Origin of the sequence: Oscillibacter sp. (assembly GCF_028693505.1) — a bacterium.
In the GTDB taxonomy this organism is placed as follows: Bacteria; Bacillota; Clostridia; order Oscillospirales; family Oscillospiraceae; genus Oscillibacter.
On sequence record NZ_JAQUVF010000021.1, the window covers coordinates 1 to 42,061 of the forward strand.

Consider the following 42,061-nt stretch of genomic DNA (forward strand, 5'->3'; position numbering starts at 1 on the left):
AATATACACAAAAGCACATCCTTTTTGTCACAAAAGGAAACCTTTTTACGTGGAGATTCCGGAAGATAAAACCGCTTGAAAAAACAAAAATTCCTTGAAGCCAAATGACTTCAAGGAATTTTGGTACGCCGTGAGGGATTCGAACCCCCGGCCTTCTGGTCCGTAGCCAGACGCTCTATCCAGCTGAGCTAACGGCGCATGTCTCACAGACAGCTTAGTTATAATAGCACACTCATTTTCGAAATGCAAGAGTTTTTTTCTCTTTCTTTTCTTTTGGCAGGAACTAATATTAGATTGTGCAAAGGTCATAGACCGACGCACAGTCTTATTTTTTTATCTAAACCGACGCGAAAGAAGGTGAAACAGTGGAAAGGCAGTTCAGAACGATCGAGTTCGAGGACCGGAAGACGATCGCTTCCATGTATGAAGGCGGCGTCAGAACGGCCGACATAGCCGACCAGATCGGCGTGTCGCGATCTACGGTCTACACGGAATTGAAACGCGGACAGGACGGCGTCACCCTGGACAAGAACCTTCGGTTCAAATACGACCCCGTTCTGGCCCAGAAGCGAGTCCGGGAAGGACTTCGAAGACGCGGAAGAAAGAAGGAGGAAAACCGAAATGTCTGATACTTGCGGACGTTGTGGCCGGCGTCTTAAAAATCCGGCCTACATAGAAATCGGCTTCGGCCGCACCTGTGCCGCGAAAATGGGGATCGCCCTTCCTTCGAAGCGAAAGCCGAAGGACAAGCCCGACCGCCAGGATCACGACCAGGAACCCGCGCCGGCCGCCGAAGGGCGGTGACGGCCGTGAAGTGGGACATCACCACCCAGGAACGGAACAACCTTGTCGAAGCGCACCTGGGCGCGATCTGGTGGACTATCAATAAGAATCGACGCCTGATCAGCGCCGCCGGACTGGACGACGAAGACGTCTTTCAACAGTTGGCGATCCGCATGATCCGCGCCTTCGCCTTCATGGGCCTGTGGGTCTTGTTTTCCTGGCTGGCTGGTGCTTTTGATCCTACACCAGAAAGGAGGGACCCGCGTGAAGTATCGCCCGAAGACACTGACGCCCGTTCAAGTCGGACAGGTCGTGAAGGCCCTGATCCTTATGGGCGCGCAAAAAGTCACCGTTGAAGAAGTAGAAAAGGACCGTTTCGTCGTCACCACAACAACCGAAACGGCCCATTCAAAAAAGGTTTAACTGCATTATAGCAGAGAAAGGAACGGTTTTCAATGCCGAATCTTAATTTCTATGACACCGACGCCGTGAAGGCGTTCGTCCTGAATATCCTGATCGAAAACGAAGAACTTCGTTCTTCTATTGAGTTTGAGCGCCGCCAGTCGAACGTCTGGTTCAAGGACTACACGACACAGAAGGAGCGCGCCGAAGCCGCCGAAGCGAAGATCGCCGCCCTGGAAAAGACGGCTGACGACCTGGCCGCCGAGCGGGACGGCGCCCTGGCGGAAGGGGGCGCTGACCAGTGAAGATCACAAATGCCCTGTCCCTTCCGGCCCCCTTCGTCAGCCTGGCCGAAGGCGACGAATACCCTGTCGCCGCGAATGAATACCGCGTCACGTCCCTTCTGAAAGGAACCCGCGAAACAATCCTGGAACGCCGCCACGGCGCCGAGATCACCCGCGACGTTTCCGATATGGTCTGGCTTCTGTTCGGGACCGCCGTTCATGGAATCCTGGAACAGCACCAGGAAGGCGGGTCCCAGTTGAAGGAAGAACGGATCAAGGTCCCGTTTGAAGAATATGTCCTGTCCGGAAAGTTCGACCTGTACGACGACGAAACGAAGATCGTCACCGACTACAAGACCGCTTCCGTGTGGAAGATCATCTTCGGCGACTTCTCCGACTGGCGCCGCCAGACCTTGATCTATTCCTGGATCGACGGAGAGGACAGCGACAACGTCCTTCCGCCCTGTTCTTTCCTGGAAACCGCGTCCGTAGAGGACGAAGGCGACAGCCTGTGCGACTATGTCCTGGAACCGCTTCTGTCGAAGACATTCATATATGACAACTACGCGAGCCAGAAAGGCAAAGGGACACACTTCGGCCTGGACCGCCTGAAAGTGTTCATGCAAAGATATTACCGGCAGTTCGGGGCGGACGGCTGGGTCTTGAAGTGTGATATTACGAAATACTTTTACCGGATAAATCATGGCGTTTTGAAGACACAGCTTCGGCGGCTGATCACCGATCCCGACGTCTTGTGGCTTCTGGATATGATCGTCGATTCCACGGAAGGAACAGGAATCCCGATCGGGAACCACACTTCACAATGGTTCGCGGTCCTGTACCTGTCCGGCCTGGATCACATGATCAAGGAACGCCTTGGAATCAAGCTATACGGCCGTTATATGGACGACTTCTATTTGATTCACCCAGACAAGGACTATTTGATCTATTGTCTGGACGAAATCAAAAAGTTCCTGGTCCCGCTGGGCCTGGAACTGAACCACAAAACGGCCATTTTTCCGCTATCCCAGGGAATCGACTTCCTGGGATTCCGAACCTACATGACGGACAGCGGAAAAGTTGTCCGCAAGATACGCCGCGACAGCAAAAACCGGATCAGGCGGAAACTGAAAAAGTTCCGTCACCTTCTGGACGAAGGCCAGATCACCTTCGAAACAGTGGTCCAGTCTTATTCTTCATTGACAGGCCACGCTGAACACGGAAACAGTCACCACCTGATCAGGCAGACGGACGAACTGTTCTACACCCTGTTCAAAAAAGAAATGGAGGAATACCATGCCGAAACTAATGTCGACGTTACCCGTTGGCGCGGTCGTGAAGTCGGTCAACACGAAGTATAACGGCGCCGCGATCCGCTTCATAGTGGGACACCAGGCGTCCGACCGCGTGAAACTGGTCACAGAACGGATCATCACCATGAAACCCTTCGACGCGAAGGAGTCTTCCAACCCAAACAGTAGCCGCGCCAGTTACGGAAATAACCGTTATAGCCAGTCCAATATTGATCAATGGCTTAATAGCGCGGCCGCCGCCGGCGGCTGGTATTCGGCGCGCCATTCCTACGACGCCCCGCCTTCAAGCGCGAACGTCTGGTCCAACTATAACGAATACGATCAGGAAGCCGGATTCCTGTTGTATTTCGAAGCGAACTTCCGGAACGCCCTTCTGGACGACACAATCACGATCGCGAAAAACACCGTCACCGACGGCGGCGGGTCCGAAACGATCACGCGGAAGGTCCGCCTTCTGACCGAAACCGAAGTCGGCCTGGGCAACGAAAACGGGATCGCCGAAGGGACCGTCTGGTCCTACTTCAACAGCGTCGCCAGGCGCCAGGCATACCCGACCGCCGAAGCGGTCAGCCAGTCCGAATATAAGGAGTCCGGTCTGAACGCTTCCGCCTACTGGTATTACTGGCTGGCAACCCCGAACGCCGGCAGCGCGAACGACGCGCGGTTTGTCACTTCGGACGGCAGTTTGGGCTACTACAACGCCTGGCACGGCTACTATGGCGTTCGGCCGGCTTTGTTTTTGGCCCCTGGTACTCTTGTATCTGATACAGCGGACACCGACGGAGCCTATATCATTCAGTGGAATCAGCCGCCCACAACCCCGACAAACATTTCCCACGGAACCCCGCGCGCCGGTCAGCCCTTGGCGATCACGACCGGCGGGTCCACCGATCCGGAAGGAAACGCGATCAGTTACGTCTGGGAACGGCGCGTCGATTCTGGCGCCTATGTCCAATTAGGGATCACCACGGCGAAGACGATCACCGACACCGTTCCCACGTCTGGAACGAACTATCAGGTCCGCGTGAAGGCCGTCGACGCCAACGGCGCCGAATCTGCCTATAAAACCGGCAACGCCACGGCCATTTCCTACAACACGAACCCCGTGATCAGCGGGACCGACCAGAACGTCGGCGCGAAGACCGCGCCGTTCACCTACAATTACACGATCACGGACGGCGAAGCCGCTTCCCAGACCTTGACCGTCACGGAAACCCTGACCAATGGTTCCGAAACGATCACCCTTCGGACGTTCACGGCCACAAGCGGCACACAGAACACGGCGAACCTGACCGACGCCTGGCTTCGCCTTCTGGCCGGAAGCCATGTTTTGAAAATCTTCGTCACAGACGGTGCCGGCGGAAGCGCGACGCGACAGATCACATTCAGCCGCACCGTGACCAGGATCGCATCTTCTCGCGCGATCACCACCGACGCAAAGGTGACGAAGTGTTTCATTTCCCTTTACCCGTCCGACCGGCCGGCCGACGCGACGCTTCACTGTGAGGTCACGAACAACCCGTTCGACACGACCCCCGTCTGGGAGGACATCACAAGCAAGATCGGGAAGTTCGTCCACACCTTCGCAAATACCACCGTCGCCAGCACTTACGGACTGGCCTATCGCTTCTATATCACGAAGGGGACCCAGACGATCGAAGTGGTCCAGGCGACGATCCGCTTCGCATAAGGAGGAATTAAGATGTTTGATCCGGAAAAATGTGACCATGTTCCAATGAACCAGAAGACGGAGCCGGAACGGATAATTGAACAGCTTCGGGAAGAAAACGAACTTCTGAAAGGCTGTATCATGGAAATCTGCGACGTCGTCTTCTCCAATCAGGAAGGGGTGTAACAATGTCGAAACTGGTTCAGCTATACGTCGACGAAGTCAAAAAAGGAATGAGCCTTGAAGACGTTCCTTCCGGACTTCGCGCAAAGGTCGAAGCCGCCCTGGCGGCCGACAAAGAGGAAAACGGGGTGGTCTAAATGCGGACCACCGTTTTCATAATTCTCACAAGGATTTTATTCGGAAAGGAGTGTGTGGAAATGCTTGTTCGTCTTTATGCTGGCGAAGTGATCATGGAAAAGATCACCGTCAACGAAGTTCCGGCTGGCCTTCGCCCCCGCGTCACCGCGTACCTGGTCGACATGGGATATATGGACGCCCAGTAATCGGAATGCGGCCCCTGGAAACGGGGGCCGTCATTTTTTATGCACAGAAGGGAGCAAAGAGGAATGATTAAAAGTAAGGACTTCGTCGACAAGCTGAAAGACGTCGCGAAGAATCACAAAACCCTGTATGTCATGGGGTGCTTCGGCGCGCCCTTGACCGGCGCGAACGTGACCCGCTACTGTACGAACCACACCTATAACAAGCAGAGCGCCAGAACTGCCATGATCAAGGCGGCCGCCGATCAGGCCCCACCCGTCTTCGGCTTTGACTGTGTCTGTTTGATCAAGGGCGTCCTGTGGGGCTGGGCCGGCGTCGCTTCCCGCACCTACGGCGGCGCCGGATATGCTGTGAACGGCGTTCCTGACATCGGGGCGAACGAAATGATCACGAAATGTCAGGGCGGCGGATCGACGGCCGGCTGGGCCGACATGGTTCCTGGCGAAGTCGTCTGGCTTGAAGGCCACATCGGCGTCTATATCGGTGACGGCCTGGCCGTTGAGTGTTCCCCAAAGTGGGAAAACAAGGTCCAGATCACAGCCGTCGCGAATATCGGTCAAAAGGCGGGATATAACGCCCGAAAGTGGACAAAACACGGCCGCCTTCCCTGGAACGACCGCCTTCGGATCGAATCTTTCCTGAAATGCGGGAAGTCCGTCCAGGAAATCGCGGACGAAATCGGGGTCCACCGGAACACGATCTATAACGAGATCAAGAGGGGCCAGACCGTCCAGCGGACGTCGGACCTGATCGACCGCGAAGTCTACTGCGCCGACACGGCCGAACGGAAGTATAGGATCAATCTTTCTGCGAAGGGTCCGGCCTTGAAGATCGGCGCCGACTGGCGCCTGGCCGACCACATCGAACAGCGGATCGTCGAACAGGGATATTCACCGGCGGCCGTACTGGGAGAGATCAAGGAACAGGGCCTTCACTTTGAAACGTCGATCTGTGAAGCGACGCTGTATTCCTATATCAAGAAAGGAATCTTCCTGACGCTGGAAAGTTCCAACCTTCCGAACGGCGGGAAAAAGAAGCGCCGCTATAAGCGGGTCCGCAAGGTGGCGGCCAGGCCGGCGGCCGGAACGAGCATTGAAGACCGCCCTGTCGAAATCGAAGACCGCGACGAAGTGGGACACTGGGAAATGGACTGTGTCGTCGGAAAGAAGTCGACGAAGAAGACCCTTCTTGTCCTGACTGAACGTAAGTCGCGAAAAGAAATCATCGTTCTTATGAAGGACCACACGGCCGAAAGCGTCGTCGCCGCCCTGGACCGTCTTGAACGACGCTATGGATCAATGTTCAGCGAAATCTTTCAAACGATTACAGTTGATAACGGGTCAGAGTTTGCGGACTGTGCCGGAATGGAAAAGTCCTGTCGCCGGAACGGCAACAGGACAAAGGTATATTATTGTCACCCGTATTCTTCATACGAGCGCGGGACAAACGAAAATCTGAATAAAATGATCCGCCGCTGGTTCCCAAAGGGGACGGACTTCCGGAAGGTGACAGCGAAGGCCGTCCAGGCTGTCGAAGACTGGATCAACGCCTATCCCCGCGAAATACTGGGCTTCCGGACGGCTGACGCCGTGTTCGCCGACGCCCTTCCAGGCATGGCCTGAAAAGTTTTTTCGCCTTTTTTACAATTTAATCTTGACTTTTGCGTCTTTCTTTTCTTTTTGCGATGCCGCAGCGGTGGCGACGGCTATTTTTCCACAGAAGCGGTCGGAATATCAGCGCTTCTGCCCGAAAAGCAGTTTTTTGAGGAACTCTTGTCAATGAAGAAATTCTGTGATACAGTAAGAAAAATACCGATAGAATAAAGGCGGTGGAAGTGTGGAAAATTATCCGATTAAAAGCGTGACGTTCGGCGGATTTGATAAGCAGAGTGTCATTGAGTATATTGAGCGGACCTCTCAGGAAGCGACTGCGGCCCAAGAGGCACTTCAGGAGGAAAACGAACGGCTGCGCCAGCAGCTGGAGGAATCCGCCCGGGAGGCGGAGGAGCTTTCCCGCCAGGTGGTAGACTTGACGGCCCGGCAGGAGCAGATGCAGGAAGAATTGAAGCAGGAGGCCGCAGCCCGGCAGTCTATGGAGCGCCTCCGCCCGCTGGAAGAAGAGGCTGCCCAGCTTCGCGCGGAGCTTCAGGCGCTGCAGCCGGACGCGCAGGCCTATGCCCAGATCCGCGAGCGCATTGGCGCCATTGAGTGCGAAGCCCGCAAGCGGGCGGCGGACCTGGAAGGCGCAACGGCGGCGCAGATGCGAAAGACAGTGGAGCTGTTTCGCGCCCAGTATCAGGCGCTGATGAGCACCTTTGAGACGACGGCGTCCTATGTGACCGGCGAACTGCGAAAGGTGGAGGTCAATCTTTCCCAGCTGCCCCGGGCGATGGACCGTTCCGGCGCGGAGTTCAATGAATTGGCGGCTCTATTGGATAAACCCCGCAGGGAAGAATGAGAATCCAACATGGAGAAGAAGCCGGTCAAGGTGGCCGACTTCTTCTCTTTGCCATACCCGCCTGACGGAAATACAAATTTTTGGTATGAATTGTCGCTGCCAAGCCCAAAATATAACGGTGTCTCCTTCCGCGTCATTGCATGGAAGCACGCAAATATGCACAAAGTTTGGCGGGTGAGGTTTGGAGGTATTTACAAAAAAGAAAAACGCAAAAGAGAACGGACAGAGAAGGCGTGGACCCACAGCGTGGGAATCCGCTCAATAACCGGTAAAAAAGTTCATTACAAGTACAGATTTGTTTAGAAAGAAACGCTGCCGGGATTGGCGGGGAGTTCCGGAAATTGTGGTGTAAATTTTAGCAAAATCCGTAAAATTATTTGATTTGTATAAAATGACCTTGCAAAGAATTGCTTGGTGAATTATACTAAGCCACATCCGGAGACACAAACCATCCATGTAGCATTTGCCGAGATGAATGCATGTTTTTGCATACTGTGCATACTGGATGTACCACCGGGCGAAGGAATGATCAGAACTGCAATCGCAGGAGAGAAGGTGAACGTGAAATGTCCTTTGAGGTAATTGAAAAAATTACGCAGGTAGAAACCAAAAATCAGGAGCGCAAGGCGGCGGCGGAAGCGGAGGCACAGAAGATGATTGCCGAGGCAGAGCAGGCTGGGCTTGCGCTCTTGCAGCAAACGCGCCAGAGCGCGGCGGAACAGGGAAAAACCATGCTTCGACAGGCGGAGGAGCGCGCCGCAAAGCAAGCTTTGCAGATCCAAAGTGCCGCGCAAAAGGAAGCGGATGCGCTCAAAAAGACAACAGAGGACCGTCTGGAGGCAGCGGTGGAATTTATCGTCGAAAGGGTAGTGAAAAACTGAAATGGCCATTGTAAAAATGAAAAAGCTCCGTGTGATCGCAATGGCCGCGCGTCGTGAGGAACTGCTCAAGGGGCTGCTGCATCTTGGCTGCGTGGAGATCAGCGAGCCGGCGGATGAGATGGCCGACCCGGCATGGGCCGCCCTTTTAAGACGGGAGACCTCCCGCCTTGGCGAGACCCGAAGCCAGATGACGGACGTTTTTGCCGCCCTCGCGGCCATCAAACGCTGCGGCGCGCAGAAAGACGGCTTATTCATCCAGCGGCGGAGCGTTTCTGAAACGGAGTTTCTCGAAGGCGCTGCACTGGAGCAGGCGAAGGAAGTCAGCGACCGGGTGGGCCGGGCGCTGGAGAGTCTCAGTCGGCTGCAAAGCGAAGAGAACCGGCTGCTTTCCCGTCAGGCGGGTCTGCGGCCGTGGAGCTCTTTGGATATGCCGCTGGAGACGGAAGAAACGGCCCACGCGGTGATTCGGATGGGTGTGCTTCCCGGCGGAACGGATGTGGGCGCGATCCGAACGGCGCTTTCGGCGGAAGCTGCCGCGGCGGAATTTTATGAGATCAGCGCGGACAAGCAGCAAAGGTACTGCCTTTTGATCTGCCATAAGGCGGAAGAGGCGTGCGTACAGGAGCTGCTCCGGCCATACAGCTTCAGCGTGACGGCCTTTCAGGGCGTCACCGGAACAGCTGCCGAGAATTTGCAAAAGCTGGAGACGCAGCTATCCGAAAACCGGAAGGAGCAGGAAGCGGCCCAGGCGGTGATCGCCGAAAGCGCCCAGTCCCGGGACGCGCTGCGGCTGTATGCAGACAGACTTACCGCCGAGGCGGCGAAGGATGCCGGGACGGAGCGGCTGCTCACCGACGGGACCATCCTCTTTTTTAAGGGCTGGGTGCCCTTGGAAAATCTGGAGAAGGTCAGCGGATTCCTGGAGGGACTGGGGTGCGCGTGGGACGCATCGGACCCCGACGAAGCGGACTATCCGGAGGTTCCCGTAAAGCTGAAAAACAACTGGCTCACAAGACCCTTGAACATGGTGACGGAGATGTATTCTCTGCCGGCCTATGACAATGTGGACCCCAACCCGCTGATGGCGCCGTTTTTTATCCTGTTTTACGGGATCATGATGGCGGACATGGGCTACGGCCTGCTGATGATGCTTGGATCGCTGTTTATCACCCGGAAATACCGGCCAAAGGGGACGGCGGGACACCTGTTCAGTCTGCTGGGCCTTTGCGGCGTCAGCACCTTTATCATGGGTGCCATTACCGGCGGCTTCTTTGGGGACTTCCTCACCCAGGCGGTCAAGCTGACCACCGGCGGCGACTTTGCCCTGCCGGCCCTCTTCACGCCGCTGAACGACACGCTGATGATTTTGATTGGCGCCATGTGTCTGGGCTTTGTGCAGATACTCACCGGCATGGTCATCAGCTTTGTGCAAAAGGTGCGCAAGGGGCAGATTCTGGACGCCGTGTGGGAGGAGGTCACCTGGTGGGTGGTCTTTGCCGGCATCGCCCTTGCGGTGCTGGGCGTGACGAATCTGCTGCTGTACGTGGGCATTGTGATGATCGTGGTCGGCTCCGGCTGGAACGCAAAGGGCTTCGGCAAGGTCACGGCAATCTTTGGGTCCCTGTACAACCATGTCACCGGGTACTTCGGCGACATTTTGTCCTATTCCCGGCTGATGGCGCTGATGCTGGCGGGCAGCGTGATCGCGCAGGTGTTTAACACACTGGGCGCCATCCCCGGCAATTTCTTTGTTTTCCTGATAATCTCCATGGCCGGCAACGCGCTGAACTTTGCGCTGAACCTGCTGGGATGCTACGTCCACGACCTGCGGTTACAGTGTCTGGAGTATTTCGGGAAATTTTATCAGGACGGCGGAAAGCCCTTCCGGCCGCTGGCTATGGACACCAAATATGTGGATATCAACGGGTAAATATTAAAGGAGGAAATCATCATGGATATGACTCAAATTGTGGAAATGCAGCAGAGCCTGACGTTTTTAGGCTCCATCGGCGGTCTGGCACTGGCGCTTTTGGGCGCGGGACTTGCGGCGGTCCTCTCCGGTATCGGCTCGGCAAAAGGCACCGGCATCGCCGGCGAGGCGGGCACAGGGCTTCTTTGCCAGGACCCCTCCAAGTTCGGTAAGGTCATGATTTTGCAGGTCATCCCCGGCACCCAGGGCCTCTACGGCCTCGTGGTGTGGTTCTTTGCCATCTATCGCATGGGCCTGCTCTCCGGGACGCTCCCCGCACTGACCATTGCGCAGGGGATGCAGTATCTCTTTGCGTGCATGCCTATGGCGCTGGGCGGACTGTTCTCCGCGATTGCGCAGGGCCGCGTGGCTGCTGGGTCCATCAACATTCTGGCCAAGAAGCCCGACGACTGGGCCAAGGGCATGGTGCTTTGCATCACCGTGGAGTTCTACGCGATTTTGTCGCTGCTGGCATCCATGCTGATGATCATCAATATCAGCGGCTGATCCCGTAGAAAGGGGATTCAACCATGAACGGAATCGAAAACATTACCCGGCGCATTGACGAGGAAACGCAATCGGAAATCGACCGGATTCTGGAAGCTGCCCGGGCGGAAGCCGCCGAAATCACCGCCCGCTATCAATCGCAGGCGGAGGCGGAGCGCACGGCCCAGGCGGAGCGAAATAAGAAGGCCGCCGCTGAGCGGGAGGAGCGTCTGGCCGGCATGGCCAATCTGGAGGCCAGAAAGGTAAGCCTTGCCGCCAAACAGGAACTGGTGGAGCGGGCATACGATCTGGCGCTGCAAAAGCTTTGCGCGCTGCCCGCCGATCAGTATACGCAGACGGTTGCGGCGCTTCTGGCGCAGGCGGCGGCGGATGGCCGCGGCGAGGTGATCTTCGCCCCAGAAACACGCAAGCAGCTGGGCGCGGAGGCGGTGGCGCTGGCCAACGAAAAGCTGGGCGGCGGCAAGCTGACGCTCTCCGGGGAGACGCGGCCCATTCTGGGCGGCTTTATCCTCAAGCGAGGCAATGTGGAGGTCAACGGGACCTTTGAGACGCTGGTGCGTCTGCAACGGGCGGAAACTTCCGGAGCGGTGGCAAAGCGGCTGTTCCCGGAAGCTTAACAAGGAGGAAGCGTCTTGGCAAAAAAAATCAAAGACACCGATTACCTGTCGATTTCCGCGCGGATCAGAGCCATGGAAACTACGCTTTTGACTTCGGCGCAGATGGAACAGCTCCTGGAGGCCCGGGGCGACGAAGAGGTATTCAAGATCTTGCAGGAGTGCGGGTATCCGGAGTTGGACGCCACGCGGCCGGAGGCGATGGACGCAGCCCTCTCGGCGGCGCGGGAGACGATGCTGGCGGATCTTTCCACCGGCGCTCCCGACCATCGGTATATCGACATTTTTCAGTTGAAGTACGATTATCACAATGTAAAGACTCTGCTCAAGGCCGCTGCGGTGGGGGTTGAAGCCGACCATATGCTGATGGATATGGGCAGGATCGGCGCCGCAGAGCTGAAGGAAGCGCTGGAGAGCGGCCAGACGGAGTCGCTTCCGCCGATGCTCGCCGCCGCGGCGGAGGAGGCAAAAGAGGTGCTGGACACCACCCGGGACCCCCAGCTTTCCGACATCACGCTGGACCGCTGGTATTATCGGGAGATGGGCGAGACGGCGGCAGCCACCGGCAGTGCGTTTTTGCAGGGCTATGTGCGCGCACAGATCGACGCTGCCAATTTGCGCGCTGTGGTCCGCACGGTGCGCATGGGCAAGAGCGCGGAATTTTTAAAGAGTGTTTTGCTCCAGGGCGGCGAGATCAGCGCGGACGCGGCGGCGAAGGTCGGCGTGGCGGGCGGCAGCGGCCTTGCGGAGCTGTACGGCCCCACGGCCCTGTCCGCAGCGGCGGAGGCGGGCGCCGAAGCGCTGCGCTTCGGAACGCTGACCCGGTTTGAAAAGCTCTGCGACGACGCGGTGGGCGACTATCTTGCGCAGGCAGAGCTGGTCCCCTTCGGAGAAGCCCCGCTGGTGGGGTATCTTGCGGCCAGAGAGACGGAGTATACCAATCTGCGCATTTTGCTGATGGGGCGCGGGATGGGCATTGCCCCCGATGTGATCCGCTCCCGGCTCCGTGAGACTTATGTGTAAGGCAGGGTGAGAAGATGGCGACAACGTATCGTATTGCCGTAATCGGCGATTGGGAATCGGTCATGGGCTTTCGCGCGCTGGGGCTGGACACCTATCCGGTGACGAGCGCGGAGGAAGCGAAGGAGCGTGTCTTGGAGCTTGCCAAAGGCGGCCAATGCGCGGTGATCTATTTGACCGAACAGCTGGCAAAGAACATGGGCGACGTGATCGCCCACTTTAAGGATGAGCTGCGGCCCGCCATCATCCTCATCCCCGGCAGAGAAGGCCCGCTGGGTATCGGAAGAGACAACATTCAAAGAGCCATCGAGCGGGCGGTGGGCAGCAATATTCTGTAAAGATAATCGGCTTTACACAGCATGGTAAATAGCCTCGGAAGAGAATTTTCCAAGGAAGAAGGTATTCTATTTTGAGCGGTAAAGTAGTGAAAGTATCCGGACCGCTGGTGGTGGCCACCGGCCTCGCGGACGCCAACATGTCCGACGTGGTCCGCGTGGGTCCTCAGCGTCTGATCGGTGAAATTCTGACCATGAAGGGCGACTCCGCCTCCATTCAGGTCTATGAAGAGACCTCCGGCCTCGGCCCCGGCGCGGAGGTGGCAACCACCGGCGCGCCCATGAGCGTGGAGCTGGGGCCCGGCATGATCGAGGGCATTTACGACGGCATTCAGCGCCCGCTGCAAAAGATCGTGGAGAAGGTGGGCGCGTGCATCACCCGCGGCGTGGAGGTTTCTGCTCTGGACCATGAGAAGAAATGGGACTTCAACGCCACGGCAAAGGTCGGGGACCGCTTGACCGGCGGCGACATTTTGGGCACCGTGCAGGAGACCGCCTCCGTGCTCCATAAGGTCATGGTGCCGCCGAAAATGAGCGGCGTTTTGACGGAGATCCAAAGCGGCTCCTTCAACGTGACGGAGAAAATCGCCGCGCTGAAAACGGACGACGGCAAGGTCTTGCCTCTGACCATGACCCAGAAGTGGCCTGTCCGTATCGGACGGCCCTATACGAAGAAGTATCCCCCCAAGCGCCCGCTCTGCTCCGGTCAGCGGGTCATTGACACCATGTTCCCCATCGCCAAGGGCGGCACCGCGGCAGTTCCCGGCCCCTTCGGCTCCGGCAAGACCGTGGTGCAGCACCAGCTGGCCAAGTGGTCCGACGTGGATATCGTGGTCTACATCGGCTGCGGCGAGCGGGGCAACGAGATGACCGACGTTCTGCGGGAGTTCCCGGAGCTGAAGGACCCCCGCACCGGCGAGTCCCTGATGAAGCGGACGGTGCTCATTGCCAACACCTCCGATATGCCCGTGGCCGCCCGGGAGGCATCCGTCTATACCGGCATCACCATCGCCGAGTATTTCCGGGACATGGGCTACGACGTGGCGGTCATTGCCGACTCCACCTCTCGCTGGGCCGAGGCGCTGCGGGAAATGTCCGGACGTCTTGAAGAGATGCCCGGCGAAGAGGGGTATCCCGCCTACCTCGCCTCCCGCCTTGCCCAGTTCTATGAACGGGCCGGCAGCGTGGAGTGCATCGGCTCCGACGAGCGCCGGGGCAGCCTGACCGCCGTGGGCGCGGTGTCGCCTCCGGGCGGCGACCTGTCCGAGCCGGTATCTCAGGCCACCATGCGCATTGTCAAGGTGTTCTGGGCGCTGGACTCCGCCCTCGCCTACAAGCGCCATTTCCCGGCCATCAACTGGCTGAATTCCTATTCACTGTACCTCGACTCCCTGAAGCCGTGGTTCGATGAGAATTTGGGCGAGGGCTTTGTGAAAAACCGCACCAAGGCCATGAGTATTCTGCAAAACGAGTCCAGCCTCAACGAGATCGTCCAGCTGGTGGGTAAGGACGCCCTCTCTCCCGCCGACCAGCTGACGCTGGAGGTGGCCCGGATGGTCAGGGAGGACTTCCTGCAGCAAAACGCCTTCACAGACATCGACGGCTTCTCCTCCTATGACCGGCAGGAGAGACTGCTGGGTCTCATCATCCACTACGATCAGCTCTGCCGGGACGCCATCGCCAAGGGTGCGCAGGTGACGGAGCTGCTGGGGATTCCGGCCCGGGAGAAGATCGGCCGGGCCAAGAGCGTGCCGGTGGAGGAGTATCCCACGGCCTATACCGGGATTCAAACGGAGATGGAGCGCCAGATCGCCGACGTGACCGCACAGGGAGGGAAGTTCTGATGATTCGTGAATATAAAACCGTAGAGGAAATCGTCAGCCCTCTGATGATGGTCCGCATGGTGGAAAACGTCACTTACGACGAACTGGTGGAAGTGGAGCTGCGGGACGGCTCCGTCCGCCGGGGCAAGGTGCTGGAGGTCAACGGCGACACCGCCGTGGTCCAGCTGTTCGAGTCTGCCGCCGGCATCAACATGGCGGACGCCAAGGTGCGTTTCCTGGGCCACCCCCTGCAATTGGGCGTGTCCGGCGATATGCTGGGCCGCGTGTTCAACGGCATGGGCGCTCCCATCGACGGCGGCCCCGACATTTTGCCCGAGGAGTACCGGGACATCAACGGCCTTCCCATGAACCCCGCCGCCCGGGACTATCCCAACGAATTTATCCAGACCGGCGTTTCCACCATCGACGGACTCAACACGCTGGTCCGTGGCCAGAAGCTGCCCATTTTCTCCGGCTCCGGCCTGCCCCACGCGAACCTTGCGGCCCAGATCGCCCGGCAGGCCAAGGTGCGGGGCGACGCGGCGTCCAACTTCGCCGTGGTGTTTGCCGCCATCGGCATCACCTTCGAGGAGTCGGAATTCTTCGTCAGTGAGTTCCGCCGCACCGGCGCCATCGACCGCACCGTCCTCTTTTCCAACCTTGCCAACGACCCTGCGGTGGAGCGTATCGCAACGCCCCGTATGGCGCTGACCGCCGCCGAGTATCTGGCCTTTGAAAAGGGCATGCACGTGCTGGTCATCATGACCGATATCACCAACTACGCCGAGGCCCTGCGGGAGGTTTCCGCCGCCAAGAAGGAAGTTCCCGGCCGCCGCGGCTTCCCCGGCTATCTCTATACGGACCTTGCCACGCTCTACGAGCGGGCTGGCCGCCGTCTGGGCAGCGCGGGTTCCATCACCCTCATCCCCATCCTCACCATGCCGGAGGACGACAAGACCCACCCCATCCCCGACCTCACCGGCTATATCACCGAGGGTCAGATCATCCTCTCCCGGTCGCTGTACCGGCAGGGAATCCATCCCCCTGTGGACGTGCTGCCGTCCCTTTCCCGTTTGAAGGATAAGGGTATCGGCGAGGGCAAGACCCGGGAGGACCATGCGGGCACCATGAACCAGCTCTTCGCCGCCTACGCCACCGGCAAGGACAACAAGGAGCTGATGAGCATTCTGGGCGAAGCGGCGCTCACGCCCACGGACCTGCTGTACGCAAAGTTTGCCGACGAGTTTGAAAAGCGCTACGTCAATCAGGGCTATGAGGAAAACCGCTCCATTGAAGAGACGCTGGACCTTGGCTGGGAGCTTTTGAGCATCCTGCCCAAGGGCGAGCTTAAGCGGATCAAGCCGGAGCTGATTGAGAAATACTGGCCGAAAAAAGAGCAGGAATAAGGAGGGGGTAACCAATGGCGAATATCACGGTAAACCCCACCCGCATGGAGCTCACCCGCCTCAAGGGCAAGCTGCGCACCGCACAGCGGGGCCATAAGCTGCTCAAGGACAAGCGGGACGAGCTGATGAAGCAGTTTCTGGATACCGTCCGGGAGGTCCGCTCCCTGCGCGCCGAGGTGGAAAAAGAGCTGATGACCGTTCACCAGTCCTTCACCGTGGCCTCCGCGCTGATGAGCTCCGAGGCGCTGGAGCAGGCCCTGCTTTTCCCCAAGCAGAGCGTGGTCCTGACCCAGACCAGCAAGAACATCATGTCCGTCAACGTGCCGGTCTATCAGTTTGAGACGAAAACGAAATCGGACAGCGACATCTTTCCCTACGGCTTCGCCGCCACCTCCGGGGAGCTGGACACGGCGGTGGACGCGCTGGGCCGGGTGTTTCAAAAGATGCTGAAGCTGGCAGAGATTGAAAAATCCGCCCAGCTGATGGCGGAGGAGATCGAAAAGACCCGCCGCCGCGTCAACGCGCTGGAATACGTGATGATTCCGGACACCCAGGCCGCCATCCGCTATATCACCATGAAGCTGGACGAAAATGACCGCGCCACCACCACCCGGCTGATGAAGGTGAAGGAAATGATTTTGCAGGAGGCCATCGAGAAGAAGCGATCCGCCGATTTAGAGGCGGAAGCGCGCTATGCCGCAGGGCAAAACGGATAAAAAACACTGGAGAAAAAGAAAGGTGGAGTGACCCATGGAGGAGAACTTGAAGGAAGCGCTGGCGCGCCGGAAGTGGGAGGAAGAGACCTTGTGCTTTTCCGCATTTTCCAATGAGGACGCCCTGACGCTGGGCCTCAAGATCATTGAAAAGGCAAAGCAGCGGGGCGTGGCTGTGGCCATCGACATCACCGTCAACGGCACGGAGCTGTTTCATTACACCATGCAGGGGGCCAACGCCCGCAACGCCATGTGGATCAAGCGCAAGCAGAATATGGTGCAGGTCTCCCAGATCAGTTCTCTCCACGCCGGGCAGTTTTTGGAGAGCGAAGGGAAGGACCAGTGGAAGAACTGGCGCTTGAACGACACGGACTATACCTGCCTTGGCGGCGGCTTCCCCATTTTGCTCAAGGGCACCGGCGTCATCGGCGCGGTGGCCTGCTCGGGCCTGCCTCACGAGGAGGACCATCGGCTTTTGGTGGACTCCATCAGCGATTTGCTGGGCATCCACGCGGAATAATCAGCTTTTCGGAGCCTCCGGGAGTCCCGGAGGCTCCTGTTCTCCAAACGGAGAATTCCTTGACAAACCCGTTGGATTCGGATAGAGTAGCATTGTGAAAATTATCACCGGAAAGGGAGCGCGGACCATGCATTGCGTACGAACCATTGCGCCGGATGTCCTCTATGTGGGAGGGTCTGACCGGCGGCTGGCTTTATTTGAGAATATTTACCCCATTCCAAGAGGCGTTTCCTACAACGCCTATCTGGTGCTGGATGAAAAAACGGTTTTGCTGGACACGGTGGACAAGTCCGTGGGCGAGCGGTTTTTTGAAAATCTGGAATATGGTTTGCAGGGGCGGATGCTGGACTATGTGGTGGTGAACCACATGGAACCGGACCATGCCGCAACGCTCAGCGAGCTGCTGCGCCGCTATCCCGACGTGGAAGTGGTGGGCAGCGTCAAGACGATGTCCATGATCGACCAGTTTTTCGGTCTGGATCTCTCCGGCCACAGTCGAACGGTGAAGGAGGGGGACACGCTGATCTCCGGGCATCATACGTTCACCTTTGCCATGGCGCCTATGGTCCACTGGCCGGAGGTCATGGTGACTTACGATACCACGGAAAAAATCCTCTTCTCCGCAGACGCCTTCGGCACCTTCGGCGCGCTGGGTGGCAACCTCTTCGCCGACGAGCTGGATTTTCAGGGCCAGTGGCTGCCGGACGCCCGGCGGTACTATGCCAATATCGTTGGCAAGTACGGCGTGCAGGTGCAGTCCCTGCTGAAAAAGGCGGCGGGGCTGGACATTGCCATGGTCTGCCCGCTCCACGGTCCCATCTGGCGCAAGGATATCGGCTGGTTTGTGGAGAAATATCAGCGCTGGAGCACCTATACGCCGGAGGAGAAGGGCGTTTTCATCGCCTGCGCCTCGGTCTACGGCAATACGGAAAACGCGGCGGAGATCGTGGCTGCCCGTCTGGCGGAGAATGGCGTGCGGGAGATCGCCTTGTACGACCTCTCTCAGCACCCCGTGTCCGACATGGTGGGGGAGGCCTTCCGTTTCAGCCACTTGGTGCTGGCGGCCTCTACATATAATAATGGCATCTTCACCCCAATGGAAAACCTGCTGCTGGATTTGAAGGCCCATAACTTCCAGCGCCGCACGGTGGCTCTGATCGAAAACGGCTCCTGGGCGCCCCAGTCCGGGAAGCTGATGGCCGAACTGGTGGGCTCCATGAAGGAGATGACGGTGCTGCAAAACACCGTCACGCTGAAATCCACCGCGAAGGAAGACCAGCGCGCCGCCCTGGAAGCACTGGCCGACGCACTGGCGGCTGACATTCTGAGCTGAGCGCCGCTTTGGCAGCGGGCGCGGATATGCATAAAAAAACCTGGCCTGATCCACGATCAGGCCAGGTTTTTTGTATTTCTAACACGAAAATGAAAGGTATCTGCGTTGGAAAGACCGCTTATAAAAGGGTGATGCCGGCCTTTTCGCACGCTTCGGCAGTGGCGCTGTCCCAAAGACTTGCCTGCACCTCGCCGATGTGGCAGGTGCCCAGCAGCAGCATGCAAAGACGGGATTGCCCGATGCCGCCGCCGATGGACTGGGGCAGCTCGCCTTGCAGCAGCATCTGGTGGAAGGGCAGGTTTCGCCGCGCGTCGCAGCCGGCGAGGGTGAGCTGGCGGTCCAGCGCCCCGGCGTCCACACGAATGCCCATGGAGGAGATCTCAAACCGGCTTTCCAGTACCGGGTTCCACATGAGGATATCGCCGTTGAGGTCCCAGTCGTCATAGTCCGGGGCGCGGCCGTCGTGCCGCTTGCCGGATTTGAGGGTTTTGCCGATCTGCATGAGGAACACGGTGTGGTGTCTGCGGCAGATTTCCGTTTCCCGCTCGTTGGGGGAGAGGTCGGGGAAGCGGTCCTCCAGCTCCTGGGTGGTGATGAAGTACACGTCCCGGTCCGGGCGGAAGGTCAGAAGCGGGAAGGCGTTTCGCAGGGCGGTTGCGGTGTCGCAGATGCAGCCCACAATGTCCCGCACGGTTTCCTTCAGATAAAGGGCGTTTCGGTTGCACACGTCGATGTGCTTTTCCCAGTCCCACTGGTCCACATAGATGGAGTGGAGATTGTCCACCTCCTCATCCCGACGGATGGCGTTCATGTCGGTATAAAGCCCGGTGCCCAGCTTGAACTCATACCGCTTCAGCGCCAGACGCTTCCACTTGGCAAGAGAGTGGACCACCTGTCCGTCGGTCCCCACGTCCGGAATATCAAAGGAGACGGGGCGCTCCACGCCGTTGAGGTCATCGTTCAAGCCGGTTTTTCCGTCCACAAACAGGGGGGCGGAGACCCGGTGCAGGTTCAGCCGCACGGTCAGGTTGTGCTGAAAATCCGCATGGATCAGCTCAATGGCCCGCTGCAACTCGTTGTTGGTCAGGGGCATCCGGTAACCGGCGGGGATGGTCAGTTTGCTCATGTGATAAAACCAGTCCTTTTTATGTGAATTATAGTCAAAGAAGAATCGACATCAGAAGGGGCGTGACATAGGCCTCCAGCAAGGCTGCCGCGGACAGCGCCGGGACCAGCACCAACAGCAGCATCCGGCAAAGCAGCAAAAGACAGTCCGAAAGGGAGAGGGTATGCTCCCGCCCCCGGATCATCCGGGTCACCTGATCGCACAGGAATAAGCCGGTGGCGATGGCCAGCACCAGTGCCGGAAGCTCCACGACGCCGTGGGGGAGCAGCAGGGCAAGATAGATGAGGGGGGAAACGCCCTGCTGAGCGTACCACGCGCCAAGCACCCCAAGCATCATGGCATTGACGCCCAAAGTCATGGCAGGCATGCGCAGAAAGGGGATGAAGCCGTAGAGCATGATCATGGCGCAGGCCTGCACATTGTTGGAAAACAGGATCAGCGGGGAGATGGCGCCGGTATCGTCGATGGCGCCGATGCCGCCCAGCGTTTCAAGGACCTGATGCACCAGAAAATCCCGCAGCTCCGGCAGAGCCATGCTGGCGGCAAAAAACAAAGCTGCCAGCAAAAGAAAGGAGACGGCGGTGCGAAACACCTGGTAGGAAAATCCCTGCCGCCAGATGGCGGAGAAAAGGTCTTTGTACCGCTGCTTGAAAAGCTCTGTCATCCGCGCAGCTTCGTCATGCCGAGGCGCAGACGGCGAAGGGTTTCCTCCCGGCCCAGAATGCAGCACAGCTCCACCGCGCCGCCGGGCGTCACCAGCTTGCCGGCGGCGGCAATGCGGACGGGCCACATCAGCGTGGCGTTCTTCACGCCGAGAGAGACGGCGAGGTCGATCAGCGCGTCGTGAATGGCCTCCGTGGTCCAAGTCGGCAGGGCTTCCAGCACGGGGAGCGCCGCGGAGAGCATCTCCAAGGAGACGGCGGAATCGGTCTTGGACTTCTTATTCGTGAAAAACTCCACATCATAATCGGGGAGCGCGTCAAAAAAGTCCACCTTCTCGGGAATGTCCGTCAGCTTTTCGCACCGCGCTTGCAGCAGGGCCGCCACAGCGGCGGTGTCGATGGCGGGATTTTTTACGCTCTGGCGGATATAGGGCTTCGCCACGGCTGCAAATTCCTCCGCCGGAAGGGCGCGCAGATAGGTGGCGTTGAAATAGTCCAGCTTGGCCATATCAAAAATGGCGGGGGACTTGGAGATGCCCGCAATGTCAAAGGCATCCACCAGCTCCGCAAGAGAGAAAATCTCCTGCTCGCTGCGCTCGCCCTTGGGCGCCCAGCCCAGCAGCGCCACATAGTTCAAAACAGCGGCGGTGAGATAGCCCTGAGCAATCAGATCCTCGTAGGAGGGGTCGCCGTGGCGCTTGCTCATCTTGTTATGCTGGTCCCGCATGACGGGAGAGCAGTGGACGTAGGTGGGGATGTCCCAGCCGAAGGCCTCGTAGAGCAGATTGTACTTGGGCGCGGAGGAGAGATACTCACTGCCGCGCACCACGTGGGTGATGCCCATGAGGTGGTCGTCCACCACGTTGGCAAAGTTGTAGGTGGGCAGTCCGTCCCGCTTGAGCAGCACCTGATCGTCCAGCGTCTTGTTTTCCACGGTGATGTCGCCGAAGGACACGTCGTGGAAGGAGGTGGTCCCCTCGTGGGGGATGCGCTGGCGGATAACATAGGGCTTGCCGGAAGAAAGCTGGGCTTCCACCTCGGCTGGGCTCATGGCGCGGCAGGGATCGTCCCCACGGACAAAATTGCCGCTGTCCTCCTCGGACTCCGCCTTTTCGCAAAAGCAGTAATAGGCCGCGCCCTTTTCCACCAGCAGCTCGGCGTATTTGCCGTACAGCCCCCGGCGCTCGGACTGGATGTAGGGGCCGACGGGGCCGCCGATGTCGGGTCCTTCGTCGTGGGTGAGGCCGCACTCTGCCATGGTGCGGTAAATGACGTCCGTGGCGCCCTCCACCAGACGGCCCTGATCGGTATCCTCAATGCGGAGGAGGAAGGCGCCGCCGGCGTGACGGGCGATGAGCCACGTATAGAGGGCGGTGCGCAGATTTCCCACGTGCATGTAGCCGGTGGGGGAGGGGGCAAACCGGGTGCGGACCTTCCCCTTGGGGATCCGATCCTCCATCTCTTCAAAGAACTTCCTGTCAAGTGCCATGCAAGTACCTCCATGCCGGAATTTTTTACACAATATAACAAACTACATTATGGCTTTTATGAGGAAGAATGTCAAGGCCGGACTTGCGGTTTTTCAACGCCTGTGATACACTATATAAGTTAAATTGCGCCTTTTGACAGGGCGCTTTCAATAGAAAGATTTGAGGTGTTCCGACAATGGAAAACGAAGTGCACAAGAAGCGGATTTTAAGCGGAATTCAGCCCTCCGGCGATCTGACGCTGGGGTCTTATCTGGGAGCCATCAAAAACTGGGCGGCGCTGGCCGATGAATACGACTGCTATTATATGATGGCGGACATGCACACCATCACGGTCCGGCAGGTGCCTGCGGACCTGCGCCGACATACGCTGACCCAGCTTGCGACCTATATCGCCAGCGGCCTCGACCCGGAGAAGAACGTGCTGTTCGTCCAGTCTCACGTCCCGGCCCACGCCCAGCTGGGCTGGGTGCTGGATTGCTATACCATGTTTGGCGAGCTTTCCCGCATGACCCAGTTCAAGGACAAGTCCGCCAAGAATGCGGACAACATCAACGCGGGCCTCTTCACCTATCCGGCCCTGATGGCGGCGGACATTCTGCTCTATCAGGCGGACCTGGTGCCGGTGGGGGGCGATCAGAAGCAGCACGTGGAGATCTGCCGGGATATTGCCACCCGTTTTAACGGTATCTACGGGGACGTATTTAAAATTCCGGAGCCGTATATTCCCCCGGTGGGCGCCCGGGTGATGAGCCTGACCTCCCCGGAAAACAAGATGTCAAAGTCGGACAAGGACCCCGGCGGGTGCGTCTACATGCTGGAAAAGGCGGAGGACATCCTGCGTAAATTCAAAAAGGCCGTGACGGACTCGGACGCCTGCGTGCGCTTCGACCCGGCTGCAAAGCCCGGCGTTTCCAACCTGATGCAGATTTATTCCGTTGCCACCGGCAAGACGTTCGACGAGATCGAGCGGGAGTTTGACGGCCGGGGCTACGGCGATTTCAAAACCGCCGTGGGCGAGTCCGTGGTGGAGCTGCTGCGCCCCATCCGGGAGGAGACGGAGCATCTGCTTGCGGACAAGAGCTACCTTGAGAGCGTGTACCGCGCGGGCGCGGAAAAGGCCAGCCATGTGGCGGATCGCACCGTGGGCAAGGTCTACAAAAAAGTGGGCTTTTTGGCGCGCTGACGGAGGACGAACATGCCATTGAATAATCAGCTGATCGCCTATGTGGTTTTGGCGCTGCTTGTGGCGCTGGTCATCAGCTTTCTGATGACGCCGGTGGTCAAGACGTTTGCCTATAAGGTGGGCGCCATCGACGTGCCCAAGGATGCCCGCCGGATGCATAAGGTGCCCATTCCCCGTCTGGGGGGGCTTGCTATCTTCATCGGCTTTATGGTGAGCATCCTGCTCTTCATCAATATCCGCGGCAACGTTCAGATGCAAAGCATCCTGCTGGGCGCGGTGGTGATCGTGGTTTTGGGCGTGGTGGACGACATCATGGCCCTGCCCGCCATGTTTAAGTTCGTGGTGCAGATTTTGGCGGCCCTCATTCCCGCCACCCACGGCGTGACGATTCTGGCGTTTTCCAATCCCAATATTTTTTCCGAAAATCTCTACTGGGTGCTGGGCGGGCTGTCCGTCCCCTTCACGGTGCTCTGGATCGTGGCCATCACCAACTCCGTGAATTTGATCGACGGGCTGGACGGCCTTGCCAACGGCGTTTCCGCCATCTCCGCCACCACCATGCTGGTCATCGCCCTGATGGCCTCCGAGACGCAGGTTGCCATTGTGATGGCGGCGCTGGTGGGCGCGTGTGTGGGCTTCATGCCCTACAACCTGAACCCCGCCAAAATGTTCATGGGAGATACCGGCGCAACCTTCTTGGGCTTTATTCTCGCCACCATGTCCATTCAGGGCCTGTTCAAGTATTACGCGGTCATCTCCTTTGTGGTGCCCTTCCTCATTCTGGGCCTGCCCATTTTTGACACGGCCTTTGCCTTTATCCGGCGGATCGCCCACGGGCAAAGCCCCATGCATGCCGACCGCAGCCACATTCACCACCGGCTTATCGACATGGGGCTGAGCCAAAAGCAGGCGGTGGCAACGCTGTATGTGATCTCCGCCATTCTGGGCCTTTCCGCCGTGGTGCTGACCACCGGCGGCGAGCAGAAGGCCATGCTGTTTTTTGCCGCGCTGTGCATTGTGGCCATCGTGACCGCCCGGGTGGTGTTTCCCAAGGAGGTCAAAGAGGAAATGCACGAGGAGCTGGAAGAGCTGAAGGAACACGGACATCATCCGCAGGAGCCGGAAGAGAAGAAAGACGAGGAATCGTAAATGGACAAGCTTCGTATTATGAGCGTATTCGGCACCCGGCCGGAAGCGATTAAAATGTGTCCGCTGGTGAAGGAACTGGCCCGCCGTCCGGAGATCGAGAGCCTTTGCTGCGTCACCGCCCAGCACCGGCAGATGCTGGACAGCGTGCTGGAGGTCTTTGACCTGAAACCGGATTACGATTTGGACATCATGACGCCCCGGCAGACCCTTTCCACCATCACCAGCAAGTGCCTCACCGGGATGGACGAGGCCATTGACGCCCTGAAACCGGACATGATCCTGGTCCATGGCGACACCTCCACCACCTTCGCGGGGGCCTTGTCCGCCTTTTACCATCAGGTGCCTGTGGGGCACGTGGAGGCAGGCCTTCGAACCTATGACAAGTATTCTCCCTTTCCGGAGGAAATGAATCGAAAGCTGGTTTCCGCCATTGCGGACCTCTATTTTTGCCCCACGGTGAACAATCAAAACAACCTCCTGGGAGAGGGGATCACCAAGGGCGTGTTTATCACCGGAAACACGGTCATCGACGCGCTGAAAACCACCGTTCGCCCGGACTATCGCTTTTCTACCGAGGAGCTGAACGACCTGCCCTACGGGGAGAAGAAGATCCTTCTCGTGACCTGCCACCGGCGGGAAAATTACGGGGAGCCGATGAAAAATATTATGCTGGCGCTGCGCCAGATCGCGGAAGCCCACGAGGATGTGGAGCTGGTGTATCCCGTTCACCTCAGCCCGGTGGTCCGGGAGGCGGTGGACCGGTATCTCCGGGGAGCGCCCCGGGTCCATCTGATCGATCCCCTGCCCGCCGACGAGATGCACAATCTGATGGCGCGGTGCTATCTGGTGCTGACGGATTCCGGCGGCTTGCAGGAGGAGGCGCCTGCCCTTGGCAAGCCCGTTTTGGTGCTGCGCCGGGAGACGGAGCGTCCGGAGGCCGTGGACGCCGGGACGGTGAAGCTCTGCGGCGTGGCGCAAGACGATATTGTGACCATGGCGGAGCGGCTGATCTGCGACGAGGAGGCCTACCGCCGGATGGCCCATGCGGTGAACCCCTATGGAGACGGGAATGCCTGCCGGCGCATCGCGGACGCTATCCTTTGGCATTTTGGCCGGGGCGAGCGCCCGGCGGACTATCAGGCGTAAAAAAGAGCGGGAGGAAACCGGGGAGGAGGCGGCGCGTTGGATAAACGAAAGCGGAATTGGATCACGTGGGCCTTCGTGACGCTGACCATTTTGACGGTGGCGCTGATGCTGGGCAACACCCTGCGCCGCACCACGCATATCGAGCTGCCCGCGTCCGCCTCGGTGCCCGACGACCCAGGCGGGGAAACGCCTGAAAACGACGGCGGAGCGCTGAGCGTGGTGGAGGTGACGCCCCGGACGGTGCGCGCCGCCGTGGAGACGCTCAAAAGGCCCGCCGCATACAGCCGGACCGTGACGGTGGAGCAGATCTGGAGCGGCGGCAGCAGCACGGAGAACGCGTCGGTGGCGGTTCTGGACGGCTGGACCCGTACGGACCGGACGCTGACGACGGGGCAGGTCCGCCACACGCTGACAGACGGGGAGACCACCTACATCTGGTATAACAGCGAGACCGCCGTTTACGCGGCGCCTGCCGGGGAGATTTCCGCCGACAATGAACAGGCAATCCCCACATACGAGGATATTCTGGAGTTGGAAGAAGAAGAGATTACTGCGGCGGATTACCGCACGATCTCCGGCTTAAACTGCATCTACGTGGAGACGGCCGCAGATGAGGGCGGGTATGTGACGCGCTACTGGGTCAGTGTGGACACCGGCCTTCTGGCGGTGGCGGAAAAACTGCTGGACGGAGAGACGGTGTATCGCATGGCGGCGCTGACGGTGGCGGCAGCGCCCGCGGCGGCGAACTTTACGCTGCCGGACGGACGAGTTTTGCTGGACACATAGACGCAGCGCGTCTGCTCAAGAGGGAGATACGATGAAGAGAATGGCGTTATCAATGCTCCTTGTCCTGTGCATGTTCGCCCTTGTGTCTTGCGGACAAAGCGGAGAATCGCCCGAAACCGCTGAAGAAAGCGGCAGCGGCGCGGAGGATGGGGAGATCGCGCAGGAAACAGAATGGACCGCCCGGGAGATAGAAGCCTTATTTTGTCAAAAAAACGCCAATGCCGACTGGTCCGTCGTTGACTGCGTTGCCGCTGCGGATTTTGCTTTTGAGCGGGTGGGCGTTGTGCTGTTTACAGATGTGAAAGAGCAGACAAGCAATCTCGCCTTCATGGATCAAGACGGTAATTGCCAGCGGTGTGGAATCCATGCCAAAACGCACATGGAAAGCGAATTGACCTACTTGGGAAACGGTGTGGTCACGGTTCAATTGGAAACGCAGGACGGCGCTGCGTATACCTGCAAAATCACGTTTTCAGCGGAAGACGGCAATGTGCATTTTGTGGTGGAGGACGATTTGTAAAAAGACGTTTCAGGGCGGCATTGTTAAAAACAATGCCGCCCTGAAACGATACGCTGGTTGGAAAGTCGCCGGGGCGCTGCCTCTTTTTCACAGGATCAAAAGCAAGCCAAGCGCCACCAGCAGCTCCTCGTCCGCATCCTCCCGGAAGAGAAAGAAGAGAAGGCCCAGAAGCAGAAGATCCCCGGTGTCCACATGGTCCAGATGCAGCTGGTCCAGAATGTGGCGTAAAAATCCGGTGAGTCCGTCAGTGAAGGCGCCGGACCGTGGCTCCGGACCGCCCGGGGGTGGAGGCGGGGGCGGAGGGGGCGGCTGCGGTCCGTGCCCCCCCGGCGGCGGTGACTGCGGCCCCCGATTCCCCGGAGGGGGCGGCGGCGTTTGGCGGCGATCCTCCTCCGGAATGTGCGTATAGGTGCCGTTGTCGTTTCGAATGTAGCGGTTATACATGCCTCACTCCCCCCATCCCGACAAAAATTTTTTGCCCAGATGGAAAAGACGGGCCAGCTGCAGCGCGCTCGACCTTTTCCTGCCGTTCCTCTTTCAGATAGGGCCGTAGGGCGAAGAGCAGCTGCCGGGCATTGGAGTCCTGCTGGCTGCCCAGCTCCTGCACCAGAGGCAGCAGCTTGATCAGGAGCTTTGGGTCCAAACCGCCGGTCAGGGAGGAGAGCAGGTCCGGGCTGAAGTTTGGCATCGACTGTCCGCCGGGGGCTGCGGGCGTTGGAGGAGGCGGGGGCGGCGACTGCTGCTGGGGCGGCGGCGTCTGCGTCTGCCCGCCGGAGAAGGACTGGGCCAGCTGCATGATCTGGGCCATGGCGTCCGGATTGGACAGCAGACTATTCAGTTTTTCGTCAAACTCAGCCACGCCCGTCACCCGCCTTTCCGCTTATTTCTGGATCGCTTTGTTGATACGCTCTACTAGCTCCGCACCGCCGGGGCTTTGCATGACCTGATTTACCAGCTTTACCATTTCCACGGGATTGCCCCGGGCGGCGGATTGGGCTGCATGCTGCAAGCCCGCGCCCCGATCGCTCTGGGTCAGCATCTGCATGAGTGCCTGCCCGTCCCGGGACCGCATCAGGGACTGGAGCATGGCAGGATTGCTTTTGAGCTGTTCGACCAGCCGGGTAGTATTTTCGTCCATAGTGCCTCCTTGGAGTTCAAAAGATGATCGGTTCCAAAACAGTATATGTTGACAAATGAAAAAAAGTGCCTGCGCAGCCGCGCAGGCACAGAAAATCGTTATTTTGCGGCCTTCCCGGTGTCGCAGTCCCGGCGGAGGGGACAGCCCTCGCACTTGGGCGTGCGGGCGGTGCAGGTGTCCCGGCCGAAGAGGACCATCCGGTGGCAGAAGTCGGAGGATTCCCTGGGCGGAAGGACGGCGCGCAGCTGCCGCTCCACCGAGAGAGGGTCCTTGGACCCGTCTGTGATCCCCAGCCGGCCCGTGATGCGGATGCAGTGGGTGTCGCAGACGTAGGCGCTCTCGCCGTATACGTCGCCCAAAATCAGGTTTGCGGTCTTGCGGCCAACGCCCGGAAGGGCGGTCAGCTCTTCCATGGTGCCGGGGACCTTGCCGCCGTGCTCCGCAAGGAGCTTTTGCGCGCAGAGAACGATGTCCCGGGCCTTGCTGTTGAAGAAGCCGCAGGAGTGGATGTACGCGCCCACCTCCGCTATTTCCGCTTCCGCGAAGCTCTCCAGTGTGGGAAAGCGTTCATACAGCGCCGGCGTCACCTTGTTGACCCGCTCGTCGGTGCATTGGGCGGAGAGCCGCACGGCGAACAGCAGTTCATAATCCTTGTCGTATTGCAGGGAGCAAAGCGCCTCCGGATACAGCTCCTTGAGCGCGGCGATGATGCGGGCGAGGGCGGCTTTCGATTTCATGGCGTTCACCTCTTGTTGAGATGAAGTGAGTATACCACAAGTTTCGACAGCTGACCAGTGAAAAAACCATGGTAATTTTCTGCGAAATATGGTAAAATAAAAAGTCAGGACAGGGAAAGGTGGGATAGCCATGCAGCGCCCTTTGGCGGACGAGATCCGGCCGCAAACATTGGAAGAGGTTGTCGGCCAGCGGCATTTGCTCTCGCCCGGCGCGGTGCTCCGCCGCCTGATCGAAAGCGGCACCGATGCCAATATGGTCTTTTACGGACCCTCCGGCACCGGAAAGACCACCATCGCCAACATCATCGCGGCGAAAACCAACAAAACGCTCTATCGGCTCAACGCCACCACCGCGTCCTTGCAGGATATCAAAGACATCATTGCCGATGTGGGGACGTTGCTGGCGCCCGGCGGCGTGCTGCTGTATCTGGACGAGATTCAGTATTTCAACAAAAAACAGCAGCAGAGTCTGCTGGAATTTATGGAAAACGGGAAGCTGACGCTGATCGCTTCCACCACGGAAAATCCCTATTTCTACGTGTACAGCGCGCTGCTCTCCCGCAGCACGGTGTTTGAATTTAAGGCGGTGACCGCCGAGGAGGCGGAAGCCGCCGTTCTGCGGGCGCTGGAGGTGGAGCGCGGGCGCTCTCAGCTGCCGCTGGACTGGGAGGACGGGGTGCCGCTTCAGATCGCAACGGCCTGCGGGGGCGATGTGCGCAAGGCCATCAACGCTGTGGAGCTTCTCTCTCAGGCGGCGCAGCCCCGGGAGGGGAAGCTTTTCCTGACAAGGGATGATGCTTCACAGGTTGCACAGCGCAGCGCTATGCGCTATGACCGGGATGGGGACGCCCACTACGACATCCTCTCCGCGCTGCAAAAATCCATTCGGGGCAGCGACCCGGACGCGGCAGTCCACTATTTGGGGAGGCTCTTGGAGGCCGGGGACCTGCTCTCGCCCTGTCGGCGGCTGCTGGTGATCGCCGCGGAGGATATCGGGCTTGCCTATCCCATGGCGATGGTGGTGACGAAGGCCTGCGTGGATGCGGCGCTGCAGGTGGGGCTGCCGGAGGCGCGGCTACCTTTGGCGGAGGCCGCCGTGCTGCTGGCCACCGCGCCGAAATCCAATACGGCCCACAATGCCATTCTTGCCGCCATGGGTGATCTGCAAAAGGGAAAGAGCGGGGAGATCCCCCGCCAGCTGCAAAACGTCCACGCGGATACCACCGGCTTCGATAATCAGCAGCACTATCTCTATCCCCACGATTTCCCAAATCGCTGGGTGGAGCAGCAATACCTGCCCGACACGCTGAAAAACGCCCGCTATTACGAGTGGGGCGACAACAAAACGGAACAGGCCGCCAAGAGCTATTGGGAAAAGATCAAGGGGCGGACGCTGTGAAATCAGTCTCGATGGGCGCTCGCTCGAAGCCTGGCGGGGAATAGACCCAGTGGGTCAGCGTGCCGTCGGTGATCTGATAGGAAAGCGGTTCCGCCTCCATTGGCGCGGGCAGTTTTTCCACGATGTGCAGTTTGATCTTCATCCGTTCGGGGCGGATGCTTTTGATGTATACGGAGACGCCGTCTCCCGGCGTCAGCCCCTCGCGCACATCCGCAAGTCCCGAGAGATTTGGCATAAGCTCGATGAAGCTGCCGTATTCCTTGACGCTGCGGACGATGCCGCGCACCGTCTCGCCGGGGGCAAACCGGCTGGCGGTTTCCATCCACGTGCCAAGAAGCTCCCGGTGCGTCATGGTGATGCGGCGGGCCTCGCGGTCCACGGACCAGACCACCGCCAAAATCTTTTGCCCCTCACGGAACCGTTCCTTGGGGTGGGAGATGCGGGAGACGGAGATATGCTCGATGGGCAGCATGGCAATGATGCCGCAGCCGATGTCCAGAAAGACCCCGAAGGTCTCAAGCCGGGTCACCCGGCAGGTGAGGACCGTTCCCGGAACCAGGTGCTCCATGAAAAACGCCATCGCCGCCTCCTGCGCCGCCCGGCGGGAGAGCAGTGCCATCGGCGCGCCTTTTTCATCGGCATAGAGCTTTTGAACTGTAAAGCAAGTTTGCTTTCCGACTCTTGATATTACGGAAATATCACGATTTGAACCGCTGATCCAGGGGGCGATGGCCTCCCCGATGGGGATTTGTCCGGCTATGCTGCCAAGGGGCAGGTGAAGCGTGTGACTGGTGTCGCACCGCTGCACGGTTCCTTCCAGAATGGAGCCTTGCTCCAGCGCTTCTTTCAGGTCGGACAGTGCATACGTGTTGGGAGGGCGCAGTCCCTCCGGCGGAAAAAGTTGATTCAACGGCATGTTTGATCGCATCCTATCTGCCGCGCGTCGCGGCTTGACGTTTTATTGGTATCATATGCACAAGAGGAGACCGGATTGACAGGAGGCGTGTATGGATCTGCATTTGCATGATCGGGTAGAGTTAAAAAAAGCCCATCCCTGCGGGAGCACCCAATGGGAAATTCTGCGAGTGGGCATGGACATCAGGCTTCGTTGTCTGGGCTGCGGACATGAATTGCTGGTGCCACGCAGCAAGGCGGAGAAGAGTATCCGAAAGATCCTGACAAAGGAGGAGAGCGTATGAAAAAATCTGCGACCCGGGCCATTGCGCTGGCGCTGGTGGTGGTGATGATCGTGGCGCTGGTGGCGTCCATGATTATGCCGTTTATTTAAGAAAAACATCTCATCCAAAGAAAGAGCATTGCTTTTGGCAGGTGCAGACAGAAAGAGATATGAAGAAGCTGAACATTGCGCTGAAGGCTTTGTGGTAAGTTATTATGGGCATGCGTTCCCCCATGTGGGTAGGGGGGATTTACATGAATATCACCGGTCACGGTAAAGGGTATTTCTATGACATGGGGACCGAGACCACGGACGCGGTCGTGTTTGGCTTTGGATATTGACGATACGGCAGCCACAAAGCGAGTGTGGCTGTCCCTTTTCCTATGAGCGTTCTTCGCGGGACGGCCTTTTGGCCGTCCCTTTCTTTTTGCGACGGTATTTCCTGCGGGCCTGCCCTATAATGACAGGGTGAAACGGAGGGATGCACGTGACGGTGGTATATGTGGACAGCGTATTTTTGCTCAACGGAGCCATGGATTATCTGCTTCTGCTCCTCACCGCCCGCCTCGCCGGAATTCCGCTGCGGCGTCGGCGGTATCTTTTGGGTGCGTTGACCGGCGGCGCCTATGCGGTGTCGGTTTTTTTGCCGGGGCTTTCCTTTCTCGCCTCCACGCCGGTAAAGCTGGCGGTGGGCGTGCTGCTGGCGCTCATTGCATACGGGGGAGAGCGGAAGCTGCTGCGGCTGACGCTTTTGCTGTTTGCTCTCTCCTGCGCCATGGCGGGCTGCGTGCTGGCGCTGGGTCTGCTGGCGGGGGGCGGCGTACCGATGGTCAACGGTATTTTTTATACGGATGTGGATGGAACGGTTTTGCTGGTTGCGGCGGCAGGCGCGTATTTGCTGGGGAACGTGGTGTTCCGGGCGACGGCCCGCTGCGCGCTGGAGGGCCGCCTCCTGCCGGTCCGGATATCTGTCGGAGGGCGGACGGCTGTGCTGACGGCGCTTTGGGACAGCGGCAATACCGTCCGGGACCCGTCGGACGGGCGGCCGGTACTGGTGACGGCGCCCGGCGCGCCGGAGAGCGTTTTGCCCCCCGGCGTAAGACGGCTGTGCACGCCGGAGCATCTCCGCGCGCCCGCTGATTTGCTGGAGCCGGTGCTGCTGGCCGCGCCGGGGCTTCGACCGAGGCTGCTCCCGTTTCACGCGGTGGGGGTATCCGGCGGGTTACTGCTCACGGTGCAAACGGATTGGACCGAGATCGGCGGCGTCCGATACGATGGTCTGCGCCTGGCGCTTTCCCCCACGGAGCTTGGAAATGGATATACTGCCTTGTGGGGCGGTGATGTGAGAAAGGGAGGATGGCATGAAAGGACTGGTAGATGCATGGCGGCGTCTGCTGATTCGGCTGGGACTGCTGCCGGTTGAGGGAGTCCATTACATCGGCGGCTGCGATACGATGCCGCCCCCGCTGAGCCGGGAGCGGGAAGCGGAGCTGCTGGAGCGTCTGGAGGACGAGGGGGCCAAAAAGGAACTGATCGAGCACAATCTGCGGTTGGTCGTCTATATTGCACGGCGCTTTGAAAATACGGGGGTTGGCATCGAGGACCTGATCTCCATTGGGACCATTGGGCTCATCAAGGCGGTGGGGACCTACCGAACGGAGAAAAATATCAAGCTGGCCACCTATGCTTCCCGCTGCATCGAAAACGAAATTTTAATGTATCTGCGGAAAAATGCCAACCGGAAGGGGGAGGTCTCCTTTGACGAGCCGCTGAACACGGACTGGGACGGCAACGAGCTGCTGCTTTCCGATGTGCTGGGCACCGACGCAGACATCGTGATGCGCCCCATCGAGGAGGACGTGGACCGGAGTCTGCTGGCTGCGGCCATCCAGATCCTGACGCCCCGGGAAAAGGAGATCATTACCATGCGCTTTGGGCTGGGCGGCACCAAGGAACAGACGCAAAAAGAGGTGGCGGATCAGCTTGGAATTTCACAGTCCTACATTTCCCGCTTGGAAAAACGAATCATTTCCCGTCTGAAAAAGGAAATTTTGCGCCTGAGCTGACCTTGACAATCCAAAATGGGTATACTATACTAATACGGTATATTGGAAGTGCAAGGATGGGGAGCAGTACACGTCGGCGGAAAGCAAAGAGAGGAAACGGTTTGGTGAAAGTTTCCGTGACGTCGGCGGAGAAGTCGTCCCGGAGCACTGCGGCTGAACGAGTGGAGTAAGCCGCGGCGGATGCCCACCGTTATCGGGGAACGGCGCTGCGGCGTCGGAGAGTGCGGGAATTTCCCGAATCCAGGTGGTACCACGGACTTTTGTTCGCCCTGAGCCTTTTGGCTCGGGGCGTTTTTTTGTGGAAGGGAGACGGAAATGAACTATTTTGTGGAGACCGTCTATCAGGCGGAGGATATCAAGGGCTTTTACGACGCCTTTTTTTACTCCAGAAGGGCGGTCCGCACCTTCACAAAAATTTCGCGGGTACTGGGCGTCTTTCTGGCGGGGCTTTGCTTTCTGCTGGCGATTTTGATGGGGAGCAGCGCTGTTTCCGCCTTTGCGCAGGACGGTGACGGGGAGGTCGGCGGGATTTTGGCGGGCGCAACGCTGTTTTTTCTCGGCATGGGCTGGTTCTTTCTGCAAAGCCGGGGCGGACCCGTTGGCCGCGCCCGAGCGTGGAAATCCTATCAGCACAAGGGGGAGACGCTGCGCTACCGGTTTGACGTCTATCACTTTACACAGGAATCCAAGGGCGTGCGCAGCGAACTGGATTATTTCGTGCTCCAGAGCATTTACGAGGACCGGGACCGCTATTATCTGTTTGATTCCCCGCGGACCGCACACATTTTACCAAAGCGGGATTTTCAGCAGGGAACGCCGGAGGCGTTTCGGGAGTTTATCAGCCACACCGCCGGTAAGCCGGTAATCAAGATCAGATAAGGGAGAAAACGAATGAAATTTGAAGCGGAGATGAGTTTAAACTACCGGCAGCTGCTGGCGCTGTACACGGTTTCGGAAAAGCTGTTTCGCCGGAAGCAGATGCTCTTGTTCCGGGCCGTGTGTCTGGCCATCGGCATTTGGCGGACCTGGAGCGCGTGGAATGCCATCAGTGCCGACGGCGCGTCCTTCCGGCGCATCAGCTATGTGATGATCGGCATGTTGTTCCTGGTTGCCGGTCTGATCCCAAACCTTGTCAGCGCGGCGTTCGCCCGGATGCGGGTGCTCTACAACGGAAAGCTCCAGTTTGAGGGGAGCTGTTTTTACGAGGTCATCGGCGATCAGAAAATCCGCCACAACTATGATAAGGTCTATGCGCTGGTGAACTACCGCGGATACGACTTCATCTTTCTGGACCCGCTGGCGAGTCTGGTCGTGTGCCTTGACAAGGTGCCCGGCCGCAATGGCGGGGAGCTGCGCGGGGAGCTGGAGCGCTCCTGCGGAAAAACGTATCAGTACGTGAAATAACCTGAAAAGGAGAAATCCATATGAACAAAGAACTGTCCAAGGTCTATGAACCTCAGCAGGTGGAGTCCCGCATCTATCAGATGTGGATGGACGGCAACTGCTTCCGGGGGGAGCCGGACCCTGAAAAAAAACCGTTTTCCATCGTGATGCCGCCCCCCAATGTTACCGGTCAGCTGCATATGGGGCACGCGTTGGATTCCACCCTGCAGGATATCCTGACACGCTTTAAGCGGATGCAGGGTTACTCCGCCTTGTGGCTGCCCGGCACTGACCATGCCGGCATCGCCACCCAGATCAAGGTGGAAGAGGAGCTGCGGGTCAAGGAAGGCAAGACCCGCTATGATCTGGGCCGGGAGAAGTTTCTCCAGCGCGTCTGGCAGTGGAAGGAAAAGTACGGCGACCGCATTGTGGAGCAGCAAAAGAAGATGGGCGTCTCCTGCGACTGGAGCCGCGCCCGCTTCACCATGGACGAGGGCTGCTCCAAGGCCGTCCGGGAAACCTTCTGCGAGCTGTACGACAAGGGCATGATCTACAAGGGCAGCCGCATCATCAACTGGTGCCCCCACTGCATCACGGCCCTCTCCGACGCGGAAGTAGAGTATGTGGACAAGCCCGGCCACCTGTGGTATATCCGCTATCCGCTCGCGGACGGCTCCGGCGATCTGGTGGTGGCAACCACCCGGCCGGAGACCATGATGGGCGATACCGGCGTAGCCGTCAATCCGGAGGATGAGCGCTTCCGCGCTCTGGTGGGGAAGAAATGCATCCTGCCCATCATGAACCGGGAGATTCCCATTGTAGCGGACGATTACGTGGAGCTGGGCTTTGGCACCGGCGCCGTGAAGATGACGCCCGCCCACGACCCCAACGACTTCGAGGTGGGCCTGCGCCACAATCTGGAGGTTATCCGCTGTATCGGCGACGACGGAAAGATCAACGAAAACGGCGGGCCGTACAACGGAATGGACCGTTATGAGTGCCGCAAGCAGATCGTGAAGGATTTGGAGGAGCAGGGATACCTCATCAAGGCGGAACCCTATAATCATAATGTGGGCACCTGCTACCGCTGCCACAACGATGTGGAGCCGCTGATCTCCGCCCAGTGGTTCGTCAAGATGGAGCCGCTCGCCAAGGAGGCGCTGCGGGTCGTGCAGGAGGGCGAGGTAAAATTCGTCCCCGAGCGCTTCGCCAAGACCTATACGAACTGGATGGAAAACGTCCACGACTGGTGCATTTCCCGCCAGCTTTGGTGGGGCCATCAAATCCCCGCGTGGACCTGCGACGAGTGCGGCCACATCAATGTAGATCGGGAGGACCCCACGAAGTGCGCAAAATGCGGTTCCACCCACCTCACCCGGGACCCGGATGTGCTGGACACCTGGTTTTCCAGCGCGCTGTGGCCGTTTTCCACGCTGGGCTGGCCGGATAAGACCGAGGATTTGGCGTATTTCTACCCCACATCCGTGATGGTCACCGGCTATGATATCATCTTCTTCTGGGTGGCCCGGATGATCTTCTCCGGCTGCGAGCAGATGAAGAAGATTCCGTTCCACACCGTCCTGATCCACGGTCTGGTCCGGGATGACAAGGGCCGCAAGATGTCCAAGTCCCTTGGCAACGGCATCGACCCGCTGGAGATGGCGGAAAAGTACGGCGCGGACGCCCTGCGCTTCAACCTCATCACCGGCAACAGCCCCGGAAACGACACGCGCTTCTATACCGAAAAGTGCGAGGCCATGCGGAACTTTGCCAATAAGATCTGGAACGCCAGCCGTTTTGTTATGATGAACCTCACCATCGACCGGTGCGAGCTGCCGGCGGCGGACAAGTTGGAGCAGGAGGACAAGTGGGTCCTTTCCAAGCTGAACACGCTGGTGAAGGAGGTCACTGAGAATCTGGACAGCTATGAGATCGGCGTGGCCTCCGCCAAGGTTTATGATTTCCTGTGGGACACCTACTGCGACTGGTATATCGAGCTGACCAAGACCCGCATGGGCGGGGAGGACGAGAATGCCAAGCTGACGGCGCAGAACGTCCTTTGCTACGTGCTGACTCAGCTTTTGAAGCTGCTGCATCCCTTCATGCCCTTCATCACGGAGGAGATTTTCCAGGCGCTGCCCCATGAGGACGCATTCCTCATGACCGCCAAATGGCCGGAATATCGGGAGGAGCTGAACTTCCCGGTGGAAGAAGCCGCGATGGAGGCGGTCATGGATACCATCAAGGCCATCCGGGCGCGCCGCGCCGAGATGAATGTGCCGCCCTCCAAAAAGGCGGAGGTCCTGCTGGTCACCGCCACGCCGGACATTTACGCGCAGGGGATGCACTTCATCCAGCGCCTTGCCTACGCCGGAGAGGTCACCTTCTCCGATGTTGCGCCCGCGGACGTCACTTCACTTTTGAGCGTGGTCACCCACAACGCCACGGCGTATATGCCCTTGAGCGAGCTGGTGGACATCGCCGCGGAGCTGGAGCGCATCACCAAGGAGAAGGAGAAGGTAGAAAACGGCCTTCGCATCGTGGAGCAGAAGCTCTCCAATGAAAAATTCGTCTCCAAGGCCCCCGAGGCAGTGGTGAACGCGGAGAAGGAAAAAGCGGCCAAATATAAGGAACTGATCGTCAAACTGGAGGAATCCGCCAAGGCGATGCAGGCATAAATATTGCCCCGCAGCAAGCACAGAAAAACCCCCGAACCGTCTGAAAACGGTTCGGGGGTTTTTATATTGCCATGTCCGCGCTCTTCATAAATTTTCCGGGAAACGCCAACGGTTTCGACAAAAAGCAGAAACAGGACATGCTATCATCACCGTAAGTCAACCTGTCTTGCGGTATTTTTTGCGCATTCTGCGGTTTTTCCATAAAAAACTAGGAGTCGTTTTGTAGCGGCGCAAAACGCTGCACCGCCGTAAAAACAGCATGAAACGGCAGCGGCCAAGGCCCGCACGCCGCGCAGCAAGCGTGTATGGAAGTTTTGCATCAAAAGGGCAGGACAGAAAAATATCCACAAAAGAGGCGAAGAAAATGGAATTGCAAGTAAAATGCGCAGACCAAAATTTGCTGCTGGAGCTCAGCGGAGAATTGGACCACCACGGCGCCCAAAACGCCCTGCGGGAAGTGGAGCAGGCCATCGACGCGGCCCTGCCCCGCAAATTGGTGCTGGACATGAGCGGTGTGACCTTTATGGATAGCTCCGGAATCGCTTTGATCCTGCGTGCGCAGCAGAGAATGCAGCTGCTGGACGGCAGCCTGCTGGTGTGCAATGTTCCGCTTCAGGCAAAGCGGGTGTTGGACGCAGCGGGAATTGGACGTCTGGTGACGATACGATAATGAGGAGGTTTACATAATGAGAAAAAAAGCGCTCAATGAGGTGACATTGGAATTTCCAAGCCGGAGCAGCAACGAAGGCTTTGCCCGGGCAGCGGTTGCCTGTTTTTCAGCGCAGATGGATCCCACGCTGAATGAGTTGGAGGACATCAAGACTGCCGTCAGCGAGGCGGTGACCAACGCCATCGTCCACGCCTATCCGGATTCCATCGGAAAGGTGCTGGTAAAGGGGCGCATTTGCCCGGGAAATGTCCTGGAATTGACCGTAAAGGACCGGGGGCGGGGCATAGCGGATGTGGACAAGGCCCGAGAGCCGATGTTTACCACCGGCGGTGAAGAGCGCAGCGGCATGGGCTTTACCATCATGGAAAGCTTTATGGACAAGCTGAGCGTGCGGTCCGTTCCGGGAAGGGGAACAACGGTGGTCATGCGCAAAAAGCTGGCGCCGCGGATGAACGGATCAAAATGAGCGCCACGCTGGAATTGCTGCGGGCGGCCCAGGAGGGGGACCGGGACGCCTGCGAGCAGGCAGTTGTGGAGAATAACGGCTTGATCTGGAGCATCGTGCGGCGGTATTACGGGCGCGGTGTGGACCCGGACGATTTGTATCAGTTGGGCTGTCTCGGCTTTTTGAAGGCGGTAAAGGGGTTTGATTTCTCCTATGGAACGTGCTTCTCCACCTACGCCGTGCCAAAAATCGCGGGGGAGATTCGGCGATTTCTCCGGGACGATGGAACGGTCAAAGTTGGGCGCAGCATCAGGGAGCAAGCGCAAATGCTTTACGGCGTTCGGGAACGGCTGCGCCATGAATTGGGCAGGGAACCGGCGCTCTCCGAGCTGTCGGAGGTCACGGGCCTCACGCCGGAAGAGATCGCCCAGACGGACCTTGCCACGGATGCGCCGGAGTCCTTGCAGCAGGAGACGGCCGACGGGCTGACGCTGGAGGGCATGCTGGGGACCGAAGCACCGGAGGAGGGTTTGGTGGAGCGAATCGCCCTGCGGGAGGCCATCGACCGTTTGCCGGAAAAGGAGCGGGCGACGATTTTGCTCCGCTACTTTAAGGGGCTGACGCAGGAGCAGACGTCCCGGATTCTGAAAGTCTCGCAGGTGCAGGTGTCTCGCTTGGAGCGCCGGGGATTGCAGCGCTTGCGGGAGAGCTTTGGGCCGTAAAATAGGCGTCGTCCTGAAACTCCGTCATGGTTTTCCAATATCGCTTGGGCATATGGGTTTGCTGACAGCGGGGATTGAAGCGCTCCTTGATGGCAACGGTATCGTAAAACCGCTTCCAAAGAATGCGGTAATTGGCCTCGGTCTCGTCCGGCGGCGCCATTTGAAAGGCTTCCAGTGGGCGAATGACCGCCTTGCCGGCGGCGTAAAACAACGCTTGGCGGTGCGTGCGGTCATAAATGAAGAAGCGCTCGTTGCGGTAGCGTGCGCAGAAATGACTACGCAAAATGGGCAGGACCTGATTTTTTGGCTCGATCTCACTGCCCAGCACGCCGCCCAGCTCGGAAAAACGAACGAACCCCTTCAAAAGATGGGCTTCCCCCTCCAGATGCCGGACGGCGCGCACCACGGGGTTGAGGGTTTCGTCGGAGAAGTTTGCAAGAAAGTGGGGACCCTGTCGCAGCAGCTTCACCACCAGATGGTAAAGCAGGATTTCCCGGTCCGACAGGCAGGAGAGAAAGCCCTTTCGTAGAAGCTCCGCTGCATAGGGAGAACACTTTACAACCTTTCTGATAACACGGTTTGCGTATTCCACATTCGTTTCGATGAAGCGGCAGGCAAACAATTGCGGCGCAAAGTCCTCATCGCGGCAGATCGCGGTGAGGACTTCTTTATTGGCATAGCTTTCAAAGATACAGGAGAGAAAGCCCTCAAAACTGCCGTCGTATACATAGACCATTTCCGTCATCCCATCACCCCACTCCCACGGCGTCGAACAAGGAAAGCTGCACCGCCTCCTGCTGTGGCAGCAGCGGACGTTCCGCGGCAATCAGCCCTCGCAGGAGGCTGTCCGGCGTAAAGCGAAGGCCATCCGGAATTTTTCCGGAGGCGGTCAGGAAATACTGGGCGCGCTTCATGACCACGCCGAGCCTGCGCAGGTCGTCGACGCAAAGCCGCCCAACCCGCCGGGCGGAGAGGATGCGCCGGGCGGAGGTGACGCCAACGCCCGGAACGCGCAAAAGCGTCTCATAGTCGGCGGTGTTGACCTCCACAGGGAAATATTCCAGATGGGACAAAGCCCAGCTGCATTTGGGGTCCACCCGGGGGTCGAAATCCGGCGTTTTATCGTCCAGCAGCTCTTCGGCCCGGAAGCCGTAAAACCGCAGCAGCCAGTCCGCCTGATACAAGCGGTGCTCCCGCAGCAGAGGCGGTTTCACGTCCCGAGAGGGAAGCAGAGTATGCTCCACCACCGGCACATAGGCGGAGTAGAACACACGCTTGAGCCGATACCGGTCATAAAGACCTTGGGTCAGCCGCAGAATGTGCAGGTCGCTGTCTGCCGTGGCGCCGACGATCAGCTGCGTGCTTTGCCCCGCCGGAGCAAATTTGGGCGCGTGGCGATATTTGACCAGCTCTTCCTTGCTCTCTCGGTTGCGCTTTTGAATCTGCCCCATGGGAGCCAGAATCGCCGCTTTGGTTTTCTCGGGAGCCAGCGCCTTCAGCCCGGCCTCTGAGGGAAGCTCGATATTGACGCTGAGGCGGTCGGCCAGCAGGCCAAGCTGCTCCACCAATTCCGGCGAGGTGCCGGGGATGGTTTTGGCGTGGATATAGCCGTTGAAGCGGTAGTTCTCCCGCAAAAGACGAAGGGATTGGATCATCAGCTCCGTGGTGTAGTCCGGACTGCGGAACACACCGGAGGAGAGGAACAGACCCTCAATATAGTTTCTTCGGTAAAAATTAATGGTAAGGTCCGCCAGCTCCTCCGGCGTAAAGGCGGCGCGGCGCGTTTCGTTGCTGCGGCGATTGACGCAGTATTTGCAGTCGTAAACGCACCGGTTGGTCAGCAGGACCTTGAGCAGGGTGACGCAGCGGCCATCCGCGGAAAAGGAGTGGCAGCACCCGGCGACGGAAGAGGAGGTATTGCCGATGTAACCGGCCTTTGCCGTCCGGTTTCCGCCGCTGGAGGTGCAGGCCGCGTCGTACTTCGCCGCGTCCGTCAAGATGGTGAGCTTTTCTAAAACGTCCATGGGTCAAGCATTACCGGACCATGGCCCGCCGACGGGGACGGCGGGCGGGACGCTCAATCAAGTCGATGAGACGAAAGAACTGCGCCGTCAGGAATGCTACCCCTACGAGAATAAAAAAGAACGTCCAACCAGTCATGATAAATCCCTCCACATTCGAACTATTGTTCTACAAATACTATAACTCGAACAAACGTTTGTGTCAAGGGAATTTATAAAAAAAGCCCGCCCTTTTAGGGGGATGTTCATAAGGCATCGCAAAAAATGTCGAACAAATATGCTTTATGAGCAGTCTCTAAGAGCGAACTTTTGACAACCAAACAAGCAAGAAAAGCACACGATTTTATGAATCGTGTGCTTTTTCTATGTCTGAAAAAAGGAGCGGTATGAATGAAAACATGACCTATGATTACTTCTATGGCGGGGAAAGTGAGCAGTTTTCTTTTTACCGCATCCCCCGCCTGCTGGTGACAGGCGATCAATTCAAGCACCTGTCCACAGATGCCAAGCTGCTGTATGGCCTGCTGCTGGACCGCATGAGTTTGTCCGCAAAGAATGGCTGGTACGATGAACAGGGGCGTGTGTTTATTTACTATCCGCTGGAGGAGATACACAATGCACTGAATTGCAGTAGCGGAAAGGCGGTCAGGCTGTTTGCCGAACTGGATACCTGCAAGGGCATCGGCCTGATTGAGCGCATCCGGCAAGGACAGGGTAAACCATCCAAAATCTATGTCAAGCAATTTGCTACCAAGGCTGTCCCACCTGCACCCCCATCGCAGGATACAGACACTCCCGGATTTCCCGAAAGTGACAGTCTTGACTTTTCAAAGCAAGAAGTCTTGACTTTCCAAAATGAAACTTCAAGACTTTCTATAATGGAAAGTCCAGACTTTCCAAAATGTGTGTTCGTCAAGTAAAAATGTTAGCAAAAGGTCCCCAAAAAGGTTAGCACCTTGGAGCACCTAATGGATTGTTTGTTCAACTGGCCTCGGAGACCCAACGCTGTACTTATGGGGACCAAACAGGT

52 protein-coding genes, 1 tRNA gene and 1 other annotated feature are annotated in these 42,061 nt (G+C 58.4%); of the genes, 40 read left to right on the forward strand and 13 right to left on the reverse strand.

Annotated features, from left to right (window positions below; genetic code table 11):
• Window positions 1-121: 121 nt before the first annotated feature.
• Window positions 122-198, reverse strand: a tRNA-Arg gene (locus PHI30_RS07470).
• 167 nt (window positions 199-365) lie between these two features.
• Here PHI30_RS07470 and PHI30_RS07475 point away from each other — a divergent pair.
• The 23 genes from PHI30_RS07475 (at window position 366) to PHI30_RS07585 (ending at window position 18,533) form a co-directional block, all read left to right on the forward strand.
• A complete protein-coding gene (locus PHI30_RS07475) occupies window positions 366-629 on the forward strand; it encodes a helix-turn-helix domain-containing protein (protein WP_300026041.1) in 264 nt (87 codons plus the stop codon).
• Window positions 622-804 (forward strand): DUF6011 domain-containing protein, encoded by a 183-nt coding sequence (locus PHI30_RS07480; protein WP_300026043.1) that lies wholly within the window; start codon window positions 622-624, stop codon window positions 802-804. The genes PHI30_RS07475 and PHI30_RS07480 overlap by 8 nt, the downstream gene beginning before the upstream one ends.
• Window positions 805-809: 5 nt before the next feature.
• Complete coding sequence (locus PHI30_RS07485) at window positions 810-1,139, forward strand: hypothetical protein (RefSeq protein WP_300026046.1); 330 nt, start codon at window positions 810-812, stop codon at window positions 1,137-1,139.
• A gap of 99 nt (window positions 1,140-1,238) precedes the next feature.
• A complete protein-coding gene (locus PHI30_RS07490; protein WP_300026048.1) occupies window positions 1,239-1,490 on the forward strand; it encodes a hypothetical protein in 252 nt (83 codons plus the stop codon).
• On the forward strand, window positions 1,487-2,830 hold the full coding sequence (locus tag PHI30_RS07495) for an RNA-directed DNA polymerase (protein WP_300026050.1): 1,344 nt from the start codon (window positions 1,487-1,489) through the stop codon (window positions 2,828-2,830). The genes PHI30_RS07490 and PHI30_RS07495 overlap by 4 nt, the downstream gene beginning before the upstream one ends.
• On the forward strand, window positions 2,766-4,472 hold the full coding sequence (locus PHI30_RS07500) for a DUF6273 domain-containing protein (protein ID WP_300026052.1): 1,707 nt from the start codon (window positions 2,766-2,768) through the stop codon (window positions 4,470-4,472). The genes PHI30_RS07495 and PHI30_RS07500 overlap by 65 nt, the downstream gene beginning before the upstream one ends.
• A 12-nt stretch (window positions 4,473-4,484) precedes the next feature.
• Window positions 4,485-4,637, forward strand: coding sequence for a hypothetical protein (locus PHI30_RS07505; protein ID WP_300026053.1), 153 nt, complete (start codon window positions 4,485-4,487; stop codon window positions 4,635-4,637).
• Between the two features lie 2 nt (window positions 4,638-4,639).
• Complete coding sequence (locus PHI30_RS07510; RefSeq protein ID WP_300026056.1) at window positions 4,640-4,771, forward strand: CD1375 family protein; 132 nt, start codon at window positions 4,640-4,642, stop codon at window positions 4,769-4,771.
• A 54-nt stretch (window positions 4,772-4,825) separates the two neighbouring features.
• Complete coding sequence (locus PHI30_RS07515; protein ID WP_300026057.1) at window positions 4,826-4,957, forward strand: hypothetical protein; 132 nt, start codon at window positions 4,826-4,828, stop codon at window positions 4,955-4,957.
• Between the two features lie 63 nt (window positions 4,958-5,020).
• On the forward strand, window positions 5,021-6,577 hold the full coding sequence (locus PHI30_RS07520) for an IS30 family transposase (protein WP_367186355.1): 1,557 nt from the start codon (window positions 5,021-5,023) through the stop codon (window positions 6,575-6,577).
• A 214-nt stretch (window positions 6,578-6,791) separates the two neighbouring features.
• Window positions 6,792-7,412, forward strand: a complete 621-nt coding sequence (locus PHI30_RS07525) for a hypothetical protein (RefSeq protein WP_300026059.1) — start codon at window positions 6,792-6,794, stop codon at window positions 7,410-7,412.
• A 9-nt stretch (window positions 7,413-7,421) separates the two neighbouring features.
• Window positions 7,422-7,715 carry a hypothetical protein gene (locus tag PHI30_RS07530; protein WP_300026062.1) on the forward strand — a complete coding sequence of 98 codons (294 nt, stop codon included), beginning with the start codon at window positions 7,422-7,424 and terminating at the stop codon, window positions 7,713-7,715.
• 263 nt (window positions 7,716-7,978) lie between these two features.
• Window positions 7,979-8,293, forward strand: coding sequence for a hypothetical protein (locus PHI30_RS07535; protein WP_300026065.1), 315 nt, complete (start codon window positions 7,979-7,981; stop codon window positions 8,291-8,293).
• A 1-nt stretch (window position 8,294) separates the two neighbouring features.
• Complete coding sequence (locus PHI30_RS07540) at window positions 8,295-10,223, forward strand: V-type ATP synthase subunit I (protein ID WP_300026068.1); 1,929 nt, start codon at window positions 8,295-8,297, stop codon at window positions 10,221-10,223.
• A 21-nt stretch (window positions 10,224-10,244) separates the two neighbouring features.
• Window positions 10,245-10,769, forward strand: a complete 525-nt coding sequence (locus tag PHI30_RS07545) for a V-type ATP synthase subunit K (RefSeq protein WP_300026070.1) — start codon at window positions 10,245-10,247, stop codon at window positions 10,767-10,769.
• 23 nt (window positions 10,770-10,792) lie between these two features.
• Window positions 10,793-11,386: a V-type ATP synthase subunit E gene (locus PHI30_RS07550; protein WP_300026072.1), complete on the forward strand. Its 594-nt coding sequence runs from the start codon at window positions 10,793-10,795 to the stop codon at window positions 11,384-11,386.
• Between the two features lie 15 nt (window positions 11,387-11,401).
• Entirely contained in the window at window positions 11,402-12,406 is a 1,005-nt protein-coding gene (locus PHI30_RS07555; RefSeq protein WP_300026075.1) for a V-type ATPase subunit, read from the forward strand.
• A gap of 14 nt (window positions 12,407-12,420) precedes the next feature.
• On the forward strand, window positions 12,421-12,741 hold the full coding sequence (locus tag PHI30_RS07560) for a V-type ATP synthase subunit F (protein ID WP_300026078.1): 321 nt from the start codon (window positions 12,421-12,423) through the stop codon (window positions 12,739-12,741).
• A gap of 68 nt (window positions 12,742-12,809) precedes the next feature.
• Entirely contained in the window at window positions 12,810-14,582 is a 1,773-nt protein-coding gene (locus tag PHI30_RS07565; RefSeq protein WP_300026174.1) for a V-type ATP synthase subunit A, read from the forward strand.
• On the forward strand, window positions 14,582-15,967 hold the full coding sequence (locus tag PHI30_RS07570) for a V-type ATP synthase subunit B (protein WP_300026080.1): 1,386 nt from the start codon (window positions 14,582-14,584) through the stop codon (window positions 15,965-15,967). The genes PHI30_RS07565 and PHI30_RS07570 overlap by 1 nt, the downstream gene beginning before the upstream one ends.
• A gap of 14 nt (window positions 15,968-15,981) precedes the next feature.
• The gene (locus PHI30_RS07575; protein ID WP_300026083.1) at window positions 15,982-16,683 is read left to right on the forward strand and encodes a V-type ATP synthase subunit D; all 702 of its coding nucleotides are present in this window, start codon (window positions 15,982-15,984) and stop codon (window positions 16,681-16,683) included.
• A gap of 34 nt (window positions 16,684-16,717) precedes the next feature.
• A complete protein-coding gene (locus PHI30_RS07580; RefSeq protein ID WP_300026085.1) occupies window positions 16,718-17,200 on the forward strand; it encodes a heme-degrading domain-containing protein in 483 nt (160 codons plus the stop codon).
• A gap of 127 nt (window positions 17,201-17,327) precedes the next feature.
• Window positions 17,328-18,533: an FprA family A-type flavoprotein gene (locus tag PHI30_RS07585; protein WP_300026087.1), complete on the forward strand. Its 1,206-nt coding sequence runs from the start codon at window positions 17,328-17,330 to the stop codon at window positions 18,531-18,533.
• Between the two features lie 118 nt (window positions 18,534-18,651).
• Here PHI30_RS07585 and asnA read toward each other — a convergent pair whose 3' ends face one another.
• From asnA to gltX, 3 genes are read right to left on the reverse strand one after another with little or no spacing between them, the layout of a single operon-like run.
• Window positions 18,652-19,659 (reverse strand): aspartate--ammonia ligase, encoded by a 1,008-nt coding sequence (asnA, locus tag PHI30_RS07590; RefSeq protein ID WP_300026090.1) that lies wholly within the window; start codon window positions 19,657-19,659, stop codon window positions 18,652-18,654.
• Between the two features lie 34 nt (window positions 19,660-19,693).
• Window positions 19,694-20,323, reverse strand: a complete 630-nt coding sequence (locus PHI30_RS07595) for a stage II sporulation protein M (RefSeq protein WP_300026093.1) — start codon at window positions 20,321-20,323, stop codon at window positions 19,694-19,696.
• Window positions 20,320-21,810 (reverse strand): glutamate--tRNA ligase, encoded by a 1,491-nt coding sequence (gene gltX, locus PHI30_RS07600; RefSeq protein ID WP_300026096.1) that lies wholly within the window; start codon window positions 21,808-21,810, stop codon window positions 20,320-20,322. Before gltX ends, PHI30_RS07595 begins: the two co-directional genes overlap by 4 nt.
• A 176-nt stretch (window positions 21,811-21,986) precedes the next feature.
• Here gltX and trpS point away from each other — a divergent pair, with 176 nt between their 5' ends.
• Genes trpS through PHI30_RS07625 form a run of 5 tightly spaced genes read left to right on the forward strand, consistent with a single transcriptional unit; the run spans window position 21,987 to window position 26,595 of the window.
• Entirely contained in the window at window positions 21,987-22,994 is a 1,008-nt protein-coding gene (gene trpS, locus PHI30_RS07605; RefSeq protein ID WP_300026099.1) for a tryptophan--tRNA ligase, read from the forward strand.
• A 12-nt stretch (window positions 22,995-23,006) separates the two neighbouring features.
• A complete protein-coding gene (locus PHI30_RS07610) occupies window positions 23,007-24,143 on the forward strand; it encodes an MraY family glycosyltransferase (RefSeq protein WP_300026102.1) in 1,137 nt (378 codons plus the stop codon).
• Window positions 24,144-25,289, forward strand: coding sequence for a non-hydrolyzing UDP-N-acetylglucosamine 2-epimerase (wecB, locus tag PHI30_RS07615; RefSeq protein WP_300026105.1), 1,146 nt, complete (start codon window positions 24,144-24,146; stop codon window positions 25,287-25,289).
• Between the two features lie 36 nt (window positions 25,290-25,325).
• Window positions 25,326-26,075: a hypothetical protein gene (locus tag PHI30_RS07620; RefSeq protein WP_300026108.1), complete on the forward strand. Its 750-nt coding sequence runs from the start codon at window positions 25,326-25,328 to the stop codon at window positions 26,073-26,075.
• 31 nt (window positions 26,076-26,106) lie between these two features.
• Window positions 26,107-26,595 carry a hypothetical protein gene (locus PHI30_RS07625; RefSeq protein WP_300026111.1) on the forward strand — a complete coding sequence of 163 codons (489 nt, stop codon included), beginning with the start codon at window positions 26,107-26,109 and terminating at the stop codon, window positions 26,593-26,595.
• Window positions 26,596-26,682: 87 nt separating this feature from the next.
• Here PHI30_RS07625 and PHI30_RS07630 read toward each other — a convergent pair whose 3' ends face one another.
• The 4 genes from PHI30_RS07630 to nth form a co-directional block, all read right to left on the reverse strand.
• A complete protein-coding gene (locus PHI30_RS07630; protein WP_300026114.1) occupies window positions 26,683-27,039 on the reverse strand; it encodes a hypothetical protein in 357 nt (118 codons plus the stop codon).
• The gene (locus PHI30_RS07635; RefSeq protein ID WP_300026117.1) at window positions 27,032-27,454 is read right to left on the reverse strand and encodes a hypothetical protein; all 423 of its coding nucleotides are present in this window, start codon (window positions 27,452-27,454) and stop codon (window positions 27,032-27,034) included. The genes PHI30_RS07630 and PHI30_RS07635 overlap by 8 nt, the downstream gene beginning before the upstream one ends.
• 21 nt (window positions 27,455-27,475) lie before the next feature.
• Complete coding sequence (locus PHI30_RS07640; protein ID WP_300026119.1) at window positions 27,476-27,733, reverse strand: hypothetical protein; 258 nt, start codon at window positions 27,731-27,733, stop codon at window positions 27,476-27,478.
• A gap of 98 nt (window positions 27,734-27,831) precedes the next feature.
• Window positions 27,832-28,470 (reverse strand): endonuclease III, encoded by a 639-nt coding sequence (gene nth / locus PHI30_RS07645; RefSeq protein ID WP_300026122.1) that lies wholly within the window; start codon window positions 28,468-28,470, stop codon window positions 27,832-27,834.
• A gap of 130 nt (window positions 28,471-28,600) precedes the next feature.
• On the opposite strand from nth, the gene PHI30_RS07650 reads away from it, so the two are divergent.
• On the forward strand, window positions 28,601-29,869 hold the full coding sequence (locus PHI30_RS07650; protein WP_300026124.1) for a replication-associated recombination protein A: 1,269 nt from the start codon (window positions 28,601-28,603) through the stop codon (window positions 29,867-29,869).
• Here PHI30_RS07650 and PHI30_RS07655 read toward each other — a convergent pair.
• A complete protein-coding gene (locus PHI30_RS07655; protein ID WP_300026127.1) occupies window positions 29,850-30,785 on the reverse strand; it encodes a S1 RNA-binding domain-containing protein in 936 nt (311 codons plus the stop codon). The genes PHI30_RS07650 and PHI30_RS07655 overlap by 20 nt on opposite strands.
• A 91-nt stretch (window positions 30,786-30,876) precedes the next feature.
• Between PHI30_RS07655 and PHI30_RS07660 the strand changes: the two genes are divergently transcribed.
• The 7 genes from PHI30_RS07660 to PHI30_RS07690 all read left to right on the forward strand — a co-directional run bounded on the left by PHI30_RS07660 (window position 30,877) and on the right by PHI30_RS07690 (window position 37,173).
• Window positions 30,877-31,068, forward strand: coding sequence for a DUF951 domain-containing protein (locus PHI30_RS07660; protein WP_300026130.1), 192 nt, complete (start codon window positions 30,877-30,879; stop codon window positions 31,066-31,068).
• A gap of 193 nt (window positions 31,069-31,261) precedes the next feature.
• Window positions 31,262-31,387: a hypothetical protein gene (locus tag PHI30_RS07665; RefSeq protein WP_300026133.1), complete on the forward strand. Its 126-nt coding sequence runs from the start codon at window positions 31,262-31,264 to the stop codon at window positions 31,385-31,387.
• A gap of 146 nt (window positions 31,388-31,533) precedes the next feature.
• On the forward strand, window positions 31,534-32,469 hold the full coding sequence (locus PHI30_RS07670; protein WP_300026135.1) for a sigma-E processing peptidase SpoIIGA: 936 nt from the start codon (window positions 31,534-31,536) through the stop codon (window positions 32,467-32,469).
• Complete coding sequence (gene sigE, locus PHI30_RS07675; protein WP_300026137.1) at window positions 32,408-33,112, forward strand: RNA polymerase sporulation sigma factor SigE; 705 nt, start codon at window positions 32,408-32,410, stop codon at window positions 33,110-33,112. The genes PHI30_RS07670 and sigE overlap by 62 nt, the downstream gene beginning before the upstream one ends.
• 44 nt (window positions 33,113-33,156) lie before the next feature.
• Window positions 33,157-33,387, forward strand: a binding site (T-box leader).
• A gap of 40 nt (window positions 33,388-33,427) precedes the next feature.
• The gene (locus tag PHI30_RS07680) at window positions 33,428-33,991 is read left to right on the forward strand and encodes a YcxB family protein (RefSeq protein WP_300026140.1); all 564 of its coding nucleotides are present in this window, start codon (window positions 33,428-33,430) and stop codon (window positions 33,989-33,991) included.
• A gap of 12 nt (window positions 33,992-34,003) precedes the next feature.
• On the forward strand, window positions 34,004-34,516 hold the full coding sequence (locus PHI30_RS07685) for a hypothetical protein (protein WP_300026143.1): 513 nt from the start codon (window positions 34,004-34,006) through the stop codon (window positions 34,514-34,516).
• A 20-nt stretch (window positions 34,517-34,536) separates the two neighbouring features.
• Complete coding sequence (locus PHI30_RS07690; RefSeq protein ID WP_300026146.1) at window positions 34,537-37,173, forward strand: valine--tRNA ligase; 2,637 nt, start codon at window positions 34,537-34,539, stop codon at window positions 37,171-37,173.
• A gap of 156 nt (window positions 37,174-37,329) precedes the next feature.
• On the opposite strand, the gene PHI30_RS07695 is transcribed toward PHI30_RS07690, so the two are convergent.
• Window positions 37,330-37,521 (reverse strand): hypothetical protein, encoded by a 192-nt coding sequence (locus PHI30_RS07695; RefSeq protein ID WP_300026149.1) that lies wholly within the window; start codon window positions 37,519-37,521, stop codon window positions 37,330-37,332.
• Between the two features lie 16 nt (window positions 37,522-37,537).
• Between PHI30_RS07695 and PHI30_RS07700 the strand changes: the two genes are divergently transcribed.
• From PHI30_RS07700 to PHI30_RS07710, 3 genes are read left to right on the forward strand one after another with little or no spacing between them, the layout of a single operon-like run.
• On the forward strand, window positions 37,538-37,843 hold the full coding sequence (locus PHI30_RS07700) for an anti-sigma factor antagonist (protein ID WP_300026151.1): 306 nt from the start codon (window positions 37,538-37,540) through the stop codon (window positions 37,841-37,843).
• A 16-nt stretch (window positions 37,844-37,859) separates the two neighbouring features.
• Entirely contained in the window at window positions 37,860-38,309 is a 450-nt protein-coding gene (spoIIAB, locus tag PHI30_RS07705; RefSeq protein ID WP_300026154.1) for an anti-sigma F factor, read from the forward strand.
• Window positions 38,306-39,010: a sigma-70 family RNA polymerase sigma factor gene (locus PHI30_RS07710; protein ID WP_300026157.1), complete on the forward strand. Its 705-nt coding sequence runs from the start codon at window positions 38,306-38,308 to the stop codon at window positions 39,008-39,010. Before spoIIAB ends, PHI30_RS07710 begins: the two co-directional genes overlap by 4 nt.
• Here the strand turns inward: PHI30_RS07710 and PHI30_RS07715 are convergent.
• From PHI30_RS07715 to PHI30_RS07725, 3 genes are read right to left on the reverse strand one after another with little or no spacing between them, the layout of a single operon-like run.
• Window positions 38,898-39,755 carry a TIGR03915 family putative DNA repair protein gene (locus PHI30_RS07715; protein WP_300026159.1) on the reverse strand — a complete coding sequence of 286 codons (858 nt, stop codon included), beginning with the start codon at window positions 39,753-39,755 and terminating at the stop codon, window positions 38,898-38,900. The genes PHI30_RS07710 and PHI30_RS07715 overlap by 113 nt on opposite strands.
• A gap of 4 nt (window positions 39,756-39,759) precedes the next feature.
• Window positions 39,760-41,034, reverse strand: a complete 1,275-nt coding sequence (locus PHI30_RS07720; protein ID WP_300026162.1) for a putative DNA modification/repair radical SAM protein — start codon at window positions 41,032-41,034, stop codon at window positions 39,760-39,762.
• 10 nt (window positions 41,035-41,044) lie between these two features.
• Window positions 41,045-41,170, reverse strand: a complete 126-nt coding sequence (locus PHI30_RS07725) for a hypothetical protein (protein ID WP_300026167.1) — start codon at window positions 41,168-41,170, stop codon at window positions 41,045-41,047.
• A gap of 247 nt (window positions 41,171-41,417) precedes the next feature.
• On the opposite strand from PHI30_RS07725, the gene PHI30_RS07730 reads away from it, so the two are divergent.
• Window positions 41,418-41,951, forward strand: a complete 534-nt coding sequence (locus PHI30_RS07730) for a replication initiator protein A (RefSeq protein WP_300026170.1) — start codon at window positions 41,418-41,420, stop codon at window positions 41,949-41,951.
• The last annotated feature ends 110 nt before the right edge of the window (window positions 41,952-42,061 follow it).

Bases quoted from the DNA above. Each gene is read 5' to 3' on its own strand.
- PHI30_RS07480 (WP_300026043.1), top strand. From the start codon at position 622: ATGTCTGATACTTGCGGACGTTGTGGCCGGCGTCTTAAAAATCCGGCC.
- PHI30_RS07490 (WP_300026048.1), top strand. From the start codon at position 1,239: ATGCCGAATCTTAATTTCTATGACACCGACGCCGTGAAGGCGTTCGTC.
- PHI30_RS07500 (WP_300026052.1), top strand. From the start codon at position 2,766: ATGCCGAAACTAATGTCGACGTTACCCGTTGGCGCGGTCGTGAAGTCG.
- PHI30_RS07505 (WP_300026053.1), top strand. From the start codon at position 4,485: ATGTTTGATCCGGAAAAATGTGACCATGTTCCAATGAACCAGAAGACG.
- PHI30_RS07510 (WP_300026056.1), top strand. From the start codon at position 4,640: ATGTCGAAACTGGTTCAGCTATACGTCGACGAAGTCAAAAAAGGAATG.
- PHI30_RS07520 (WP_367186355.1), top strand. From the start codon at position 5,021: ATGATTAAAAGTAAGGACTTCGTCGACAAGCTGAAAGACGTCGCGAAG.
- PHI30_RS07530 (WP_300026062.1), top strand. From the start codon at position 7,422: ATGGAGAAGAAGCCGGTCAAGGTGGCCGACTTCTTCTCTTTGCCATAC.
- PHI30_RS07535 (WP_300026065.1), top strand. From the start codon at position 7,979: ATGTCCTTTGAGGTAATTGAAAAAATTACGCAGGTAGAAACCAAAAAT.
- PHI30_RS07540 (WP_300026068.1), top strand. From the start codon at position 8,295: ATGGCCATTGTAAAAATGAAAAAGCTCCGTGTGATCGCAATGGCCGCG.
- PHI30_RS07545 (WP_300026070.1), top strand. From the start codon at position 10,245: ATGGATATGACTCAAATTGTGGAAATGCAGCAGAGCCTGACGTTTTTA.
- PHI30_RS07550 (WP_300026072.1), top strand. From the start codon at position 10,793: ATGAACGGAATCGAAAACATTACCCGGCGCATTGACGAGGAAACGCAA.
- PHI30_RS07560 (WP_300026078.1), top strand. From the start codon at position 12,421: ATGGCGACAACGTATCGTATTGCCGTAATCGGCGATTGGGAATCGGTC.
- PHI30_RS07570 (WP_300026080.1), top strand. From the start codon at position 14,582: ATGATTCGTGAATATAAAACCGTAGAGGAAATCGTCAGCCCTCTGATG.
- PHI30_RS07575 (WP_300026083.1), top strand. From the start codon at position 15,982: ATGGCGAATATCACGGTAAACCCCACCCGCATGGAGCTCACCCGCCTC.
- PHI30_RS07580 (WP_300026085.1), top strand. From the start codon at position 16,718: ATGGAGGAGAACTTGAAGGAAGCGCTGGCGCGCCGGAAGTGGGAGGAA.
- PHI30_RS07585 (WP_300026087.1), top strand. From the start codon at position 17,328: ATGCATTGCGTACGAACCATTGCGCCGGATGTCCTCTATGTGGGAGGG.
- asnA (WP_300026090.1), bottom strand. From the start codon at position 19,659: ATGAGCAAACTGACCATCCCCGCCGGTTACCGGATGCCCCTGACCAAC.
- PHI30_RS07595 (WP_300026093.1), bottom strand. From the start codon at position 20,323: ATGACAGAGCTTTTCAAGCAGCGGTACAAAGACCTTTTCTCCGCCATC.
- gltX (WP_300026096.1), bottom strand. From the start codon at position 21,810: ATGGCACTTGACAGGAAGTTCTTTGAAGAGATGGAGGATCGGATCCCC.
- trpS (WP_300026099.1), top strand. From the start codon at position 21,987: ATGGAAAACGAAGTGCACAAGAAGCGGATTTTAAGCGGAATTCAGCCC.
- PHI30_RS07610 (WP_300026102.1), top strand. From the start codon at position 23,007: ATGCCATTGAATAATCAGCTGATCGCCTATGTGGTTTTGGCGCTGCTT.
- wecB (WP_300026105.1), top strand. From the start codon at position 24,144: ATGGACAAGCTTCGTATTATGAGCGTATTCGGCACCCGGCCGGAAGCG.
- PHI30_RS07625 (WP_300026111.1), top strand. From the start codon at position 26,107: ATGAAGAGAATGGCGTTATCAATGCTCCTTGTCCTGTGCATGTTCGCC.
- PHI30_RS07630 (WP_300026114.1), bottom strand. From the start codon at position 27,039: ATGTATAACCGCTACATTCGAAACGACAACGGCACCTATACGCACATT.
- PHI30_RS07640 (WP_300026119.1), bottom strand. From the start codon at position 27,733: ATGGACGAAAATACTACCCGGCTGGTCGAACAGCTCAAAAGCAATCCT.
- nth (WP_300026122.1), bottom strand. From the start codon at position 28,470: ATGAAATCGAAAGCCGCCCTCGCCCGCATCATCGCCGCGCTCAAGGAG.
- PHI30_RS07650 (WP_300026124.1), top strand. From the start codon at position 28,601: ATGCAGCGCCCTTTGGCGGACGAGATCCGGCCGCAAACATTGGAAGAG.
- PHI30_RS07655 (WP_300026127.1), bottom strand. From the start codon at position 30,785: ATGCCGTTGAATCAACTTTTTCCGCCGGAGGGACTGCGCCCTCCCAAC.
- PHI30_RS07660 (WP_300026130.1), top strand. From the start codon at position 30,877: ATGGATCTGCATTTGCATGATCGGGTAGAGTTAAAAAAAGCCCATCCC.
- PHI30_RS07665 (WP_300026133.1), top strand. From the start codon at position 31,262: ATGGGCATGCGTTCCCCCATGTGGGTAGGGGGGATTTACATGAATATC.
- sigE (WP_300026137.1), top strand. From the start codon at position 32,408: ATGAAAGGACTGGTAGATGCATGGCGGCGTCTGCTGATTCGGCTGGGA.
- PHI30_RS07680 (WP_300026140.1), top strand. From the start codon at position 33,428: ATGAACTATTTTGTGGAGACCGTCTATCAGGCGGAGGATATCAAGGGC.
- PHI30_RS07685 (WP_300026143.1), top strand. From the start codon at position 34,004: ATGAAATTTGAAGCGGAGATGAGTTTAAACTACCGGCAGCTGCTGGCG.
- PHI30_RS07690 (WP_300026146.1), top strand. From the start codon at position 34,537: ATGAACAAAGAACTGTCCAAGGTCTATGAACCTCAGCAGGTGGAGTCC.
- PHI30_RS07700 (WP_300026151.1), top strand. From the start codon at position 37,538: ATGGAATTGCAAGTAAAATGCGCAGACCAAAATTTGCTGCTGGAGCTC.
- spoIIAB (WP_300026154.1), top strand. From the start codon at position 37,860: ATGAGAAAAAAAGCGCTCAATGAGGTGACATTGGAATTTCCAAGCCGG.
- PHI30_RS07710 (WP_300026157.1), top strand. From the start codon at position 38,306: ATGAGCGCCACGCTGGAATTGCTGCGGGCGGCCCAGGAGGGGGACCGG.
- PHI30_RS07715 (WP_300026159.1), bottom strand. From the start codon at position 39,755: ATGACGGAAATGGTCTATGTATACGACGGCAGTTTTGAGGGCTTTCTC.
- PHI30_RS07720 (WP_300026162.1), bottom strand. From the start codon at position 41,034: ATGGACGTTTTAGAAAAGCTCACCATCTTGACGGACGCGGCGAAGTAC.
- PHI30_RS07725 (WP_300026167.1), bottom strand. From the start codon at position 41,170: ATGACTGGTTGGACGTTCTTTTTTATTCTCGTAGGGGTAGCATTCCTG.
- PHI30_RS07730 (WP_300026170.1), top strand. From the start codon at position 41,418: ATGAATGAAAACATGACCTATGATTACTTCTATGGCGGGGAAAGTGAG.